This is a genomic window from Caulobacter sp. FV2ps19, from assembly GCF_058681035.1.
Map to the genome: position 1 here is coordinate 3710077 of NZ_CM178729.1, position 57671 is coordinate 3767747.

The 57671-nt window shown below is 66.6% G+C and carries 50 protein-coding genes and 3 pseudogenes (2 of these 53 only partly in view); 19 read left to right on the forward strand and 34 right to left on the reverse strand.

Annotation, left to right across the window (positions count from 1 at the left end; translation table 11 throughout):
- From ACW18B_RS17670 to ACW18B_RS17725, 12 genes are all read right to left on the reverse strand, one after another.
- A protein-coding gene (locus ACW18B_RS17670) for a bifunctional diguanylate cyclase/phosphodiesterase (RefSeq protein WP_492048319.1) crosses the window boundary here: on the reverse strand, positions 1-2160 show its 5' portion. It extends 42 nt beyond the left edge of the window; only the first 2160 of its 2202 coding nucleotides appear in the window; its start codon is at positions 2158-2160; its stop codon lies beyond the left edge, outside the window.
- Between the two features lie 215 nt (positions 2161-2375).
- Positions 2376-2633: a DUF2442 domain-containing protein gene (locus tag ACW18B_RS17675; RefSeq protein WP_492048320.1), complete on the reverse strand. Its 258-nt coding sequence runs from the start codon at positions 2631-2633 to the stop codon at positions 2376-2378.
- On the reverse strand, positions 2608-2850 hold the full coding sequence (locus ACW18B_RS17680) for a DUF4160 domain-containing protein (RefSeq protein ID WP_492048321.1): 243 nt from the start codon (positions 2848-2850) through the stop codon (positions 2608-2610). Before ACW18B_RS17680 ends, ACW18B_RS17675 begins: the two co-directional genes overlap by 26 nt.
- 68 nt (positions 2851-2918) lie before the next feature.
- Positions 2919-5588 carry a methionine synthase gene (gene metH / locus ACW18B_RS17685; RefSeq protein WP_492048322.1) on the reverse strand — a complete coding sequence of 890 codons (2670 nt, stop codon included), beginning with the start codon at positions 5586-5588 and terminating at the stop codon, positions 2919-2921.
- A 160-nt stretch (positions 5589-5748) separates the two neighbouring features.
- The gene (locus ACW18B_RS17690; RefSeq protein ID WP_492048323.1) at positions 5749-6144 is read right to left on the reverse strand and encodes a DUF4259 domain-containing protein; all 396 of its coding nucleotides are present in this window, start codon (positions 6142-6144) and stop codon (positions 5749-5751) included.
- Between the two features lies 1 nt (position 6145).
- Positions 6146-7132, reverse strand: a complete 987-nt coding sequence (locus tag ACW18B_RS17695; RefSeq protein ID WP_492048324.1) for a D-alanine--D-alanine ligase family protein — start codon at positions 7130-7132, stop codon at positions 6146-6148.
- 8 nt (positions 7133-7140) lie between these two features.
- Positions 7141-8220: a homocysteine S-methyltransferase family protein gene (locus tag ACW18B_RS17700; protein WP_492048325.1), complete on the reverse strand. Its 1080-nt coding sequence runs from the start codon at positions 8218-8220 to the stop codon at positions 7141-7143.
- Positions 8217-9086, reverse strand: coding sequence for a subclass B3 metallo-beta-lactamase (bla, locus tag ACW18B_RS17705; RefSeq protein ID WP_492048326.1), 870 nt, complete (start codon positions 9084-9086; stop codon positions 8217-8219). The genes ACW18B_RS17700 and bla overlap by 4 nt, the downstream gene beginning before the upstream one ends.
- Positions 9083-10042: a methylenetetrahydrofolate reductase [NAD(P)H] gene (gene metF, locus ACW18B_RS17710; RefSeq protein ID WP_492048327.1), complete on the reverse strand. Its 960-nt coding sequence runs from the start codon at positions 10040-10042 to the stop codon at positions 9083-9085. Before metF ends, bla begins: the two co-directional genes overlap by 4 nt.
- Complete coding sequence (locus ACW18B_RS17715) at positions 10039-11016, reverse strand: ArsR/SmtB family transcription factor (RefSeq protein WP_492048328.1); 978 nt, start codon at positions 11014-11016, stop codon at positions 10039-10041. The genes metF and ACW18B_RS17715 overlap by 4 nt, the downstream gene beginning before the upstream one ends.
- Positions 11017-11077: 61 nt before the next feature.
- Complete coding sequence (locus ACW18B_RS17720; RefSeq protein WP_492048329.1) at positions 11078-11437, reverse strand: VOC family protein; 360 nt, start codon at positions 11435-11437, stop codon at positions 11078-11080.
- Positions 11438-11439: 2 nt separating this feature from the next.
- Positions 11440-11799: a winged helix-turn-helix transcriptional regulator gene (locus tag ACW18B_RS17725; protein ID WP_492048330.1), complete on the reverse strand. Its 360-nt coding sequence runs from the start codon at positions 11797-11799 to the stop codon at positions 11440-11442.
- 31 nt (positions 11800-11830) lie between these two features.
- On the opposite strand from ACW18B_RS17725, the pseudogene ACW18B_RS17730 reads away from it, so the two are divergent.
- The 4 genes and pseudogenes from ACW18B_RS17730 to ACW18B_RS17745 all read left to right on the forward strand — a co-directional run.
- Positions 11831-12160 (forward strand): annotated as a pseudogene (locus ACW18B_RS17730) (carboxymuconolactone decarboxylase family protein); the annotation flags it as partial.
- 6 nt (positions 12161-12166) lie between these two features.
- Positions 12167-12376 (forward strand): annotated as a pseudogene (locus ACW18B_RS17735) (carboxymuconolactone decarboxylase family protein); the annotation flags it as partial.
- Positions 12377-12579: 203 nt separating this feature from the next.
- Positions 12580-12834 (forward strand): type II toxin-antitoxin system RelE/ParE family toxin, encoded by a 255-nt coding sequence (locus ACW18B_RS17740; protein ID WP_492048331.1) that lies wholly within the window; start codon positions 12580-12582, stop codon positions 12832-12834.
- Between the two features lie 64 nt (positions 12835-12898).
- Positions 12899-13198, forward strand: coding sequence for an addiction module antidote protein (locus ACW18B_RS17745; RefSeq protein WP_492048332.1), 300 nt, complete (start codon positions 12899-12901; stop codon positions 13196-13198).
- Here ACW18B_RS17745 and ACW18B_RS17750 read toward each other — a convergent pair.
- Positions 13195-14154: a 2-hydroxyacid dehydrogenase gene (locus tag ACW18B_RS17750; RefSeq protein ID WP_492048333.1), complete on the reverse strand. Its 960-nt coding sequence runs from the start codon at positions 14152-14154 to the stop codon at positions 13195-13197. The genes ACW18B_RS17745 and ACW18B_RS17750 overlap by 4 nt on opposite strands.
- Before the next feature lie 111 nt (positions 14155-14265).
- On the opposite strand from ACW18B_RS17750, the gene ACW18B_RS17755 reads away from it, so the two are divergent.
- Positions 14266-15015, forward strand: a complete 750-nt coding sequence (locus ACW18B_RS17755; RefSeq protein WP_492048334.1) for a sulfotransferase family 2 domain-containing protein — start codon at positions 14266-14268, stop codon at positions 15013-15015.
- Here the strand turns inward: ACW18B_RS17755 and ACW18B_RS17760 are convergent.
- Positions 15006-18224, reverse strand: coding sequence for a hypothetical protein (locus tag ACW18B_RS17760; protein WP_492048335.1), 3219 nt, complete (start codon positions 18222-18224; stop codon positions 15006-15008). The genes ACW18B_RS17755 and ACW18B_RS17760 overlap by 10 nt on opposite strands.
- Before the next feature lie 220 nt (positions 18225-18444).
- Complete coding sequence (gene ettA / locus ACW18B_RS17765) at positions 18445-20112, reverse strand: energy-dependent translational throttle protein EttA (protein ID WP_492048336.1); 1668 nt, start codon at positions 20110-20112, stop codon at positions 18445-18447.
- A gap of 230 nt (positions 20113-20342) precedes the next feature.
- On the opposite strand from ettA, the gene ACW18B_RS17770 reads away from it, so the two are divergent.
- The 4 genes from ACW18B_RS17770 (at position 20343) to ACW18B_RS17785 (ending at position 26577) form a co-directional block, all read left to right on the forward strand.
- Positions 20343-22637 (forward strand): TonB-dependent receptor family protein, encoded by a 2295-nt coding sequence (locus ACW18B_RS17770; RefSeq protein WP_492048337.1) that lies wholly within the window; start codon positions 20343-20345, stop codon positions 22635-22637.
- A gap of 85 nt (positions 22638-22722) precedes the next feature.
- A complete protein-coding gene (locus ACW18B_RS17775) occupies positions 22723-23835 on the forward strand; it encodes an alkaline phosphatase D family protein (RefSeq protein WP_492048338.1) in 1113 nt (370 codons plus the stop codon).
- A gap of 175 nt (positions 23836-24010) precedes the next feature.
- Positions 24011-26233 carry a S9 family peptidase gene (locus ACW18B_RS17780; RefSeq protein WP_492048339.1) on the forward strand — a complete coding sequence of 741 codons (2223 nt, stop codon included), beginning with the start codon at positions 24011-24013 and terminating at the stop codon, positions 26231-26233.
- 137 nt (positions 26234-26370) lie between these two features.
- On the forward strand, positions 26371-26577 hold the full coding sequence (locus ACW18B_RS17785) for a hypothetical protein (protein ID WP_492048340.1): 207 nt from the start codon (positions 26371-26373) through the stop codon (positions 26575-26577).
- Between the two features lie 551 nt (positions 26578-27128).
- Here ACW18B_RS17785 and ACW18B_RS17790 read toward each other — a convergent pair.
- Entirely contained in the window at positions 27129-27362 is a 234-nt protein-coding gene (locus ACW18B_RS17790; RefSeq protein ID WP_492048341.1) for a DUF6289 family protein, read from the reverse strand.
- Positions 27363-27655: 293 nt separating this feature from the next.
- A complete protein-coding gene (locus ACW18B_RS17795) occupies positions 27656-27892 on the reverse strand; it encodes a hypothetical protein (RefSeq protein WP_492048342.1) in 237 nt (78 codons plus the stop codon).
- 470 nt (positions 27893-28362) lie between these two features.
- Between ACW18B_RS17795 and ACW18B_RS17800 the strand changes: the two genes are divergently transcribed.
- Together ACW18B_RS17800 and ACW18B_RS17805 are read left to right on the forward strand one after the other, a co-directional pair.
- A complete protein-coding gene (locus ACW18B_RS17800; RefSeq protein WP_492048343.1) occupies positions 28363-29145 on the forward strand; it encodes a thioesterase family protein in 783 nt (260 codons plus the stop codon).
- Positions 29138-30750 (forward strand): annotated as a pseudogene (locus tag ACW18B_RS17805) (amidase). The gene ACW18B_RS17800 and the pseudogene ACW18B_RS17805 overlap by 8 nt, the downstream one beginning before the upstream one ends.
- A gap of 6 nt (positions 30751-30756) precedes the next feature.
- Here ACW18B_RS17805 and ACW18B_RS17810 read toward each other — a convergent pair.
- From ACW18B_RS17810 to ACW18B_RS17835, 6 genes are all read right to left on the reverse strand, one after another.
- Positions 30757-30918, reverse strand: coding sequence for a hypothetical protein (locus ACW18B_RS17810; RefSeq protein WP_492048344.1), 162 nt, complete (start codon positions 30916-30918; stop codon positions 30757-30759).
- Positions 30912-31532 (reverse strand): hypothetical protein, encoded by a 621-nt coding sequence (locus tag ACW18B_RS17815; RefSeq protein ID WP_492048345.1) that lies wholly within the window; start codon positions 31530-31532, stop codon positions 30912-30914. The genes ACW18B_RS17810 and ACW18B_RS17815 overlap by 7 nt, the downstream gene beginning before the upstream one ends.
- Positions 31529-32932 carry a right-handed parallel beta-helix repeat-containing protein gene (locus ACW18B_RS17820; protein ID WP_492048346.1) on the reverse strand — a complete coding sequence of 468 codons (1404 nt, stop codon included), beginning with the start codon at positions 32930-32932 and terminating at the stop codon, positions 31529-31531. Before ACW18B_RS17820 ends, ACW18B_RS17815 begins: the two co-directional genes overlap by 4 nt.
- Positions 32929-34437: a tetratricopeptide repeat protein gene (locus ACW18B_RS17825; RefSeq protein WP_492048347.1), complete on the reverse strand. Its 1509-nt coding sequence runs from the start codon at positions 34435-34437 to the stop codon at positions 32929-32931. The genes ACW18B_RS17820 and ACW18B_RS17825 overlap by 4 nt, the downstream gene beginning before the upstream one ends.
- A gap of 285 nt (positions 34438-34722) precedes the next feature.
- Complete coding sequence (locus tag ACW18B_RS17830; RefSeq protein WP_492048348.1) at positions 34723-35946, reverse strand: acyl-CoA dehydrogenase family protein; 1224 nt, start codon at positions 35944-35946, stop codon at positions 34723-34725.
- Between the two features lie 144 nt (positions 35947-36090).
- Entirely contained in the window at positions 36091-37206 is a 1116-nt protein-coding gene (locus tag ACW18B_RS17835) for an acyl-CoA dehydrogenase family protein (protein ID WP_492048349.1), read from the reverse strand.
- Between the two features lie 232 nt (positions 37207-37438).
- On the opposite strand from ACW18B_RS17835, the gene ACW18B_RS17840 reads away from it, so the two are divergent.
- The gene (locus ACW18B_RS17840) at positions 37439-38008 is read left to right on the forward strand and encodes a hypothetical protein (RefSeq protein ID WP_492048350.1); all 570 of its coding nucleotides are present in this window, start codon (positions 37439-37441) and stop codon (positions 38006-38008) included.
- A gap of 76 nt (positions 38009-38084) precedes the next feature.
- On the opposite strand, the gene ACW18B_RS17845 is transcribed toward ACW18B_RS17840, so the two are convergent.
- On the reverse strand, positions 38085-38738 hold the full coding sequence (locus ACW18B_RS17845) for an OmpW/AlkL family protein (RefSeq protein ID WP_492048351.1): 654 nt from the start codon (positions 38736-38738) through the stop codon (positions 38085-38087).
- A 182-nt stretch (positions 38739-38920) separates the two neighbouring features.
- On the opposite strand from ACW18B_RS17845, the gene pepN reads away from it, so the two are divergent.
- On the forward strand, positions 38921-41512 hold the full coding sequence (pepN, locus tag ACW18B_RS17850) for an aminopeptidase N (protein ID WP_492048352.1): 2592 nt from the start codon (positions 38921-38923) through the stop codon (positions 41510-41512).
- 257 nt (positions 41513-41769) lie between these two features.
- Positions 41770-44229 (forward strand): cell cycle histidine kinase PleC, encoded by a 2460-nt coding sequence (pleC, locus tag ACW18B_RS17855; protein ID WP_492051774.1) that lies wholly within the window; start codon positions 41770-41772, stop codon positions 44227-44229.
- Here the strand turns inward: pleC and ACW18B_RS17860 are convergent, their stop codons facing one another.
- The 3 genes from ACW18B_RS17860 to ACW18B_RS17870 are packed head-to-tail and all read right to left on the reverse strand — an operon-like array spanning position 44230 to position 46321.
- Complete coding sequence (locus ACW18B_RS17860; RefSeq protein WP_492048353.1) at positions 44230-44676, reverse strand: NUDIX domain-containing protein; 447 nt, start codon at positions 44674-44676, stop codon at positions 44230-44232.
- A 4-nt stretch (positions 44677-44680) separates the two neighbouring features.
- Positions 44681-45712 (reverse strand): phospholipase C/P1 nuclease family protein, encoded by a 1032-nt coding sequence (locus ACW18B_RS17865; RefSeq protein WP_492048354.1) that lies wholly within the window; start codon positions 45710-45712, stop codon positions 44681-44683.
- A 24-nt stretch (positions 45713-45736) separates the two neighbouring features.
- Entirely contained in the window at positions 45737-46321 is a 585-nt protein-coding gene (locus ACW18B_RS17870; RefSeq protein WP_492048355.1) for a glutathione S-transferase family protein, read from the reverse strand.
- 86 nt (positions 46322-46407) lie between these two features.
- Between ACW18B_RS17870 and ACW18B_RS17875 the strand changes: the two genes are divergently transcribed.
- From ACW18B_RS17875 to ACW18B_RS17885, 3 genes are all read left to right on the forward strand, one after another.
- Positions 46408-46905 carry a 3D domain-containing protein gene (locus ACW18B_RS17875; RefSeq protein ID WP_492048356.1) on the forward strand — a complete coding sequence of 166 codons (498 nt, stop codon included), beginning with the start codon at positions 46408-46410 and terminating at the stop codon, positions 46903-46905.
- Between the two features lie 204 nt (positions 46906-47109).
- Complete coding sequence (locus ACW18B_RS17880; protein ID WP_492048357.1) at positions 47110-48165, forward strand: acyltransferase family protein; 1056 nt, start codon at positions 47110-47112, stop codon at positions 48163-48165.
- A 56-nt stretch (positions 48166-48221) separates the two neighbouring features.
- A complete protein-coding gene (locus ACW18B_RS17885; RefSeq protein WP_492048358.1) occupies positions 48222-48620 on the forward strand; it encodes a host attachment family protein in 399 nt (132 codons plus the stop codon).
- A 47-nt stretch (positions 48621-48667) separates the two neighbouring features.
- Here ACW18B_RS17885 and cckA read toward each other — a convergent pair whose 3' ends face one another.
- From cckA to fliQ, 4 genes are all read right to left on the reverse strand, one after another.
- Positions 48668-50752 carry a cell cycle histidine kinase CckA gene (gene cckA, locus ACW18B_RS17890; protein WP_492048359.1) on the reverse strand — a complete coding sequence of 695 codons (2085 nt, stop codon included), beginning with the start codon at positions 50750-50752 and terminating at the stop codon, positions 48668-48670.
- Between the two features lie 107 nt (positions 50753-50859).
- On the reverse strand, positions 50860-51945 hold the full coding sequence (flhB, locus tag ACW18B_RS17895) for a flagellar biosynthesis protein FlhB (protein WP_492048360.1): 1086 nt from the start codon (positions 51943-51945) through the stop codon (positions 50860-50862).
- Positions 51946-51954: 9 nt separating this feature from the next.
- Positions 51955-52710 (reverse strand): flagellar biosynthetic protein FliR, encoded by a 756-nt coding sequence (gene fliR / locus ACW18B_RS17900; protein ID WP_492048361.1) that lies wholly within the window; start codon positions 52708-52710, stop codon positions 51955-51957.
- Positions 52711-52726: 16 nt separating this feature from the next.
- Positions 52727-52990 carry a flagellar biosynthesis protein FliQ gene (gene fliQ / locus ACW18B_RS17905; RefSeq protein ID WP_492048362.1) on the reverse strand — a complete coding sequence of 88 codons (264 nt, stop codon included), beginning with the start codon at positions 52988-52990 and terminating at the stop codon, positions 52727-52729.
- Between the two features lie 238 nt (positions 52991-53228).
- Here fliQ and ACW18B_RS17910 point away from each other — a divergent pair, with 238 nt between their 5' ends.
- Complete coding sequence (locus ACW18B_RS17910) at positions 53229-54251, forward strand: IS110 family RNA-guided transposase (RefSeq protein ID WP_492048363.1); 1023 nt, start codon at positions 53229-53231, stop codon at positions 54249-54251.
- Between the two features lie 455 nt (positions 54252-54706).
- On the opposite strand, the gene ACW18B_RS17915 is transcribed toward ACW18B_RS17910, so the two are convergent.
- Positions 54707-55006, reverse strand: coding sequence for a TonB family protein (locus ACW18B_RS17915; RefSeq protein ID WP_492048364.1), 300 nt, complete (start codon positions 55004-55006; stop codon positions 54707-54709).
- A gap of 100 nt (positions 55007-55106) precedes the next feature.
- Positions 55107-56483 (reverse strand): hypothetical protein, encoded by a 1377-nt coding sequence (locus ACW18B_RS17920; protein WP_492048365.1) that lies wholly within the window; start codon positions 56481-56483, stop codon positions 55107-55109.
- A 414-nt stretch (positions 56484-56897) separates the two neighbouring features.
- On the opposite strand from ACW18B_RS17920, the gene ACW18B_RS17925 reads away from it, so the two are divergent.
- A complete protein-coding gene (locus ACW18B_RS17925; protein ID WP_492048366.1) occupies positions 56898-57374 on the forward strand; it encodes a ribonuclease H in 477 nt (158 codons plus the stop codon).
- 11 nt (positions 57375-57385) lie between these two features.
- Here the strand turns inward: ACW18B_RS17925 and ACW18B_RS17930 are convergent, their stop codons facing one another.
- On the reverse strand, positions 57386-57671 hold the 3' portion of the coding sequence (locus ACW18B_RS17930; RefSeq protein WP_492048367.1) for a methylglyoxal synthase. It continues 107 nt past the right edge of the window; the window shows 286 of its 393 coding nt (coding positions 108-393); the start codon falls outside the window, past its right edge — the gene reads right to left on this strand; its stop codon occupies positions 57386-57388.

Sequence of the window (57671 nt, forward strand, 5' to 3'; positions counted from 1 at the left end):
GGCCTGACGGGTCTCGCGCGCGTCGGCGATGGCCTCGGCCGGCATCGGACGCCCCAGCAGGAAGCCCTGGAACTCAACGCAGCCCATCTTCACCAGCATATCGAACTGGGCCTGGGTCTCCACGCCCTCAGCCGTGGTCTTCAGGCCCAGCGAACGGGCCAGGCTGATGATGGCGCCGGCCACCGAGGTCGCCTCGTTGTCGGGCGACAGGGTGGAGACGAACGAGCGGTCGATCTTCAGCTTGTCGATCGGATGACGGCGCAGATAGGCCAGGCTGGCATAGCCGGTGCCGAAATCATCCAGCGCCAGTCGGAAGCCCAGACGCTTTATGCGTCGCAGGGCCTCATGCATGCTGTCGTTGTCCTTCAGCAGAGCCGTCTCGGTGATCTCGAGCACGAATCCAGTGGCCTGGGCGCCCGTTTCGGCCAGGATCGCCTCGATCTCGTCGACGAAGCGCGGCGCGCTGAGCTGCAGCGCAGAAACATTGACCGAGACCTCAAGGCCCGACCAGCGCAGGCTGTCATAGCAGGCGCGGCGGAACACCGATCGGCCGATGGCGGCGATCAGGCCGGTCGACTCGGCCAGGGGAATGAAGATGGCGGGCGAGATGTCGCCCCGCTCCGGATCGTGCCAACGCGCCAGGGCTTCGACGCCCAGGATCACGCCGCGCGCGTCGGTCAGGGGCTGATAGGCGACGGTCAGCCGCTCCTCTTCGATGGCGGCGCGCAGATCGCGCTCCAGGCCCTTGCGCAGACGCAGGGCGGCGTCCATTTCCGGCTCGAAGAAGCAGTAGCGGCCGCGACCGGCCTCCTTGGCGCGATAGAGAGCCACATCGGCCTGGCGCAGCATCTCGGCCTGACCCTGGTCGGCGTCGGACACCACCGCCACGCCCACCGAGCACGACAGCTCCGCCCGGCCGATGCTCAGATCCAGATCACCCGACAGACCGTCGACCACCCGCTGGGCCAGGGCGGCGCAGCCGGCGGGGGTGGTGTCGGGCTGGATGATGGCGAATTCATCGCCGCCCAGACGGCAGATGGTGTCGGTCTCGCGGCAGATGACCTGCAGACGACGCGCGACCTCGCGGATCACCTGATCGCCGGCGTCGTGGCCGTAGCTGTCATTGACCTCCTTGAACCGATCCAGATCCAGGCACAGCACGGCCAGATAGCCCGGCTTGCGGCGCAGCAGGGCGTGGGCGTGGATGAGGCGGTCGGTGAACAGGGTGCGGTTGGCCAGGCCCGTCAGGGGATCATGCAGGGCCAAGTGCTTGGCCTCGGCCTCGCTGAGCAGCAGTTTCTTGGCCGCCCGGCGCGTGACCCGGAACAGCAGAACAAAACCGATGGCGGCGGCCAGGAAGGCCAGGGCCAGGATCGGCGTGGCCTGGCGCAGAAGCTCGCCCCCCGGGCGACGGGGGTCCCAGCGCAGCACGATGCCACGACCATCCGGCGCCCGGCCCAGCAGGGCCTGAGCGTTTTCGCTCTGGATCTCGCTGGCGGGGACAATCTGGATACGAGCGTTCTGAAGCAGGAAGCGATCAGAGAAGGCCGTCACGACGCTGTTGGCCACGGGCACGCCCGTCACGACCAGCGGCGCTTGGGGACCGCGCGTCCTGGCCTTCAGGTCAGGACGGACCAGAGACACAGTGATCATCACCGGCTCTCCGGCGACAAGTTCGACCCGACTGCGGTGGACGGCGCGAAGCTTCGCCAGCTTGACAGGATCAGCCTCAACCGCCCGAACCCAGTCGATCAGCCCCCGGGTCTGGCCGGAATAGGCAGCGTACGACGCCGGCGCGACGTCAGTGCCGTTCATATGGCCGTAGATCGGCTTGTTGTCGGCGTCGAGCACGAAGACGAGGCTGTAGCCCAGCGCCCCGCCGATCGATGAGCCGATATTCTGACTGGCCCAGGCCAGGTCAAAATCGTTGTCGAGCTTGTGGATCGCCTCGTCCCAGATGACATAGGGATTGAGGGCGCCCTGGATCTCCTTGCCGCGCATCAGCAGGCCGTTGCCGACCAAGGTCTGTTCGTATTCCCGCTCACGAAGGTCAGCCTGACGCGAGGCCGTGAACAACAGGCCAGCCGCCAGCAGGACCATGGCCGCCGCCATGCCCATGATCAGGCCGAAAATCTTCAACTCGATGTTGCTACGGTTCATACGCGCGTTCCAACGGACGCCCCTATTTCGACGCGACGTGGTGAGGAAATCCTTACCGCGGCGGGATTTTTCACATTTCAGCGCACATTGTTATGGATAGACGCGCAAATCGCCCAAGCCCGATGCGCGACGCCTCTTTGCATGCTGAGGAGGCAGGCGCCCGAGCAGCCTGAAATGACGACGAAGCGGTCGATGGAAGGGGCCCGGGTAGAGCTCTAGGGAGTCACGGCCGCCGCGCCACGCAGTAGGCCTTCGGTGCTCAGGTCTTCATCGATCTCGGGCCAATGGATTCCATAACCGCCGCCCGCAACCTCCCACCGAGCGCGCTGCTCAGGCGTCGCGGCCGCCAGACGCGGATACCAGGCCAGCGGCGCGGCGATGGTGCGACCATCCATCAAGTCGACAATCAGGCGGTCATCGTCAAAACGCACATCCGCCACGCGCTCGTCAGCGGCGGTCGCCAAAATGCTCATGCCATGCCTCCGACAGCGCAGTTTCGTGCTCCCGCACAATATTGAGGATAACATTCAGTTCGTGAGCGCGGAAGCCAAGGTTGCGCGCCAGGACGACAGGCTTGAGCCGCGCCTTGAAAGACGCATTGCCCTTGTCGACATGCACATGCGGCGGCTCGTTCGGTTCGTGGCTGTAGAAGTAAAACCGATAGCCGTCGACGCGTAGAACAGTCGGCATGAGCGTTCCCCAGGCGGTCCGGAGAGCCTCAGAATAGCGCCTTCACAAGAAAGCACGCATAGGTTTACCTAAGCCGCCGCCTCGCGCGCCCGCGCATTCGGGTCGTAGTTGAGGATCGGCGACAGCCACTTTTCGGCCTTGGCCACGTCCCAGCCCTTGCGGCGGGCATAGTCCTCGACCTGGTCGAAATCGATCTTGCCGACCCCGAAATAGTGGCTCTGCGGGTGGCTGAAATAGAGGCCCGACACCGCCGCGCCCGGGCTCATGGCGAAGCTCTCGGTCAGCCAGATGCCCGTGCGCTCGGTGGCGTCGAGGATCTGGAACAGCTGTTCCTTCTCGGTGTGGTCGGGCTGGGCCGGATAGCCGGCGGCGGGGCGGATGCCCTGGTACTTCTCGGCCAGCAGTTGCTCGGCGTCGAAGGTCTCGCCCTCGGCATAGCCCCAGTGCTCGATGCGGGCCTGATAGTGCAGCCATTCGGCGAAGGCCTCGGCCAGGCGGTCGGCCAGGGCGCTGGCCATGATCGCCGAATAGTCGTCGCCGGCGTCCTTGAAGCGCTTGACCGCCTCGTCCTCGCCATGGCCGGCGGTGACGGCGAAGCCGCCGACATAGTCGTGGGCGACGCCGATCGGGGCGACGAAATCGGACAGGGCGACATTGGTCCGCCCCTCGCCCTTGGCCATCTGCTGGCGCAGGCTGTGCAGGCGGGTGATCTCGGTGACGCGGGTGTCGTCGGTATAGACCACGATGTCGTCGCCGTCGGCATTGGCCGGCCAGAAGCCGACCACGCCCTTGGCCCCGAACCAGCCCTCGGCGACGATCTTGTCCAGCATCGCCGTCGCATCGCGATAGAGGTCTGTGGCGGCGGTCCCGACCACGTCGTCCTCGAGGATCTGCGGGAAGCGACCGATCAGCTCCCAGCTGGCGAAGAACGGCGACCAGTCGATGAACGGCACCAGTTCAGCCAGGCTGGGCTCGAAGCTGCGCAGGCCCAGGAAGGCGGGCCGGGGCGGCGTGTAGCCGTTCCAGTCGATGGCGAACTTCTTCTGGCGGGCGTCGGCCAGGCTGGTGCGGGCCTTGGTCTGCTGGCCGCGGGCATATTGCTCGCGCACCCGGATATATTCGCTGCGGGTCTCGGCCTGCAGGCGATCCTTCTCGGACGGCGACAACAGGCCCGACACCACGCCGACCGCGCGGCTGGCGTCCAGCACATAGGTGGTCGAGCCCTTGGCGTAGGACGGCTCGATCTTGACCGCCGTGTGGGTCTTGCTGGTGGTCGCCCCGCCGATCAGCAGCGGGATGGTGAAGCCCTGGCGCTCCATCTCGGCGGCCACGAACACCATCTCGTCCAGGGACGGGGTGATCAGGCCCGACAGGCCGATGATGTCGACCTTGTGCTTCCTGGCCTCGTCGAGGATGCGATCGGCCGGGACCATCACGCCCAGGTCGATGACCTCGTAATTGTTACACTGCAGGACCACGCCGACGATGTTCTTGCCGATGTCGTGGACGTCGCCCTTGACGGTGGCCATCAGGATCTTGCCGGCCGCCTCGCGCGGCTTGCCTTCCTTCTCGGCCTCCATGAACGGCATCAGCCAGGCCACGGCCTGTTTCATCACCCGCGCCGACTTGACCACCTGCGGCAGGAACATCTTGCCCGAGCCGAACAGGTCGCCGACCACGTTCATGCCGTCCATCAGATGGCCTTCGATGACGTGCAGCGGCCGCTCGGCCGCCAGCCGCGCCTCTTCGGTGTCGACCTCGATGAATTCGGTCACGCCATTGACCAGGGCATGGGTGATGCGCTCGCCCACCGTGCCCTTGCGCCATTCCAGATTGGCGGTCTGAACCTGGCTCTTGTCGCCCTTGTACTTGGGGGCCAGATCGACCAGCCGCTCGGTATTGGAGACGTTTGTCCGCTGCGGGCGGTTGAGGATCACGTCCTCGACGGCCTCGCGCAGTTCGGGATCCAGCGTGTCGTAAACCGGCAGGTCGCCGGCATTGACGATGCCCATGTCCATACCCGCGGCGATGGCGTGGTACAGGAACACCGAGTGGATGGCCCGGCGCACGGGCTCGTTGCCGCGGAAGCTGAACGAGACGTTCGACACCCCGCCCGAGATCCGGGCATAGGGGCAGCGCTTCTTGATCTCGCGCGTGCCCTCGATGAAGTCGACGGCGTAGTTGTCGTGCTCCTCGATCCCGGTCGCCACCGCGAAGATGTTGGGGTCGAATATGATGTCTTCCGGCGGGAAACCCACCTTGTCGACCAGGATGCGATAGGCCTTCTCGCAGATCTCGATCTTGCGGGCGGCGGTGTCGGCCTGGCCCTGCTCGTCGAAGGCCATGACCACCACGGCCGCGCCGTAGCGCAGGCACAGCTTTGCCTGCTCGATGAACTTGGCCTCGCCCTCCTTCATGGAGATCGAGTTGACGATGGCCTTGCCCTGCACGCACTTCAGACCGGCCTCGATCACCTCCCACTTGGAGCTGTCGATCATCACCGGCACCCGGGCGATGTCGGGCTCGGCGGCCATCAGGTTGAGGTAGGTGACCATCGCCACCTTCGAATCCAGCAGGCCCTCGTCCATGTTGACGTCGATGACCTGGGCGCCGGCCTCGACCTGCTGGCGCGCGACGGACAAGGCGGCCGGATAGTCGCCCTCGACGACCAGCTTCTTGAACCTGGCCGAGCCGGTGACGTTGGTGCGCTCACCGATATTGACGAAGACGGGTCTCATGGTCGTACCGAAATCCAAATATCATAGCCTTCCTCGGCCTTGTGCCGAGGATCCATGGCGCCGCTAGCGCAGCGCTGTGGAAAGGCGAGCGCCGCGCGGGCGGAACGCTGGGTCCTCGGCACAAGGCCGAGGAAGGCGGATGCAGGATAGAGCAAGCCTGTCACGCGCCCAACAATGCCTGCAACCCGGCGATCTGGGTGAGCCACGCGTCATGGTCATCCCCCTCCTGCCAGGTCTCGTCGAGTTCGGAGGCCGTGCCGACCACCCGGGCCAGCACCTTGCGGGCCAGGTTGGCCGAACCTTCCGGCGGGGCGCCCAGGGCGGCCTTGAGTTCGGCGTGGGTCTCGGGCAGCACCGAGCCGGCCCCGACGCAGGAGGCCACGATCGCGGCGGCGGCCACGGCCATCTCGCCCTCGGGTTCTTCCAGATAACCGTTCAGGTTGGAGACATGCTCCAGCAGGGCTGTGACCGTGCGCCAGTCGGGCGCCTCGGCCAGGTCCTCGATGAAGTCGGCCGCTTCGTCATTGTCGAACGGTCCGGGCGCCCAGGCGGCCATCTCAACCCGCCTTTCGGGCGGCGGCCAGGGCGATCTGGCCGCGCAGGAAGGTCTCGAAGCTGATGCCCTGCGCCTTCAGCGACTTGGGATACAGCGACGACCCGGTCAGGCCGGGCAAGGTGTTGGTCTCCAGATAGACCAGGCCGTGCTCGCCGACGATGAAGTCGGTGCGCGAATAGCCCCGGCAGCCCAGCGCCTTGTGGGCCTTCAGCGCCTGGTCCTGCAGGGCGGCGTTGATCTGCGGCCCGAAACTGGCCGGGCAGATCTCCTCGGTGTCCTTGGCCAGGTACTTGCTGACATAGTCGAACTTGCCCGCCGACGGACGGATCTCGACGGGCGGCAGGGCGAAGATCTCGCCGTCCTGTTCTAGGATGCCGCAGGTCGATTCCAGCCCCTGCACGAAGGGCTCGATCAGATAGGGCTCGGCGGCGGCGGCCTTGGCCACGGCCTCAAGGTCGGCGGGCGTGTCGACAAAGATCAGGCCGTAGCTGGAGCCGTCCTCGGCCGGCTTGGCGATCAGCCGGCCGTACTTGGCCAGCGCCGCCTCGGCGTCGGCCAGGGCGATGGTTTCGGGCACCGAGACGCCGGCCTTGGCGACGATGCCCTTGGCCAGGATCTTGCCAAACGCCAGACGACTGGCTTCCGAGCCCGAGCCGGTAAAGGCCACGCCCTTGGCCTCGCACAGGGCCTGCAGGCCGCCGTCCTCGGCGAAGCCGCCATGCAAGCTCAGCAACAGGACCCGGTCCTCGCGCGCGGCGACGTCCAGAGCTGTCGCCAGATCACCGATCGGCGCGCCTTCGGTCGGCAGGTCCAGTTCGAACGGACGCGCATGGCCCTGCAGGGCCTCCGCCGTCGCCACATAGACCTGACCGTCCGGCGCCCAGAACCACAAGTCGGCCTCGGGCAGGGTTCGCGACAGGCCTTGGGCGCTGGCCACGGCCACGAGGCGCTCGCGGCTCTCGCCGCCAAACAGGATGGTGGTCTTCATTGTCGGTCTCAGCCCACCAGTTCGAAGGGTTCTAGGCCCGCCAGCCGCATGGCTTTGGGACGTTCAGGAATAGCGCGCGGCGTCACGCCTGCAACCGCTTCGGCGACGTGGCGAATATGATCGGGCGTCGTGCCGCAGCAGCCGCCCAGGATATTGACCAGACCATCGCTGGCCCATTGATGAAGGGCATGGCCGGTCTGGTGCGGCTCTTCGTCATACTCACCCATGGCGTTGGGCAGGCCGGCATTGGGATAGGCGGCCACCAGGGTGTCGGCGATGCGGGCCATCTCGGCGATATGCGGGCGCATCAAATCCGCGCCCAGGGCGCAGTTGAAGCCCACGGCGAACGGCTTGCAGTGCTTGATCGAGTTCCAGAAGGCTTCCGCCGTCTGGCCCGACAGGGTGCGCCCCGAGCGGTCGGTGATGGTGCCGCTGATCCAGATCGGCAGCTCTTCATGGCCCTCGTCGCGCAGGTCCAGGATCGCCTTGATCGCGGCCTTGCAGTTGAGGGTGTCGGTGATGGTCTCGATCAGGAACAGGTCGACGCCGCCCTCGTACAGGGCCGAGACCTGCTGGCGATAGGCCGCATAGACCTGGTCGAAGGTCACCTTGCGCGCGCCCGGATCATTGACGTCCGACGACATCGACAACATCACGTTCAGCGGCCCGATCGACCCGGCGATGAAGCGCGGCTTTTCGGGGTGTTCCTTCAGCCAGCGGTCGGCGACCGCGCGGCCGATGCGCGCGCCTTCAAAATTGATGTCCCAGACGTCCTGCTCGCCGAGGCGGTAGTCGGCCTGGGCGATGGTGGTGCCCGAAAAGGTGTTGGTCTCGGAGATGTCGGCGCCGGCGGCGAAATAGGCGTCATGCAGTTCGGCCACCAGATCGGGCCGGGTCAGGCACAGGACGTCGTTATTGCCCTTCATCTGGCCGTTGTAGTCCGCGAAGCGCTCGGCCCGGTAGTCGGCCTCCTGCAGCTTCTTCTTCTGGAACATCACGCCCCACGAGCCGTCGAGGATCAGCACGCGCTCTTTTGCGGCGGCCTTCAGGGCGGCGATGCGGCCAGTTCGAGTGGTGAGGTCGGTCATTTGGCCGCTCCCTGCTGGCGCGCCAGCTCGGTATTGAACGCCGCCTCAGAGGCGACGACGACGCGACCCAGCTCAGCCGGGTCGATGAAGGCGTTCAGATCGCCTCGCAGGAACCGCTGGCGCTTGGCCACCAGATCCCCCTGCTCGGGGTGGGCGGGCAGGAAGACATCGCACGGGATCAGCTTCAGCCTGGCGAAGGTGGCGCGGTAGTCGGCGACGATCTTCGGATAGGTCTTGTTGCCCACCAGGGCGTTGCCGGCCACCGAGATGGAGTTGAACAGCATCACGTTCAACGGCCGTCCGCGCTCGGTGACCGAGGTGGTGAAGGCGGTTCCGCCGATGGTGTGGCCCGGCGTCAGGACGGTGACCAGAGTGGTCTCGCCCAGGGTGATCTTCTGGCCGTCGCGAACAGTGCGATCGACCTTCACGGCCGGAAACGGCGTCAGGCCGTTCTCGTTGTCGCCGAAGTGACGCCCCGCCTCCAGCGCCGGCTTCTCCAGCGACGAAGCATAGAGCTTGGCGCCGGTGTCGGCCTTCATCTGGGCCAGACCGCCGGCATGATCATAGTGGGCGTGGGTGTTGAGCAGGATCTTCACGTCGGCCAGCTTAAAGCCCAGCGAGACGATATTGCGCTCCACCAGCCTGGCGCCGTCCGCCGACATGCCCGCGTCCAGCAGGATGTGGCCCTCGGACGTGGCGATCAGGTAGGACGACAGCCCTTCGGAGCCGACATAGTAGATGTTGCCGACCACCCGATAGGGCTTGCTGGGCTTGCTCCAGGCGGCGGGCGGCCAGTCGTCGGCGCGCACCGCGCCGGCCCCGGCCAGGGACAGAACCGCGCACAGGATCAGGGCCAGGATCTTCATGCCGCAACCTCCGTTGACGTGGCGGCGCGCTCGCGCACGCCCAGCACCCGGCAGATCGCATAGACCAGATCGGCCCGGTTGAGGGTGTAGAAGTGGAAGTCCTCGAAGCCCTGTTCCTGCAGCTTGGCGCACATCTCGGTGGCGACCGAGCAGGCGATCAGGCGACGGGTCTCGGCGTCGTTATCCAGACCTTCAAACAGGTTGGCCAACCAGGTCGGCACCGCCGTCTGGCAGGCCTGGGACATCTTCTTCAGGCCGTTGAAATTGGTCACCGGCATGATCCCCGGCACGATCGGGATGGTGATGCCGGCGGCGCGAACCTTGTCGTTGAAGCGCAGGAAGGCGTCGATGTCGAAGAAGAACTGGCTGATGCCCAGGGTGGCCCCGGCGTCGACCTTGGCCTTCAACACCTCGATGTCGTGCTCGATCGACGGGCTCTCGGGATGCTTCTCGGGATAGACGCCGACCAGCACCTCGAACGGCGCGATGCCGCGCAGGGCCCGGGTCAGTTCGGTGGCGTTGGCATAGCCGTCTTCACGCGGCACATAGACCCCGCCGATACCGCCTTCGGTGGGCGGCGGATCGCCGCGCAGCGCGACGATGTGGCGGACGCCCGTCTCCCAGTATTCGCGGATCACCTCATCGACCTCGCCCCGGCTGGCGCCGACGCAGGTGAGGTGGGCGGCGGGCTTGAGACGCGTCTCGTCGAGGATGCGCTTGACCGTCCGGTGTGTGCGCTCGCGCGTCGAGCCGCCGGCCCCATAGGTGACCGAGACGAAGGCCGGATCCAGCGGGGCAAGGCGGGTGATGGCCTGCCACAGGCTCTCCTCCATCGCCGGGGTCTTGGGCGGGAAGAACTCGAAGGATACGCGCGGACGGCCGCCGGCCTGGCTCTGACCGCGCTCGCCGGCGCGGGCCACCGGGCCCAGAACACGACGCGTGGGAGGAAGGGTCATGCGGCGCTCCTTTGCGCGGAAGCAGCGGTGGGACGGCGCGCCGTCCAGATCTTGACGGTCAAACCCTCGGCCGAGGACGGCGGCAGGGCGATATTGCTTTCCAGCCCCAGGCCGGCGGCCTCGAGCCAGGGCGTGATCTCAGCGTCGGAGAATCCCAGGCGGCGATGCTGATGGGCTTCGCGCAGGAACTCGTGGTCGTGCGGCGCAAAGTCGGCGATCAGCAGCAGGCCGCCCTTGGCCACCAGACGCGCGGCCTCGGCCACGGCGGCGGCCGGGTCGCCCAGATAGTGCAGCACCTGATGGACCGTGACCAGATCGGCGCAGCCGCCCGGCAGGCCGGTGGCGAAGATGTCGCCATGGCGCAGTTCGCAGCGCGGCAGGCCGGCCTTGGCCACTTCGTCGCGGGCGATGTTGAGCATCTGTTGCGACAGGTCCAGACCCAGGGCCGAACCGGCCCGCTGGCCCAGCAGGGTCAGCATGCGCCCTGCCCCGGCCCCAAGATCGACCATCTCATCGAAGGGCCCCTCGCCCGCCGCCCGCAGGATGGCGGCCTCGACCTCGGCCTCGTCGACATAGAGAGAGCGGATCTCGTTCCAGCGCGCGGCGTTGCGGGCGAAATAGGCCTGAGCCCCGGTCGAGCGCTCGGCCCGCACCTGATCCAGCTTGTCGGCGTCGGCGAGCACCGCCGGATCAGCGTCGTCGATCAGGTCCAGGGCCTGGCCGACCAGATGATGGCCGGGCGACTTGCTGGCCAGGCGATAGAACACCCAGGCCCCATCGGGAAACCGCTCGACCAGCCCGGCCTCGGCCAGCAGCTTCAGATGGCGTGACACGCGGGGCTGGCTCTGGTCGAGGATCCGGCACAGTTCCAGCACCGACAGCTCCTCGGCCGCCAGCAGGGCCAGCAGTCGCAGCCGGGTCGTTTCCCCCGCCGCGCGCAGCACCTCGACAACCTGTTCAGCCGACAACTTCATGAGGACATAAAGATATCTTTATGTCCGATTTGGCAAGCTGAAATTATGTCGCGGGGGCCGACTAGGCGGGCTGCCAGAGCTCGATCTTGACCCCGGCCGGGTCCAGAAGCCAGGCGAAAAGCCCCATGCCGCCCTCGTCCTGCCGACCAAGGGGCTCGACGCCCTCCGCGGCCGCCTTGGCCAAGACCCCCTCCAGATCATCGACGATGAAGTTGATCATGAAGGGCGCGTCCGAGGGCGCGAAATACTGGGTGTCAGCGGGGAACGGCGACCATGTGGCCTTGCCCGCCTTGGGATGATCGAACATCGCCCCGCCCCAGTCGTGGACATCGAACCCGAGCACCCGGGCGTACCACGCGCCGACCGCCTTCGGATCCTCGGCCTTGAAGAAGATCCCGCCCAGTCCCAGAACCTTGGCCATACTCAGCCTTCCCCCACCAGATCATCGGCCCAAACTTGCGACCATGACAGCAGGGGCGCAAGGGCTTCGATCAGTCCCGCGCCCTGGGGCGTAAGCCGATATCCCGTCTCGGCGGACACCACCCTGGCGGCGCGCAGTTCGGCCAGACGCGTGTTCAAGGTGCCCGGCGGCAGGTCCGCCGCCAGTTGCAACGCACGGAAGGTCAGAACCGCGCCGTCGCGCAGCTCCCAGACGATCCGCAAGCTGCCCCGCCGCCCCAGAAGATCCAGGGCCGCCATGATCGGCTTGCCCGTGGACGAGCCCCGCACCGGCGTTCCCGGCAAGGGCGCTTCAATTTTTGTAGCGACTCGATCAGCCTTCATGATACAAATTCTGTAGCACAAGGAGACGCCGATGTCCGCCCGCATCCCGCCCGCCCAAGCGCCCTACCCGCCGGCCATCCAGAAGGTCCTAGATGGCCTCACAACGCCCGGCGCCGAGCCGCTGTCGCTGTTCCGCACCCTGGCCCGGGATGAGCGGCTGTTCCTGCGGTTTACCGGCGGCGGCCTGCTCGACCCCGGCCATCTGAGCCTGCGCGAGCGTGAGATCGTCATCCATCGCGTCTGCGCCCTCAACGGGGCCGGCTATGAGTGGGGCGTCCACGCCGCGATCTTCGCCGACCCGGCCGGACTGGATGACACCCAACTGGCGGCGACCCTCGCGCCGGGCGTCGCCGACTGCTGGTCGCCGCGCGATGCGCTGCTGATCGACTTCGCCGACACCGTCAACGCCCGGGCCGATATCGACGATGATCTGTGGGCGCGACTCAGCGACGCCTTCGAAGAGCCCGCCCGCATCGAACTGATGATGCTGGCCGGCTTCTATCGCACCGTCAGCCTGCTGGTGAACGGCTTGCGGTTGGAGCCTGAGCCGTTCGGGGCGCCGTTTCCCAGAGCCTAAACCACAGCCTGAACCAGGCTCCGCAGCCACGGGAAACTAGATCCGCATCCGGTTGAGGCGGATGCACGAGGGCAAGATCGCCGCCCCGCGACGATCGAAACCATAGATCTGTATCCTCCTGGATACGATTTAGGTTGCCCACCCGTATCCAACAGGATACAAATCGACATGGTCGAACTTCGTGAAACCGAGGCGTTCAAGGCGTGGCGTACGAGCCTGAAGGACCAGGCCGCGCGAAGGCAGATCGTCGCACGCTTGCCCGACTAGCCTACGGCTTGAAAGGCGACATCAAACCCGTTGGTGACGGCGTGAGTGAACTACGCATCCACACCGGCCCCGGCTACAGAATTTATATCGTTGAGCGCGGGGAAGTCCTGACCATCGTCCTTTGGGGCGGCGACAAGAAATCCCAAGCCCAAGACATCGAAAAAGCCAAGGCGATCGCTAGAGAAATCTGAGCTGTCGCCACGCTCACGGGGCGACGCCCCACTCCCGTCGGGGGAGACTAAAGAGGACGAAGACATGGTCGTTTCCACAACGCTTTTTGACCCTGCGGCAGAGGTCACCGACACTGAATCGGCAGTGGCCCTCCTCGCCGACGCCCTGGAGACAAGCGACGCTGGCTATGTGCAGCACGTGCTGGGCGTCATCGCGCGCGCCAAGGGCATGACTGAGGTTTCAGCCTTGTCCGGTCTGGGTCGTGAGAGCCTCTATAAGGCGCTAAAGGAAGACGCCTCGCCAAAGTTCGACACCATACTGAAAGTCATTTCAGCGCTCGGGCTGAGGCTTTCAGCCATTCAATCTCCTGCCGAAGCCGCCTAGCCGCCCACCGGCGTCGCCAGCGGCTCGCCGTGGAAATAGCGGCGAAGGTTCTCAAGCGTCAGGCCCACCATGGCCGGAATGCTGTCCAGGGTGGCGCCGGCGGTGTGCGGGGTCAGGACCGTGTTCGGAACGCCGACCCAGCGCGCCGGCGGGGTGGGCTCCTGCTCGAACACGTCCAGCGCCGCCATGCCCAGACGGCCGTCCTTCAGGGCGGCGATCAGGGCGTCCTCATCGACCAGCGCGCCGCGCGCCACATTGACCAGCAGACCTTGCGGTCCCAGGGCCTCGATCACCGCCTGATTGACCATGTGATGATTGTCCGCGTCGGGCCGGGCGCAGACCACCAGCACATCGCTGTCGCGCGCCAGGGCCAGCAGGCTGTCGGCGCGAGGGCGGTCAGTGTCCTTGGGCCGGGGCGCCCACCAGGCGACCTTCATCTCGAAAACCTCCAGGCGCCGGGCGACGGCCTCGCCGATATGGCCCAGCCCCACGATCCCGGCCTTGCGTCCCTTCAAGCCGTGGCGCGGAGCCATGCGTTCGGCGTGGCTCCAATGGCCGGCGCGCAGGCGCTGGTCGCCCTCGACGATGCCCCGCCAGGCCGCCAGCAGCAGGCCCACCGCGTGGTCGGCCACATCACCGGCGTTCAGGCCGGTGGAGTGGGTCACTGAAATGCCCTGGGTCTTGCACCACGGCACATCGACGCCGTCATAGCCGACGCTGACACAGGCGATCAGACCCAGCTGAGGCATCTCTGACAGCATGTCGCGCGTCAGCACCATCTCGCCGGCGTGGACAATGGCCCGCACCGACCGTCCGGGTCCGTCCAGAAAGGCCAGCGGATCGGGATAGTCCCACAGCCGATAAACCGTATAGGCGCCCTCCAGCAGCGGCAGCAGGGGCATCAACATCTCGTGCGAGAGCAGGATCTGGGGCTTCTCAGCGGGGGTTTGCGGCATGCGGCGGACTCCGAACGGGGCAGGCAGGCCGTCAATCTAGGCCCAGTTACGGGATGCGACCAAGGGCTGGACAGCTTGACCATCAGGGCGGCGGCTGGTCCATAGCCCGACATGCGCCCCTATGATCCGTCCCTGCCGCTTGTCTCGCTGCACATCCCCAAGACCGCCGGCAGCAGCCTGAGGTCCACCCTGACCGACTGGTTCGGCGAGGATCGGCTGCGCCTGCACTATCGCGGCGCGCAGGGCCAGGCGCCGGAACGCTTCACCCTGCGCGCTGGCCAGTGCGTGCACGGCCACTTCAACCGCGTGCGCGGCATCGGCGCGCTGGACTACTATCCGCAGGCCCGGCAGTTCATCACCTTCCTGCGCGAGCCGTTCGGGCGGTTCATCTCGCAATGGCGCTATCTGCATTTCCAGCAGCGCATGGGCGTGGCCGTGCCGGCGCTGGACGACAACCCGAGCTTCCCCGACTGGTTCGCTCGCCGGGCCGAGGCGATGGCCAAAGGTGAGGATCCGTTCTCGTTCCTGGCCCAGTTGCCCTGGCCTGTCGCGACCGATGACCCCTCCAGCGCCTTCGACCGCGACTATGTCGCCGTCGGGATCATGGAGGACTATGACCACTCCGTGCGGGTGTTGGCCGCCACCCTGGGCTTCGCCGCGCCCGACGCCGCGATCCACGTCAACCGCGCCGACGATCCGCACCGCACCGGTGACCCCACCCCCGACGCCACCGAATGGCGCGAACAGCACCGCGAGGCCTTCGCCCTGGAATATGCGGTGTATGAGGCCGGCCGCGCGCGTCTGGCCGAGGCCGCGACGCCCCTCGAAACGAGCGCCGCGCCGGCGACGTCTCAGACCTGAAGCCACTCCCCGAGGGTTGCCGAGGTGACGCCCATCAGGATCATCTGGTCGCCATTGCCCAGATCGATCACCGCGCCCTCGCCCGTATAGCTCAGCGCATAGGTCTGGCCAGCGTCCAGCAGCACCCGGTCGCCAGCCGCGCTGGAGAAGTCGGTCACCCGATCGATGGCCGCCCCGGCGAAGACGTAGAACTTGTCGGCCCCCGAGCCGCCGGTGAGCGTGTCATTGCCGCGATCGCCCGACAGCCAGTCATTGCCGGCCCCGCCGTCGATGACGTCATCACCCTGACCGCCGCGCAGCCAGTCGTCGCCGTGACCGCCATAGCAGGTGTCGTTGCCGAGATTGCCGTTGACGACGTCGTCTCCGCTGTCGCCATACGCCAGGTCATTGTCCTTGCCGCCCAGGACCCAGTCGTCGCCCTCGCCGCCATGGGCTGTGTCGTTGCCGACATTGCCGTTGATCTGATCGAACCCGCCGCCGCCATTGAGGCTGTCATTGCCTCCGTAGCCCCACAGTACATCCTCGCTCGCGCCGCCGGTGAACGTGTCTCCATAGTCACCCCCGATCAGTCGTTCGACATTCTGGACTGTCAGCGAAAGTCCCGGTGCGATTACCTGCTTATCCGTCAAACCAAGGTTGATGCTAAACCCTTGAGCTGCGACAGCAAATTGCAGCGTGTCAAAGCCATCACCACCATCGACGACATCTGATCCTATGTCGTAAAGGGTGTTCTCCGGAGCGAGCCAGATTTGGTCGTCGCCAGCGTCGCCATAGACGTAGTCGTTTCCTGAACCGCCGCTCAGATTATCGTTGCCGGCGCCGCCATGGATGGTGTCGTTGCCACTGTCGCCAGTGATCGCGTCTTCACCGCCGCGCCCATCCAGCAGGTCGGCGCCGCCCTGACCGCTGATGCTGTTCGCGCCGCCGTCGCCGTAGAACGTATCGCCGTAGGCGCCGCCTACCAGGCCCTCGATCGACTGGAAGGTGTCGTTGCCCTCGCCGGTGTTCTGCGAACCCGAAGTCGCCAGATCGACGCGAATGGCCCGCGTGGGGTCCAGAAAGTAGACGAAGTCACGGCCACTACCGCCGTCGTAGGTGTCGTTACCGGCGCTGCTGTAAAAGAAGTCATCGCCATCTTTGCCGTGGATGACGTCGTCGCCAGCCGTGCCCCTCAGGTTGTCGCTTTCGCTCGTGCCCACGATCTCGGTCGCGGGCACGGCCACGATCACGACCAGCTTGTCCGAGAACTGGATCTGCTCGACGTTCTTGAGGATGTCCGTGCCTTCGGGCCGCCCGCTGCGCAGGTCCGTGACCGTCCAGGAGCCATCGCCGCCCTGGGTGACGCTGAAGTTGGTCGAGGCGCCGCGGTACTCGACCGTATCCGTGCCTGCCCCCCCGTCGATCACGTCGTCGGCGCTGGTCGCGACCAGATAGTCGGCGCCGCTCGTGCCATTGATGGCGTTCGGCGGCGTGCTGGCGATGGTGACGAGCTTGTCGCTGAACTGCAGCTGCTCGATGTTCTTGAGCGTGTCCACGCCTTCTGCGGCGCCGGCGCGGAGGTCCCTGACCGTCCAGGAGCCGTTGGCGCCCTGGGTCCAGCTGTAGTCTGTCGACACACCGGCGTATTCAGCGATGTCGTTTCCGCCGCCTCCGTCGATAGCATCGTCACCGCCGCCGCCGCGCAGACGGTTCGCCCCTGAGTCACCCCCCAGGGTGTCGGCGAATGCAGAGCCGACGACCACCTCGATATTCAACAGCTGGTCGCCGCCCGCCCCGCTGTTGTCCGCCAGCGAGACCGTGACAGCCTGGCTGTACCCAGTGTAGTCGACCGTATCGACGCCCGCGCCACCGTCGAAGATATCGCCAGCCTGACCGCTGATGAAACGGTCGTCGCCCGCACCGCCCGACGCGACCACAGAGCTGCTGGAGGTGGTGATAACGTCGTTGCCAGCGCCGGCCTCGACCGTCACCAGCGTGGCCTGGGTGGCGAAAGTCATCGTATCGGCGAACTCGCTGCCCCGGACGTAGATCAGCGTCTCGACATCGCTGATCACGCCGCCGAAGAGCGTCGTCGATTGGCCAGACACGATCCCGGAGGTGTTGAAGTTCACCCCACTCGACGCGCCGCCCAAGGAAAGCCAAAGCGTGTCATTTCCGGCTCCGCCATCAACATCATCGCCATAGCCAGCCGCAAGGATGTCGTCGCCGCCCCCGCCCTTCAGCCGGTCGTGCTCCAGGCCCATATCGTCGAGCCTGGCGCCCGTCGCGAGGTTGACCTCGCCGGAATAAATCGTGTCCTTGCCCGCATCGCCGGTGAGAATGTCGGCGCCGTCTCCGCCTGCCATTCGGTCCCCGAGGGCCGAAGCGCGAATTTCGTCGTCGCCAGTTTCGCCATGAGCCCAGTTGTTACCCCAGCTGTTTCCTTGCAAGACGATCAGGTCGTTTCCCGCGCCGCCATAGGCGTCGCCTGAGGCATAGATCGTGTCGTTGCCGTCCCGGCCATAGGCCACGTTGAAGCCGTAGCCGGTGTAAAGCGTGTCATTGCCGGCGCCGCCGTCCACCAGGCTGAGATAGGGGCTGTCACGCCCATCGACGATGTCGTCGCCATCATCGCCATATAGGGAGCCCGTGTAGTAGCCGGCGACGAGCTTGTCGTCGCCGCCCATTCCATGAACCACGGTGAACTCAGCGTAGCCGTTGGAGCTGGATCCGACGTTGATTTCGTCGGCGAAATTACTGCCTTGGATCCAACTGATGTTCTCGATGCCGGTGATCGTGCCGCCGCCGATGACCTGCGTGGCGGCGGAGAAGTCGACCTTAACGCCGGACGGAGCGCCCATGAAGCTGATCAGCAGGTAGTCGCCGTAGGACCCGTTAGCCCCGCCGTCGACATTGTCTCCGTAGCCGGCGAAGAACCTGTCGCTGCCGTCGCCACCGATCAGGGTATCGACGTCCGTCCCTGTATCGAGCACCGGTGGAGACAGCGGACTGTTCGAGAAGGTCGTCTCGTACGTCGGCGATCGGTCCCCGGCGTAGAGCGTGTCCGCGCCATCTCCGCCGTTCAGTGAGTCGGAGCCACCGCCGCCAGCGAGGACATCGTTTCCGCCACCGCCGCTCAGATTGTCGTTGCCGCCATTGCCAAGCGCCGTGTCGGCGTCAGCGCCGCCGGTGAAGATGTCATTGCCCGACGATCCATTGAAATTCGGCACAGTCAGTCACTCGCGACTTGGCGCGTCGAGACGGCGCGCCTTTGGAAAACGCGGCGACAGAAAGTCAGCCACCTTTCGGCGCTATCATTGGCCGAAAGAAACGGCAACCTGAGATCAAGGAAAATTAAACCACAAGCTTATGTTGCATGGCGCTTGAGTTTGGAAACGGCACATAAGCTTGTCCTGGGAAAGGCTTCAAGCCTTCCCCAGGACAGTTCGCCTACCGCGCGAATTTCTGGAACTTGATGCGCTTGGGGATCAGGCTGTCGGCGCCCAGGCGGCGCTTCTTGTCTTCTTCGTACATCTCGAAATTGCCCTCGAACCATTCGACGTGGCTGTCGCCTTCGAAGGCCAGGATGTGGGTGGCCAGGCGGTCCAGGAACCAGCGATCGTGGGAGATGACCACGGCGCAGCCTGCGAATTCTTCCAGGGCCTCTTCCAGGGCCTGCAAGGTTTCGATGTCCAGGTCGTTGGTCGGTTCGTCGAGCAGCAGCAGGTTGCCGCCGGTGGCCAGGGTCTTGGCCAGGTGGACGCGGTTGCGCTCACCGCCTGACAGCAGGCCCACCTTCTTCTGCTGGTCAGCGCCCTTGAAGTTGAAGCTGCCCACGTAAGCGCGGCTGTTGATCTCGCGCTTGCCGACGATCATCACGTCGGTGCCGCCCGAGACTTCCTCCCAGATGGTCTTGTTGGGGTCCAGGGCGTCACGCGACTGGTCGACATAGGACAGCTTGACGGTGTCGCCGACCTTGACCGTGCCCTGGTCGGGCTGCTCGCGCCCGGTGATCAGCTTGAACAGGGTCGACTTGCCGGCGCCGTTGGGGCCGATGACGCCGACAATGCCGTTGGGCGGCAGGCGGAACGACAGGTCCTTGAACAGCACCTTGTCGCCGTATTCCTTTTCCAGGCCTTCGACTTCCAGCACCAGATTGCCCAGGCGCGGGCCGGGCGGGATCTGGATGTGAGCCTGGGTCTGGGCGGCGCGGGCGTTTTCCTGCGCGGCGACCATTTCCTCGTACGACGCCAGGCGGGCCTTGGACTTGGACTGACGGGCCTTGGGCGAGCTGCGCACCCACTCCAGTTCGCGGGTCAGGGCGCGCTGGCGGCTGTCGGATTCCGACTGCTCCTGCACGACGCGCTTGGTCTTCTGTTCCAGCCAGCCGGAATAGTTGCCTTCATACGGCACGCCCTTGCCGCGATCGAGCTCGAGGGTCCACTTGGTGACCTGATCCAGGAAGTAGCGATCGTGGGTGACCAGGATCACGCAGCCGGGGAAGTTTTCCAGGTGATGCTGCAGCCAGGCCACCGACTCGGCGTCCAGGTGGTTGGTGGGTTCGTCGAGCAGCATGATGTCGGGCTTGCTGAGCAGCAGGCGCGCTAGGGCGATGCGGCGCTTTTCACCGCCCGACAGGCTCTCGATATTGGCGTCGTTGGGCGGGCAGCGCAGGGCGTCGATGGCCATCTCGACCTTGGAGTCGATGTCCCACAGGTCGCGGGCGTCGATGATCTCCTGGAGCTTGGTCATCTCCTCCATCAGCTCGTCGGAATAGTCCTCGCCGAGCTTGTTGGCGACTTCGTTGTAGCGGTCGAAGATCAGCTTGTCCTCGCAGTCGGCGATGACATTGCCCCAGACGTCCTTGGTCGGGTCCAGCACCGGCTCCTGCGGCAGGTAGCCCCGGCGGATGCCTTCCGCAGCCTTGGCCTCGCCCGAGAACTGGTCGTCCAGGCCGGCCATGATCTTCAGCAGGGTCGACTTACCCGAGCCGTTGACCCCGACCACGCCGATCTTGGCGTCGGAATAGAACGACAGCCAGATGTTTTCGAAGATCTTCTTGCCGCCCGGGAACGCCTTGGTCAGGCCTTGCATCTGGAAAATATACTGCTGGGCCATCGGGCGGTGATCTCGCTGTCAAAGTTCGGGGGAGGACGGGCGCTGAAATAGCGGTCGGGGGCCGTTTGCGCAATGACGGCGACGCGGTGCGGGTAGAGCCGGGCGTCACCACACCGTCATATCACTGTCGGGCGACTGACACTTATCTGTCGCCGCCCCGTCGCTGACCCCTGTTACCCGAGCCTTCAGACCCGGCGCGCTCCCCGCGCGACCAGGCAAGGGGATAGTTCATGAAACATCATCTGATGCTGGGCGCCGCCTCGGCCGCCCTTCTGCTCGTCGCCGCCATGCCCGCGTTCGCCGCTGAACCTGCAGCGTCGCCGGCTGAGGCCGCCAATACCGAAGTCGACTCCATCCTGGTCATCGGCCAGGGCCAGAGCCGCCAGGTCCAGACCCTGAAGGACGACGCGATTTCGCTGGAAGCCGCCGGCACCAGCCCGCTGAAGGCCCTCGACAAGCTGCCGGGCGTCACCTTCCAGTCGGCCGACGCCTTCGGCGCCTATGAGTGGTCGGCCCGCATCTCGATCCGCGGCTTCAACCAGAACCAGCTGGGCTTCACCCTGGACGGTGTGCCACTGGGCGACATGAGCTACGGCGCCCACAACGGCCTGCACATCAGCCGCGCCATCACCAATGAAAACATCGGTCGCATCGAACTGGCCCAGGGCGCCGGCGCGCTGGGCGTCGCCTCGACCTCTAACCTCGGCGGCACGCTGCAGTTCTTCTCGCGCAACCCGTCGGAAACCTATGGCGGCCAGCTGAACGTCACCGGCGGCTCCAACAGCATGTACCGGGTGTTCGGCCGCATCGACAGCGGCGCGATCGAGCAACTGGGCGGCCTGCGCGCCTATGTCTCGGTCGCCGACCAGAAGACCGACAAGTGGAAGGGCGGCGGCGAGCAGAAGCAGCGCCAGTACGACATCAAGGCCGTCCTGCCGATCGGCCAGGGTGACCTGACCGGCTTCTACAGCCACTCCGAACGCCGCGAGCAGGACTATCAGGACCTGTCCTTCGCGCTGATCAAGCGCCTGGGCCGCGACTGGGACAACACCCAGCCCAACTGGGGCCTGGCTGTCGCCGCCGCCAACGCCTACCAGACCGGAACCGCCCTGCCCGCCCCGTTCGCCACCGTTGACGACGCCTACTATGCCGGCGCCGGCATCCGCGATGATGATCTGTACGGCGCGACCCTGAACCTGCCGGTCAATGACATGGTCAAGTTCAACGCCACCGCCTACGGCCACACCAACAAGGGCCAGGGCCTGTGGTACACGCCCTATGTCCCCAGCCCCGGCTATGGCACGGCCGGCTCGACCGCCGCCCCGCTGTCGATCCGCACCACCGAGTATGACATCGACCGCAAGGGCCTGATCGGCGGCGTGACCCTCGACCTGGGCAGCCACGAAATCGGCGGCGGCTTCTGGGTCGAGAGCAACGACTTCAACCAGGCCCGTCGCTACTACGCCGAAACTGCGGCGGCTCCGTCGCGCGACTCGCTGGACTTCCAGTCCAACCCGTTCTTCACCCAGTGGCAGTACAGCTTCGAGACCAAGACCACGACCGGTCACCTCGAAGACGCCTGGACGATCAACGACGCCCTGAAGGTCAATTTCGGCTTCAAGGCCATCAAGGTCGAAAACAGCGTCAAGACCGTGGTCGGCTCGCCGCTGGCCGGCAAGATCGAGAGCAAGGACAGCTTCCTGCCGCAGGTCGGCTTCGTCTACAAAGCCACGCCTGACGTGGAAGTGTTCGGCGGCTACACCGAGAACATGGGAGCCTATGTCTCGGCCGCGACGTCCGGCCCGTTCGGTTCGCAGAACCAGGCGGCGGTCGACTACATCGCCAAGACGCTGCAGCCGGAAAGCTCCAAGACCGTCGAACTGGGGGCCCGCTATCGCAACGAGCGCTTCCAGGGCGTCGCCGCCGTCTATCACGTCGCCTTCGACAACCGCCTGCTGGCCGCCAGCACCGCCGCCCCGATCCTGGGCCTGCCCGCCGTTCTGTCGAACGTCGGCTCGGTCGAGACCAAGGGCCTGGAACTGGCCGGCACCTACAAGCTGACCGACTCCTGGTCGGTCTACGGCGCCTACACCTACAATGACTCCACCTATCAGGATGACGTCATTGACGGCTCGGGCGTGGTCACGGTCCACACCAAGGACAAGACCGTCGTCAACACGCCCAAGAACATCTTCAAGGGCGAGCTCTCGTTCGAACAGGCCGGCTTCTACAGCAAGCTGGGCGTCGCCTACACCGGCGAGCGCTACTACACCTATGAGAACATCGGCGGCCTGGCCCCCTCGACCACGGTGGCGGATCTGACCCTGGGCTACCGGTTCGGCGACGACAACGCCTGGACGCGCGGCCTGGAGATCCAGGCCAACATCACCAACCTGACCGATGAGGACTATATCTCGACCATCGGTTCGGGCGGCTTCGTCGCCAATGACGCCGCCGGCACGGCCCAGACGGTCCTGACCGCCCCGCCGCGTCAGTTCTTCGTCTCGGTGAAGAAGGCGTTCTAGGCCTTTCACGATCGTCAGGCTTGGGGCCGGGAGGAGACTCCCGGCCCTTTGTCGTTCAAGCTCCCGCTCAAAAGAGGAAACGCCCGTGACCGACCTGTCCCGCCGCAGCGCCCTGGGCCTGTCGGCCGCCGCCCTGGCCGTGGCTCCGGCCGCGCGCGCCGCGACCGTCGATGCCCCCCACCCGGCTCTGGATCGCGCCCTGACCCGCGTCGCCTTCGGCTCCTGCGCCAACCAGTCCAAGGACCAGCCGATCTGGGACGCGATCCTGGACCAGAAGCCCGACCTGTTCGTGTTCCTGGGCGACAACATCTATGCCGACACCCGCGATCCCAGGGTGATGGCGGCCAAGTACGCCGCGCTCGCGGCCAAGCCGGGATTCAAGCGCCTGCGCGACACGACGCCGGTCATCGCCATCTGGGACGATCATGATTTCGGCGAGAACGACGCCGGGGTCGACTATCCGATGAAGGCCGAAAGCCGCCGGCAGTTCTGCGACTTCTGGGGCGAGCCGGCGGACTCGGTTCGCCGCAACCGCGACGGGGTCTATGCCGCCTATGTCTTTGGTCCCGAGGGGCGCCGGGTGCAGATCATCCTGCCGGATCTGCGCTGGAACCGCACGCCGCTGGTCGAGAAGACCTTCAAGGGCGGCTACAAGGCTTGGGCGGTGGCGCACGGCCTGACCGGGCGGCCGACGCCGGGCCCCTATGACCGCATCCCCGACCTGGACGCCACCATGATCGGCGAGCCGCAATGGGCCTGGCTGCACGAACAGCTGCAGGAACCGGCCGATCTGCGCATTCTCGGCTCCAGCCTGCAGGTGCTGGCCGACTTCCCCGGCTGGGAAGGCTGGATCAACTACGCCAACGACCATCAGCGCCTGTTCGACACCATCCGCCGCACGCGGGCCGAGCGCCTGTTCTGCATCAGCGGCGACACCCACTATGCCGAGATCTCGACCCTGACCAACAACGTCCCCTATCCGATCTGGGATATCACCTCCTCGGGCCTGACCGAGGTCTGGCCCGTGACCCCGCCCAACGCCCGCCGCGTCTCATCGGTGCTGCGCGAGCGCAATTTCGGCATGATCGAGATCGACTGGAACCCCTCCGCGCCGATGGTGACCGTGCGGATTCACGACGAGAAGGGCGCGGTGAAGATCACCCAGGCGATCGACGCGGGCATGCTGAAGTTCGGCTAACGCCGTGCGTCCTTCGAGGCTCGCCTAACGGCTCGCACCTCAGGATGAGGTGGATTTCTGAGTTCCTCATCCTGAGGCGCCCGCCCCTTCTTGCTTGGGGGCGGGCCTCGAAGGACGCACGCCGCCAACTTTTCCCTGCTGACAATCGCCGCGCGCGCGCATAGCGTCCCGCGCCATGATCAAGCCCTCGCTTACCGCCCTCGCGGCGTGTCTCGCCCTGTCGTCGCCGGTTCTGGCGGAGAAACTGCCCCCTGAGCGGGTCTTCGCCGACCCTGCCCTGAACGGCCCCACGGCCAAGGGCGTGGCCCTGTCGCCCGATGGCAAGCGGGTCACCTATCTGAAGGCCAAGGCTGACGCGGCCAATGTCCAGGACCTGTGGGCGGCCGACGTCAAGGGCGGCGAGCCCTACCGCCTGATCGATTCCGCGGCCCTGTCCTCGGGCGCCAAGGAGCTGTCGGAGGCCGAGAAGGCCCGCCGCGAACGGGCCCGGGTCTCGTCGCGCGGCATTGTCGAATACAGCTGGGACAGCCAGGGCCGCTTCATCCTGGCGCCGCTGGACGGCGATATCTTCCTCGCCGCGGTCGCCGACGGCAAGGTCAGCCGCCTGACCGAAACCCCCGGCGACGAGGTCGACGCCAAGGTCTCGCCCAAGGGCGGCTTTGTCAGCTATGTCCGCGACCAGAACCTCTATCTGAAGCCGATCACCGGCGGGGCCGAGCGGGCCCTGACCACCGAGGGCAAGGGCGCCCTGTCGTTCGGCGTCGCCGAGTTCATCGCCCAGGAAGAACTGGACCGCTTCACCGGCTACTGGTGGTCACCCAACGAGCGCCAGATCGTCTATACGCGCGTCGATGAGAGCGGCGTCGACATCGTGCCGCGCGCCGACATCGGTCCCGGCGGCGCCACCGTGATCAATCAGCGCTATCCCCGCGCCGGCCGCCCCAACGCCGTGGTCGACCTGCTGGTCCAGGACCTGGCCACGGGCAAGACGGTCCAGCTGGATCTGGGCGCCGACAAGGACATCTATGTCGCCCGCGTCGCCTGGTCGGCCGACGGCAAGACCGTGTATGTCCAGCGTCTCAGCCGTGACCAGAAGACCCTCGACCTGCTCGCCTTCGACCCGGCCACCGGCCAGGGCAAGACCATCCTGACCGACACCGACGCCCACTTCATCGAGGTCACTGACGACTTCCAGCCGCTGAACGACGGCTCGTTCCTGTGGTCCTCGGAAAAGTCGGGCTTCAACCACCTCTATCGCTACGCCGCCGACGGCACGCTGATCGCCCAGATCACCCAGGGTGATTGGCCGGTCTCTGCCCTGGAAGGCGTCGATGAGGCCCGTAAAGTGGCGATCTTCGGCGCCTCGATGGACACGCCGCTGGAACGGCGCATCTATGAGGTCAGCTACGCCAAGGCTCCTCAAGGCAAGCCCAAGGCCCTGACCTCGGCCGGCGGCTGGTGGACGGCCAAGGTGGCCGAAACCGGAGGCGCCTTCGCCGGGACCTATAACGATCCCAAGACCCCGCCCCAGACCGCGCTCTACGCTCCCGACGGCAAGCGCGTGCGCTGGATCGAGGAAAACAGGCTGGCCGAGGGTCACCCCTACTGGCCCTACGCTTCGACCCTGCCGGTTCCGGAATACGGCTCGCTGAAGGCGGCGGACGGCGAGACGCTGTACTACGAGATCCTCAAACCCCAGGATTTTGACGCCAGCAAGAAGTACCCGGCCATCGTCGCGGTCTATGGCGGTCCTCACGCCCAGCAGGTCAAGAAGACCTGGCGGAGCACGTCCGAGCGCACCTATCTGGAAGCCGGCTACGTCATCTTCCGGCTGGACAACCGCGGCAGCGGCAACCGCTCGGCCAGGTTCAAGCGCGCCCTGGATCGTCGCCTGGGCACGGTCGAGGTCGAGGACCAACTGGTCGGCGCCGACTACCTCAAGACCCTGCCCTATGTTGATCCCGAAAACCTGGGCGTGATGGGCTGGTCGTACGGCGGGTTCATGACCCTGATGCTGATGACCGCCGACAACACGCCGTTCAAGGCTGGCGCGGCTGGCGCGCCCCCTACCGAATGGGCCCTTTACGACACCGCCTATACCGAGCGCTATATGGGCAAACCCGAGGAGAACAAGGACGGCTACGCCCGCTCCGACATTCTCAATCGTCTCGACAAGCTGAAGCCCGGCAGCCTGCTGCTGCTGCATGGCATGGCGGACGACAATGTCATCTTCGAAAACAGCACCCGGGTGATGGCCGCCCTGCAGAAGAAGGCCATCCCCTTCGAAATGGCGCTCTATCCCGGCGAGCGCCACAGCGTCGGCGGCAGCAAGAGCAAGGGCCTCAGCGTCCTGCGCACCCATCTGGAATTCTTCGGCCGCAAGCTGAAGGGACACTAGGCTCGTCGGTTCGGGCTCGCGGCCAGCGCGTCGCGAACCCGGACTGCGGCAATATGCGCGCTCCGATTGACCTTTTGCCGCAGGCGGAAGGCGAGAATACACGCTATCGTTGTCGGCGTTGATATGAGGAAAGCGTCATGACGAAAACCACAGAGGAAGCCGTCGAATGGCTGATCGACGCCGTGAAGGATGCGCTGGAAGACGGCCGCGCCTCTGAATCGGACATCGAGGAATGGCTCCTGGCGGCGATCATGCTGGAAGAGATGGGCCTGGACGAAGACCGCGACGCCCGCGAGGCCAGGTCGTTTCCGGCGTGGATGACGGCTGCTGTGACGCTGCACTAGGGTCCAGACTCAATTCGAGCTCAAGACTTTCAAACCCTTACCCGCCCCCCCCCCCCCCGGTCGCGCAAAGCGCGCGCCCGAGGGTAAACTCCGCGAAGCGGAGTGCCGGGCCCCGGGGCGACCGCAATGCATTGGCCCTTGGGACCCGGGTCGGCTCCGCTGCCCGGGATGACAAGCGTTTGTGGGGCGAGCATGGGGATAGACGCCGCTCCATCCCCAGCGTTCGCAAGGCAGAGTTCTGCAACTTCAACGCCCTACTACTTTCCCGCGCTAACTTATCCTCGCGCTCAAACCGCCCGCACAATCGATCTCACCTCACAGCACGGGAAGGGCGTCCGGCCGGCGACCAGAGGCGGCCGTCAGGTGAGATCGAGCGGGGTCTGTCGAAGTCGCGTGAGCGGGGTCGGCGGACTTAGTCAGAGGACGCTGGACGTAAACCCGCCTATCGGGGATTGGCCAAGGTCCCCGCCCGGCCTCAGATCAGACCGACGATTGTGCGTTAGTCGGCTAGAATGGACAGGAAGGCCCCTGCCGTCGCACGGGTTAGGATCTTACTCGCTGCAAATGGTTTCTTCCACGGTGTAGTAGGGGGTGGTGATCCCCCAGGAGCTGGTCGCGCCCGTGCAGCTTTTGACAAACCCTCCAACTTCGCCGCCAGTCGGCGACTCGAAGTACGTCACAACCCGATCATACTTGGGTAAAGCGAAAGCAGTAGCTGGCAGCACTGAGGTGACGACAGCAAACGCCAATGCGGCTAGCTTGGCGGTGGTGATCAGAGGCTTCATTTGAAACTCCCAAGGCGGAGAATCCGCAACCGATCATGCAACCTTGAGGCACATCACGCAATCCTAAATGGTGACTTTTACGGTTTCTAGCTAGCCGCCCTAATATTGAGCATTACACCCCTAAAACCGACGTCACGAACGATCGAAAGCGAGTACCCGATAAATAGTCGCTCCCGGTCACGCTGGCGCCGGTGTCGCGTCGCTCTTCTCGCCTAGCACCACCGCGAAACTGCCGGCCCGGATAATCAGGCCAACGACAATAAGCGCCGCCGTCAGGTGGTCGCCACACAACATCACTCCAGCACCGCGCCCATCATCGACTCGATATTGATAAACACCCCGGCGCTGGCGCTGCCCACGTGGGAGGGGCCGTACTGCCAGACGGCGGTAGCGAACAGGATCGACAGCGCGCCCTGGGCCAGGATCGCCGTCCAAGTGATCGGGCTCAGATCCAGCTTCGGCGGGCAATGCATCAACAGGGCGATAGGCAGGATCCTCGCGGCGGCGATGATCACCGTCACGGCTGGCACGGCCCATGCCGTCGTCCACCTTGGGCGCGCGGCGCATGAACACGATCCAGGACAGGAAGATCAGCAGCGCCGCCAGGGCCACGCCGCCGGTCGGCGCCTCGAACGCACCAAGAACGCCACGCCATAGAGCGCGCCACTCTGGAGGATGACCGGCGACCGAAACAGCGACCGCGCGCCCCCCTCAACGTAGAGGCTAGGGACACCATGGCAGCCAGGGCAAAGCGCAGCAGCACCATGTGAGCGGCGTCGGTATCTTGCAGCACAAGCTTCCCGAGCGGGAAGCCCATGCCCCAGCAGCCAGGGCGAGGAAGGCGAGGCGGTTCATGAGCGCTTCCTGAACCATCCGCCTCACCAGCACCACCCCGGCTCGCGCATCCTGCCGACGTCTGCTGGCGTCAATGCGTGCAGAAGGCTTGACTTCCGTAGCGAAAGAAAACGAACTTCCGCGCAAAAATCCAGGGGACTCGTGCGTGACGACCTATACCGACCTCATCGCCAGCATGGCCGCCACTGACACCGGCCATGCGGCCCATGTCACCGATGACTGGAAACAGGGCCGCACCACCTATGGCGGCCTGTCGGCGGCCCTGTGCGTGGAGGCCGCGATACGGACGCTCCCCGACGCCCCGCCCCTGCGCTCGGGCCAGTTCGCCTTCATCGGCCCAGCGGCCGGGGAGCTGGCGATCCAGACCCAGGTGCTGCGCCAGGGCAAGTCGACCCTGTTCGTCGGCGTCGACCTGATCGGCGAGCAGGGCCTGGCCACGCGGGCGATCCTGACCTTCGGCGCGGCGCGGGACTCGCTGGTGTCGCACAGCGACCTGCCCTGCCCCGCCATCGCCCGGCCAGCGGACTGCGAGCTCTTCTTTCCCAAGGGAGGCGGCCCTGGCTTTGGCGGACAGTTCGAAGCGCGGATGGCCGGCGGCGCGCGGCCGCTGTCAGGCCAACCGCCGGAATACCTGCTGTGGATCCGCCACCGAGATCCCGCCGCCCGATCGCTGGCGGCCCTGATCGCCCTGGCCGACACCCCGCCGCCGCCGGCCATGACCCTGTTCCCGAAATTCGGACCGATCTCGACCATGACCTGGTCGCTCGACATCGTCGGCCTGCCCGATCCGCAGGACGACGGCTGGCGCCTGCTGCGCAGCACGGCCGAGACCATCGGCGACGGCTATTCGACCCAGGGGATGATGCTGTGGGACGCCAGCGGCCGGCCGCTGATCGCGGCGCGGCAGAACGTGGCGGTCTTTGTCTGACGCCCAAGGTTGGGCTTGGCGGCCGAGGGGTTTTGCCCCCATCCTGCCGCCCGTTCGGTCGACCCTGATGTCGGCCGGTGTGGGGAGCGTTGCATGACCAAGATCGCCTGCCTGACCGGAGCGGCCGTGGCCGCCCTGCTGTCGACCACCGCGCTTTCGACCACCGCCCTGGCCCAGACCTCGGCCGAAGACGCGACCCAGGCCTATCTGGACCAGATCAAGGCCCGCAACGAGACGCTGCACGCGGTGATCGCCGTGAACCCCGCCGCCGTCGCCGACGCCAGGGCCCTCGACGCCGAGCGCAAGGCCGGCAAGGTCCGTTCGGCGATCCACGGCCTGCCGATGCTGCTGAAGGACAATATCGAGTCCGCCGACGGCCTGGCCACCACCGCCGGCTCGCTGGCGCTGAAGGACAATGTCACGGGCCGCGACGCGCCGCTGGTCAAGGGGCTGAGGGACGCCGGCGTGGTGATCCTGGGCAAGGCCAATCTGTCGGAATGGGCCAATATCCGCTCCAGCCACTCGATCAGCGGCTGGAGCGCCGTCGGCGGCACGGTGCGCAATCCCTATGTGCTGGACCGCAGCGCCTGCGGCTCGTCCAGCGGCTCGGGCGCGGCGGTCGCCGCCGGCCTGGCCTGGGCGGCGATCGGCACCGAGACCGACGGCTCGATCACCTGCCCGGCCGCGATCAACGGCCTGGTCGGCCTCAAGCCCACGGTGGGTCTGGTGTCGCGCACCCACATCGTGCCGATCAGCCACAGCCAGGACACCGCCGGTCCGATGACCACCACGGTCAAGGACGCCGCCGAGATCCTGACCGCCATCGCCGGCTCCGACCCCGCCGACGTCGCCACCAAGGACGCCGACGCCCACAAGACCGACTACGCCAAGGGTCTGAGCAAGGACGCGTTGAAGGGCGTCACCCTGGCCGTGGCGCGGTTCTATACCGGCTATTCGCCCAAGACCGACGCGGTGTTCGAGCAGGCGCTGAAGGACCTGCAGGCCCAGGGCGCCACCCTGGTCGAGGTGAAAGACTTCGACGAAGGCCCGATCGGCAAGGCCGAGGGCGTGGTGCTCTATACCGAGCTGAAGGTCGACCTGGCCGCCTACCTGGCCTCGACCGATCCGAAAAAGGTCCCCAGCCGCACCCTGGCCGACCTGATCGCCTTCAACAAGGCGACCCCCAGGGAGTTCGAATGGTTCGGCCAGGAGAGCTTCGAGAAGGCCGAGAAGACCAAGGGCTATGACGATCCCGACTACATCAAGGCCCTGGCGGATTCCAAGCGCCTGGCCGGCTCCGAGGGCATCGACAGGATCCTGAAGGACACCGGCGCCGTGGCGATCATCGCCCCGACCACCGGGCCGGCCTGGACCATCGATCCGCTGAACGGCGACAACTATGGCGGCTCATCGACCACCCTGCCCGCCGTGGCCGGCTATCCGCACCTGACCGTGCCGATGGGCGACGTGTCGGGCCTGCCGGTGGGGCTGTCGTTTATCGGTCCGGCCTGGAGCGAAAAGCTGCTGCTGAACCTGGGCTACGCCTATGAGCAGGCGACGCTGAAGCGCAAGGCGCCGACCTTCAAGGCGACGCTGGCGCCGTGACCGCGATCAGACCCGCGGTCGGATCGCCTCGATCGGCGGCGGCGGCGGGGTGACCCGATCCGGCGACGGCGCATAGGTTCCGGGGGGACCCCCGTGCCGATGGTGGGGCGTGGCGCAAGCGCCGAGCGCGGCCGCGGCCAGGACCAGCAGCAGGCTGGTTCTCAGCATCCCACCAGGCCCACGCCGGCGAAGTTACGGTTGCCGCCGACGCCGACGCCGCCGAAGCGATCACCGACCGCGACGCCCACGCCCGCCGCGCCGGGCGGTGTGGCGACGGCCAGACCCAGTCCGCCATTGGGCGTGAAGATGCCCAGGCCCGACTTGAAGCAACGGTTGTCGCCGCGCGGATCCCAGACCTCGACCCGGCCGTCGGCGCGGGTGAAGGCCCAGCGTTCGCCCCGCTCGTCGCGGCCGCTGACGCTCAGCTGTCCCGGCCCGTCCGACGTGGCGCTGTAGGATTCCCGGCTAAAGCCGTCGACCGCGCAGGACGACACCAGGCCAGGCCGGCTGAGATCGCCGCTCAGGGCCGCCGCCGACCGGGTCTGGGCGTTATAGGCCGAGACCTCGGTGTCGCCGCCCCGACCGCCGCCCACGAACACCTGGGTGCCGGTGGCGCTGTCATAGGTCATGATGTCGGGCGCTTCGCCGGTCAGGGGCTCGCCGCAGGCTGCGCCGCCGCGTCCGCCGCCGTGGCCTCGCCCCGGCTGAGCCTGGGCCTGCACCGCACCCAGCGACGTGGCGAGCGTCAGGGCCACGGCCACGACATGCACGAACTTGCTCATGGGTGAGCTCCCTCTGATTGAGGTCCGCCCGTCAGCGCCGCGCCCTGCAACGGCGGCGGCGCCGAGGACACCCCCGCCGGCAGGATCGTCGGCGCGGGCCAGTACGAGGCGAACTCGAGACGGGCCTGATCGCGGGGCGTGCGGAACACTTCGGGCGCCTCGAACCAGGGACGGCAGGTCAGATCGCCGCTGAAGTGGCCCTTGACCAGGGCCTCACAGCCGCCGGGCCGGGCGAAGACGCGGTTGTCGACCGAGCGAACCTGACCGCCGGCGTCCGCATAGATGCCCGAGCGCATGACGCGATGGATGCGGTTGTTGGAGGCGAACACGATGCCCGACGCGGCATAGATGCCGACGTCATTGGCCTCGAGATCCCCGTCGCGGATCTGCAGATTGGCGTTTTCCAGCACCACCGCCCAGTCGCTGTCGCGGACCACGGGCCGTTGCAGCACGGTCTCGTCGCCGCCGCCCACATAGACGCCGCGCGAGAAGCCGTCGACATACAGGCCGTCGATCTGCACCAGTTGCTGGCGGTTCATGCCGGCGATCACGAAGCCGGCCGAGTTGCGGGTGCGTGATGATCCGGTCCAGTCGCCCAGCCGCACGATGCGGATATCCTTCATGCGGCTGTCGCCCGAGGTCTCGAACGCCGCGCCGATTGCGGTGGCCGCTACCTCGACATTGGCCGCCATGATCTCGCCCGTGGCCTTCAGCACCGGCTGGCGCGTGCGGCCGATGAACACGACGTCCTGCAGCTCGACCCGGCTTTCCTGGATGTCCAGCGCCGAGCCTTCGCCGTCATAGCGGACGGTGACGCCCTTCAGGGCCAGCTCGGTCGCGCGGCCGGTGATGCACGAGGCCTGACCGGCGCGCTGGGCCTCGATGCCCAGACCCACCAGCACAACATAGCGGACGCCGGGCGCGATGCGGATACAGGGCTGCCCCGTCGGCGCCACCAGGATCGGCCGGTTCAGGGCCGGCGTATAATCGCGAACGACGATGGTCACTGACTGGGTGATGTTCAGCGAGTCGACACACGCTCCGCCCTCGGTGGAGGTCAGGGTCAGGACATCGCCGTCATAGAGACGCGCCAGGGTGTCGCTGACCTGGCCGGGATAGGCGTAGTCGCAGTTGATCTCGCGTGGAATGGGGCCGCCATTGCCGTATTCGCAGCGGCCACGCACCCGATATTCGCCCCGGGGGCAGGGCTGCTGGTAGCGGGGTTTCTTGTAATGGGTCTTGCAGCCGCGCGACAGGTTGGGCTCGATCAGCAGGCCAAAGCACGGCCGGATCTGCTGATCGATCTTGGCGTCCGGCGAGGCCAGGGCCAGCTGCGGCGCGGCGGTGAGACCGAGCGACAGCACGGCCAGCAGGGCCAGGAAGCGGCTCAGACGGCTCATCGATAGTCCCTTTCGATGTAGGGCCGGCCACCGCGTTCGGCGGCGGGTCTGGGCGGGCGCGAGACCTGGGCCAGCAGTTGCTGCAGACGCATGGCTGACGGCTTGAACCCGGATAGAGCGCCATCCAGCTGATAGACCACGGCCTTGGCCCGGTCCTGATCAGCCACGCCTTGCAGGCCCAGCGAGAAGAAGGTCGACATGGCGTACTTGGCCTCGGCCGAGCCCTGGCGTTCGGCTTCCTCGTACCAGTGATAGGCCCGGGCGTAGTCGCGCGGCACGCCGACGCCCTCGGAATACATCACGGCCAGCACCAGTTGGGCCTTGGACGAGCCGTTGACCGCCGCATATTGCACGACGCGCACCTTCTCGACCGGGCTCAGTCGACCGGTGGCCGGGCGACCGATCATGGCCTGGAAGGTCTGAGCGTCATTGGTCGAAAGCGACTTCTCGTCGGCCACGGGCGCCGCAATCACCCGCAGATAGGCCAGGGCCTCGCCGATATGGATGAACGGCAGCTCGTTGAGACGCGCCTCGGCGGCTTCCCGGGCCTCGCCAGACTGATTGGCCTCATCGGAATGGGGCACGCCCGATTCCGGGGAGTCCGGCGGATAGAACTCGTAAGGCGGGATCCAGCGCTTGGCCTTGGTCTCGACAAAACCGCCATAGGCCGCCCGCTGAGGCGAAGACCGCTCAAAGTCCTTGAGCATCACATAGGCCGAGACGTCGCCGGTCTGAACCGCCAGATAATTATAGAGATAGGCGTCGACGTCATTGCGACGGAAGAGGTCCAGAGCGGCCGGAGCGCCTGGACGCTTCTGACTGCCATAGGCCTCGATGGCCTGCAGATTGTCGGACGGCTCGCCATAAGGACCGAAGAAGCCATCGTGAATCCGCGCCAGCACCCGGAAGCCGTCAGCCCCCTGGGTCGAGAAGATATAGATCACGCGGTTGCGGACCTTTTCGCGCTCTTCGGTCGACATGCGCGACAGCAGCCGGTCCAGGGCGCCGTAGGCGCTGCGGCGCTCGAAGGCGCGGCAGTCGTCGAATCGGGAGAGGGCCGTCGGCTCATTGCGGCCGCGACGCTCATAGGCCGCGATCGGCGCGTAACCGCCCGCATTGGCCAGGGCCATCGCATACCAGACCGCCGCCTCGACGGGGTCCTCGAGATTCTTGTCGACCGAGCGCTGGCCTTCATAGCGGCGCGCCAGTTCCAGCTGGGCGAAGAAGTCGCCGCGGAAGCCGCCTTGGCGGAGCGCACGGATCTCCTGCTGCTGCTGGTTGAACTGCCCGGAGACGCCTTGCGCGGTCTGAGGCCGCGGACAGGCGCTGGATCGCTTCTGGAACCACATGTTCGGTCCGGTGTCGCAACCGACCAGGGGAATCACCACGGCCGCGACAAGCGCCCCGACGGGAAGCCGCCGCCACAGGCTTCGGCGGTCCTGGCCGCCCAAAACCGCATTTCGGAGCGCATTGAAGCGTGAAACAGCGTTGCTGGCTTCGTCCATCACTCCTCCTCCAGCGCGCCGTTAACCATGTCCATCGAGGACTCATGTGCTGGGGGTTGCAGGCTGTCAAGGTGAAGCGACGGCGTTCGCCAAACGGCATGTATCCCAAGCTGCACAAGGACTCGCGCCTCAGGAGAATTCCACAAACCCGGGTGGGCTTCCGCCCCCCTTCAGGTCGCGAGATTGGGCCATTCACAACCGCCAAGAGAATTTCGCGCTTGCCTTTAAACAAGCTCGCCGCGCCCGGTTTCCGGGCGCGGCGAGCTCGAACCCTCTCGGGTCAGGTCAGCGGCCCGTCGGCATATCCTTGAAGGCCACATCCTTGTCGACGCGGACATCGCCCGGCAGGCCCAGCACCCGTTCGGCGATGATGTTCTTGAGGATCTCGTCGGTGCCGCCGGCGATCCGCAGGCCCGGCGCCCACATCAGGCTCTGCTGGAACGCCGCCTCGGCCGGCGCCTGGTCCGGATCGATCAGGATGCCGTACTGGTCCTCCATCTCGACGGCGGTATTGGCCAGGTCCTGCATCTGGTTGGCGGCGATGATCTTGCCGATCGAGCTCTCAGGTCCTGGCGTCTGGCCGCGCGACAGGGCGGTCATGGTGCGGAAGCGGGTGAACTTCAGCCCTTCGGACTGCACGTACCAGTCGGCCAGCTTCTCGCGGAAGGCGTTGTCCTTCAGGGCCGGACCGGTGACGCCGGTCAGTTCGCGGGCCAGGCCCATGATCTCGCGATAGTTGGGACCCGACGAGCCGCCGACCGCCAGCCGTTCGTTCATCAGGGTGACCAGGGCCACCTTCCAGCCCTCGCCGACCTCGCCCAGCCGCTGGCTGTCCTTGACCCGCAGGTCGGTGAAATAGACCTCGTTGAACTCGCGCCCGCCCGACATCTGGTGGATCGGCCGGCATTCGACGGCGGCGTCCTTCATGTCGATCCAGAACATGGTCAGGCCCTTGTGCTTGGGCACGTCGGGGTCGGTCCGGGTCAGCAGGATGCCGTAGTCGCAATAGTGGGCGCCGGTGGTCCAGACCTTCTGGCCGTTGATCACCCACTCGTCGCCGTCCTTGACCGCCCGGGTGCGCAGGGCCGCGACGTCGGAGCCGCCGGCCGGTTCGGAAAACAGCTGGCACCAGATCTCCTCGCCCTTCACGGCCGGGCTGACGAAGCGCTGCTTGGTCTCGGTGTTGGAGAACGCCATGACCGTGGGGACGCACATGCCCAGGCCGATGGTGAAATAGCCGTAGCTGAGACCGGCCTTGGTCTCCTCCTGGCCGAAGATCACCGACTGGATCGGCGTGCCGCCGCCGCCGCCGATCGCGGCAGGCCAGGTGATGCAGGCATAGCCGGCCGACGCCTTGCGGGCCTGCCAGGCCTTGGCCGCGACCATATGCTGGTCGGTGTTGGGTTTCAGCTCGCCGAACTGCGCGCGATGGGCGGCGGCGTTCTCGGCCAGCCAGGCGCGGGCCTTCTCGCGATAGGCGGCTTCTTCGGGTGAATCGTTGAAGTCCATCTTGGTTCTCCTTCCTTCTCCCCTTGCGGGAGAAGGTGTCGGCGCAGCCGACGGATGAGGGGTTGCAAGGCCGATACGGAAAGGTCTGAGAGACCCCTCACCCGACCCTGCGGGCCACCCTCTCCCGCAAGGGGAGAGGGAAACTCAGGCGGCGTTCTTCTGCTCCAGCTGGCTGACCAGCCGCTCTTTCCAGACCCGCGGCGCGCCGGCCACAAGGCTGAGCTGGCGTGAGCGCCGGTAATAGAGGTGACAGTCGACGTCCCAGGTGAAGCCCATGCCGCCATGCACCTGGATGCTCTCCTTGCTGGCGAACCAGTAGGCGTCCGACGCGGCGATACGGGCGGCCGAGGCGGCGATCGGCAGCTCCGGCGCATCCACGTTCAGCGCCCAGGCGCCGTAATAGGCGTTGGAGCGGGCCACCTCGTTCTTGACGTACATGTCGGCCAGCTTGTGCTTGATGGCCTGATAGCCGGCGATCACCCGACCGAAGGCGTAGCGACCCAGCGCATACTCCTTGGCCATTTCCAGGCAGCGGTCGGCGCCGCCCAGTTGCTCGAAGGCCAGCAGCACGGCGGCGCGGTCCATGATCGCCTGGACCAGCTCAAAGCCGGCGCCCGCCTCGCCCACCCGTTCGGCGGTGACGCCGTCGAAGGTCAGCTTGGCCACGCCGCGGGTGGGATCCAGGCTCTTGAGCGTCTCGCGGCTGACTCCCTTGGCTTTCAAGTCGACCAGGAACAGGCCGGCCTTGCCGCCTTCGCTGGCCAGGACCAGCGCCATGTCGGCGACGTCGCCGTCGGTGACCGGGATCTTGACGCCGGTCAGCTTGCCGCCCTCGACCCGACAGGCGAGATTGGAGGCATTGACCACGCCGGGCCCCTCCGAGGTCGCCAGACAGCCGATCAGCTCACCGGCGGCGATGCGCGGCAGAACGGCGGCTTTCTGGGCCTCGCTGCCGGCCAGCATCACGCCCTCGGCCAGGAAATAGACCGTCGAGGCGAACGGAAGCGGCGCGACGGCCCGGCCCAACTCCTCGGCGATGGCGCACAGCTCCACCCGGCCAAGGCCCAGACCGTTGAACTCTTCGGGGATACAGGCCCCAAGCCAACCCTGCTCGGCCACGGCGCGCCACAGGTCCTGGTCGAACGAGCGGCTGGCGTCGTCGAGGACGCCGCGGACGACGGCGGGCCCGCAGCGCCCGTCGAGGAACTTGCGCGCCTCGTCCTTCAGGAACTTCTGGTCGTCGGAAAAATCGAAATCCACCGGTCGCCTCCCGTGAGCCCGCCCCATGGACGGGCTCTGATTATGGTTGTGAGCATGGCGGTCGCCGAAACCGGGATCCCGTTTCGGCCGCCACGCTCGCGACGCCACTCTTGATCGGCGCGTCTCGGAGTCCACCCTGACTGACCTTCGGCCCGAGGGAAAGATTGACCCGGCGTCAAGGATTTCAGGTTCTTATAGCGGCTGAAGCGTAAGCCCCTGCCGTTTGGGACCCATGGCCAAGACCGTCTATCAACGAAACCAGAAGGTGTGGGTCGACAGTGTCGGCGCCTGGGCCACAATCGAGCGCATCGTGCCGATCTGGGCCAAGGGCTTCGATGAGCCCGTGCGCGTCACCTATGACGTGGGCCTTGGACGCGAATTCCACGCCCATGAACTGCGGCCTGAAGACAAGGTCGACGCCGAGGGCGCCGGCATGGTCAGCAACTGGCGCGTGCTGCGGGCTCGCAACAAGTGGCAGCAGGAGGGCGACTGTCCGCACCATCCCTTCCCGGGCACCTATCCGGTGGTGGTCACCGATCCCAATGACTGGGGCGGCTGGCGCACGCCAGGCGCCGAGTACGATCGCGATCCGCGCAAGATCGAGTTCCAGGCGCGGCTGATCTCCAGCGCCCCGCGTCTGCACGCCATCGCCCGGCAGGTCCTGGAACTGGTCGCCGACCATCCCGAGGACGCGCCGCCCGCCCTCGCCGCCCTCGCCCAGCAGGCCTCGGCCATCGAACGGTATCTGCACGAAGTTCCGGCCGCAGCTGACGCCGCCGCCTCGAGCGAGGTGTCAGACTAGGCCGGTCAGGTCGCGGCCGGGCGGCCTCCGCCCGTGGTCGCCGAAGCGATCCGGACGGAGGCCTGCGGGCCGACGGCTAGAAGCGGTAGCCGATGCCGACCGAAGCGACGAGCGGATCGAGATTGACCTTGGACTTGAGCGCGCCGCCATTGATCTTGGCGTCGGTCTCGAACCAGACCTTCTTGATATCGACATTGAGGTTGTAGCGCGCGTTCAGCGGCACATCGGCGCCGACCTGAAGGGCGTAGCCCAAGCCGTCATCCAGCTTCACCTTGAAGCCGTTCAGGTCCTTGTCGCCGTAGAACAGCATGTAGTTGAGGCCCGCGCCGACATAGGGGCTGAACTTCGCCGCCGGGAACGGGTGATACTGCAAAGATACGACGGGCGGCAGAACCCAGGTCTTGTGAACCGCCACGTCGGTCCCGGCGCCGACGGCCTTGACCGTGTGCTGGGTGGTGCCGGCGATCACCTCGACGGCGAGCTTGTCGGTCAGGAAATAGGTCAGGCCGATGGTCGGCTTGATGTCGTCATTGACCTCGGCCTTCAGACCCGAGGCCGCGCCGGCGGCGGTCAGGATGGCGTCGCCAGCGTCGGGGGAAACATCCGTGACGCGGACGTTCAGAACCAGATCGCCCTTGGCCTTCGGCTTGACGGCCTCCTGGGCGTTGGCGGCGGAAAAGGCCAGCAGGCTGGCGGCGCAGGTCAGGGCCAGGCGGGTTGCGATGGTCATCTTTTTATCCCCTTCTTTCGAACTGGACGCTGCATTTGGGGGCGTCCGAGAGGGGAATTGCGCCTAGTCGCCTCTGCGATCCTTGATCCGGAACAAATCCCTACGGAATTTAGGGCTTCTGGCCGTACGCATATTACTTAAGGGCCCTCGCCCAGACCGTGCCCGCCGACTACATTGCCGACATGCGCACAGACACTCCCCAGGCCATCCGCCTCGTCGACTACCGCCCCTTCCCGTTCGACATCGAGACCACCGACCTGGTCTTCGATCTGCAGCCCGAGGCGACGCGGGTGCGCGCCACGCTGAAGATCAAGCGAACCGGCGCGGCGGGCGAGCCCCTGGTCCTGAACGGCGAGCGGCTGAAGCTGATCTCGGTCGCTATCGACGGCCAGAACAGGAGCGCCAATCAATACGCCCTCGACGCCGAGGGCCTGACCCTGCACGACGTGCCCGACGCCTTCGTGCTGACCACCGAGGTTGAGATCAATCCGGCCGCCAACAAGGCTTTGATGGGCCTCTACATGTCCGGCGGCCGCTTCTGCACCCAGTGCGAGGCCGAAGGCTTCCGCACCATCACCTTCTTCCCCGACCGCCCAGACGTCTTGAGCCGCTACACGGCGCGGATCGAAGCCGACGCCGGGTTCCAGCATCTGCTGAGCAACGGCAATCTGATCGACAGGGGACAACTGGACGGCAATCGCCACTTCGCCGTCTGGAACGACCCCTTCCCCAAGCCCGCCTATCTGTTCGCCCTGGTGGCGGGCGAACTGGACGTGCTGGAGGACAGCTTTGTCACCATGACCGGCCGGACCGTCGCCCTGAAGGTGTTCGTCGATCCCGGCCAGGCCCCGCGCGGCGCCTACGCCATGGATAGCCTGAAGCGTTCGATGAAGTGGGACGAGGACGCGTTTGGGCGCGAATACGACCTGGACCTGTTCATGATCGTGGCCGTGCGCGACTTCAATTTCGGGGCAATGGAGAACAAGGGGCTGAACATCTTCAACAGCTCCCTGCTGCTGGCCGATCCCCAAACCGCGACAGACATGGACTATGAGCGCATCGAGGCGGTCGTGGCCCATGAGTACTTCCACAACTGGACCGGCAACCGCATCACCTGCCGCGACTGGTTCCAGCTGTGCCTGAAGGAGGGCTTCACGGTCTTCCGCGACCAGAGTTTCAGCGCCGATCAGCGCGGCGCGGCCGTGCAGCGGATCAAGGACGTTCGCGCCCTGCGCGCCCGGCAGTTCGCCGAGGACGCCGGCCCCCTGGCCCACCCCGTGCGGCCGTCCAGCTATATGAAGATCGACAACTTCTACACCGCGACGATCTACGAAAAGGGCGCGGAGATCATCCGCATGCTCAAGACCCTGCTGGGCGCCGAGGCGTTCCGGAAGGGCGCGGACCTCTATTTCGAGCGCCATGACGGCGAAGCGACCACGGTAGAAGCCTTCATCGCCTGTTTCGCCGACGCCTCTGGTCAGGACCTGACCGACTTCTTCGCCTGGTACGAACAGGCCGGCACCCCGGCGGTGTCGCTGACCAGCGCCTATGACGAGACGGCGAGGACGCTGGAACTCACCCTGACCCAGGCCACGGCCCCGACGCCCGGCCAACCGACCAAGCATCCCCTGCCCATCCCGGTGACCATCGGCCTGCTCGACGCCGAGGGCGCGCCGCTGCGCGACAGTGAGGTCGTGGTTCTCGACGGTCCCAGCAAGACCGTGCGCTGGAGCGGCGTGGCGCAGGCCCCGGTGATCTCGGCCCTGCGCGGCTTCTCCGCGCCGGTGAACCTGACCACGGACGCGCGGCCGGCGGATCGCTACACCCTGTTCGCCGCCGACCCCGACCTGTTCAACCGCTGGGAAGCTGGCCAGACCCTGGCGCGCGACCTGATCCTCAGCCGCGCCGCCGGGACCCCCGACGAGGTCGGCGAGGAGCGCTTTGCCGAGGCCCTGGGTAGGGCGCTGACGGACGAAGCCTCCGAGCCGGCCTTCCGGGCCCTGCTGATGGCCCTGCCCAGCGAGCCGGACCTGTCACTGGCCATGGAGCCCGCCGATCCGGCGGCGATCCACGCCGCCCGCAACGCCCTGCGCGGTCGCATCGCGGTGCATCTGGGCGACCTGCTGCGCGGCCTACACGGTGCGCTGCAAAGCGCCGGCGAGTTCTCGGCCAGCGCCGGCGCGGCCGGCAAACGCGCCCTGCGCAACGCCTGCGCCGACCTGCTGACCGCCGACCCGCACGCGGTCAATGTCGAGCGCATCGTCGGTCACTTCCAGGCCGCCGCCAACATGACCGACGCCATGGGCGCGCTGTCGGCCCTGGTGCAGATCGGCGGCGAGCCGCGCGACGCGGCGCTGGCGGCGTTCCACGCCCAGTGGCGCGACGAACCGCTGGTGCTGGACAAGTGGTTCGCCGTCCAGGCCCGCGATCCCTCGCCCAACGCCCTGGAGCGGATCATCGCCCTCACCCGTCACGCCGATTTCGACGCCTCAAACCCCAACCGCTTCCGGGCCCTGGTTTCGACCTTCGCCAACTTCAATCCGGCGCGGTTCCACGATCCCAGCGGCGCGGGCTATCGCTTCCTGGCCGAAAAGATCCTGGCCGTGGACGCCTATAACCCGATGACGGCCGCCCGCCTGGTCGAGGCCCTGGGCAGCTGGCGCCGCTATGATCCGGCCCTGGGCGCCCAGATGCGCGAGGCGCTGAAAGGCGTCGCCGCCCATCCGGGACTGTCCAAGAACGTGCTCGAACTGGCGACCAAGGCGCTGGATTGACGCTGATCGCCGCCTCTTAGGCCCCGCTGCGGCGACGCTCTTGCGACCAATGGGCTCATCGCCCGCCAAATTGATCGATCGTCCGTGACGCACCCCTTGGCGGTGCGATAGATTCAGGACGTGGCGAAGTGACTCGCCGAGGACATGACGCCAGCCCGGGGGCTGGCCCTAGGGGAGCCGCGCGTTTGCGAGTTGGGGCTGCGAGACCCGGGAGGCCGGCTGAAGCCGGGTCTTCCGTGGCGGGCGCCGTGCGGTCGATGACCGTGCGAGCGCCATCGCAGGCCTATGTCCGCATCGCTATTCTCGCCGCCCTCCTGCTGCTGGCCGTCTACACGGCATTCGGCGTCAAGCGGCTGCAGCAGGAGGCCGAGATGGCCCCCGGCGGCGCGCCGCTAGCCGCCGAGGCCAGTCTGGTCGCCAGCCGCATAGAGGCCAATCTGGCCGCCCAGCGCGCCGGTCTTTCCGCCGCCTCCGACATTCTCCAGCGTGATCCCGCCGCCACCATGGACGCCGCCGAGATCGCGCTGCGCGCCAGCGGCGGCGAGGCCATAGCGGTCGCGGTCGCCTCGCCCACCGGCGTGCTTGCCGTCGCCGGACGCGACCCGACCGCCGACTGGAAGGCCGCCGCCCGGGCGGCGGCTGGCTCGGGACGGTCTTTATGGGTTGGCGCGGTGGGTGACACCGGCCGCCTCTATGTCGCCGCCGCTTCGGCCGGGCGCGGTTTCATCATCGCCAGCGGCGACCCCTCCCGCCTGCTCAGCGATCCCGGCAAGAACGGCGCCCGCGCCATCGCCCTGCCTGACGGTCGGCTGATCGCCGTGCAGGGCCGCAGCGCCCAGGGCATGACCACCTTCCGCGAGGCTTTCGCCCTGTCGATGGAGGACGTCGGCGGCCAGACCGCGGCCCTGAGGGGACAAGCGCCCAACGGGACCGTACTGGACGTCGCTGTCGAACCTCTCGCAGACGGCGCTTTGCTGGCCGTGGCCGGCGCGCCGTCGCGCACGGTCGCCAATGTGGACCGCGAAGTCATGGCCGGCGCCCTGAACCTGCTGGCCCCTCTGGGCGTCGGCATCGCCCTGGCCCTGTTGCTGATGCTGCAGAGCCGCAAGGCCGAGGTCGCCCATCGCGAATTCGTCGACAGCGAGCAACGCTTCCGCCTCGCCGTCGAAGCCGCCCGCTGCGGCATCTGGGAATGGGACCTGCGCGGCGATCAGGTATTCGTCTCGGACGTCACCGGCGCGATGTTCGGTTGGGGCGGCGGCGGCGTGGTGTCCGGGCAGGAACTGCTGGATCGCATTTCGATCGACCACCGCGAGCGCGTTCGTCAGGCCCTGGCCAACGCCGCCATGTACGGCGCCTTCGACGTCTCGTTCCGCGTCCCCGCCACCCAGCAGGGCGGTCGTTCGATCTGGATCGACGCCCGCGGCCAGGGCTTCGGCAAGCCCGGTCAGGACGGCTATGTCCGCATCATCGGCGTGGCCCTTGACGTGACGGAGGAGCGTCTGGCCCAGGCCCGCGCCCAGGCCGCCGAAAACCGCCTGCGCGACGCCATCGAAAGCGTCTCGGAAGCCTTCGTGCTGTGGGACCGCCAGGGCCGGTTGCTGATGTGCAACCGCAACTATCGCAGCGTCTTCAATCTGGAGCCCAAGCTGCTGAAGCCGGGCGCGCCGCGCGCCGAGGTCAACCGCTTCGCGGCCCTGGCTATCAAGCAGGACCATCCGGGTCCCGACGGCGCCAAGGGCGTTCGCGAGGCCGAGCTGAATGACGGCCGCTGGATCCAGATCAGCGAACGCCGCACCGCCGAAGGCGGCCTGGTGATGACCGCCGCCGACATCACCGCCATCAAGAACCAGGAAGAAGCCCGGCGCCTCAACGAGGAACAGCTGCAAAACGCCGTCAATGGTCTGGAGCGCAGCCAGGAGCAGCTGGCCGAACTGGCCCGCAAGTACGAGACCGAGAAGGTCAAGGCCGAGGGCGCCAACAAGGCCAAGAGCGAGTTCCTGGCCAATATGTCCCACGAGCTGCGGACGCCGCTGAACGCCATCAACGGCTTCTCCGAGATCATGATGAACGAGATGTTCGGCCAGCTGGGCGACCCGCGCTACAAGGGCTACAGCCTCGACATCCACAACAGCGGCCAGCACCTCTTGGCCCTGATCAACGACATCCTCGACATGTCGAAGATCGAGGCCGGCAAGATGAACCTGAAGTTCGAGCCGCTGGCGCTGGAAGACGTCGCCGAGGACGCGGTGCGCCTGGTCCGCAACCGCGCCGAGGCCGCGGGTCTGAAGCTGGTCATCGACTTCCCGCAGTTGCCCGAGATCGAGGCCGACTATCGCGCCGTCAAGCAGGTGCTGCTGAACCTGCTCTCCAACGCCATCAAGTTCACCCCGCGAGCCGGCAGCATCACGATCCGCGCCGAGACGCGCCGCGATCCGCTGGGCGAACGGGTGCGGGTCTCGGTCACCGATACGGGCATCGGCATCGCCAAGGAAGACCTCGCCCGACTGGCCAGGCCGTTCGAGCAAGTGGAAAGCCAGCTTTCGAAGACCACCCAGGGCACGGGCCTGGGCCTGGCCCTGACCAAGTCATTGATCGAGATGCACGACGGCACGCTGGACATGATCAGCACCCCGGGCGAAGGCACCACGGTCAGCTTCGTCCTGCCGATCCATCAGAGCCAGAACCACTCGGCCCGCGACTTCGCAGCCGCCTGATCAGCCTCGACGCATCCAGGCCGCGACCGCCCAGGCATGGGCGTCGTGGCGCAGGGCGACCACCGCGTCGCGCGGATCCAGCCAGACCAGCTTATGGTCGTCCTCGACCTTCAGCGCCGGATCCTCGCCGACCTTCCGCGCCGCATGCACACCGCCGTAGTTGCGGACCGGCTGGCCGTCGGACTTCAGGAAATACTGCGAGACCGCGACGATCAGACGATCGACCTCGACAACAAGGCCCGTCTCCTCGCCGAACTCGCGAACGACGGCCTGCGGTTCGGTCTCAACGCCGTCAACGGCGCCGCCCGGCAGATCGAAATAGGGCGGCTTGCCAGGCTTGCTGACACGCACCAGGGCGATCTCGCCCCGGTCGTTCTCAACGACGCCGAAAGCGGCCGGGCGATTGAAATAGTCCAGCCCCGCGACCGGCTGGCCGAACGACAGCAAGCCTTCAGTCCTTGCCGTACAGATCGAGCCAGGGATCGGCCTTGCCGGTCTCGACCTCTTCAACGCTGATCTCGGGGCGATAGCCGATCGTGCCCTTGGCGCTGGCCCTCCAGGCGTCGACCACCAGGTCGCGCAGGGCCGCGGCGCCGGCCGCCAGTCGCGCCTGGGCGAAGGCCTTGCCGCGGGGATCCGTCTCGGTCAGGCCGCCCGCCTTCTCCAGCGCATAGAGCGGCTCGGTCTGCTTCCAGGTCGTGGTCAGATAGCCGACGACGCGGGTTTCCACCGAACAGGCGCAGTCGGCATAGGCCGGGATCAGCGCCTTGACCTCAGCTTCGTCGCCGACGGCCTTGGCCAGGGGCCCCTCGAAGTTGAAGTGGGTCGAACGGGACTGGGTGTAGCCATTGGGATTGGGGTAGTCGCCCCAGCCATTATAGTGGACCGACAGGTGCATCGGCTGGCTGCCGTCGCCGACATAGTGGGCCCAGACGCCCAGATCGCGGATCAGCAGGTCCTCGCGGCGCTTCAGATCGGCGGCGTAGTAGGCCTTCCTGGTGGCGTCGGTTTCGCGCTTTTCGGCGACCACCAGGATGCGCCAATAGGTGAAGTCCTTCACCAGCTGCTGATAACCGTCGATCATCGCATAGGGCAGATAGCCGGCTTTCCAGCTGTCGGTTCCGGCGGCCCGCAGTGCGGTCTCATAGTCGGCTCGGGTCGGCGGCAGGTCGGCCACCGTGAACATCGGCCCGCCGTACATGCGGCCCTGGTCGTCGATATCCAGGAAGTGGGCAGAATCCCGATCGGTGTCATGCAGCTTGCCCGAACCCTTCGAGCGGTCCGGCTCGCGGGCATATTCGCCGATGGTCGCCACGGCGGTCGGGGTGCGCAGGAAGGCGGGGACATCGGACGGCAGACTCTGCGCGGCCAGCACGCCGACCAGGCGGTGGCCGGAAGCCCCCCAGGCCAGGGCTGAATTGGTCGGCGCGGCCAGGGCCGCGGCGACGACGAGAACCTTGAGGCTGGACGACAGACGCGACATGGAAGCTCCGACAAACAAGAAAAGCTAGAGGCCGAGCGCCGCTTCGACTCTGCCGACCCAGGCCTGCACAGCCGGATACACAGACAGATCGAAACCACCCTCGTGGGCGACCCGGGTGTAGGCCACCAGAGCGATGTCCGCCAGAGTGAGCTGCGCGCCGACCAGATAGGACGTCTGTTTCAGTTGTGTTTCCAGGCGCGCCAGAGCCGCTGCGCCGCGCTCGACCAACTTGGCGTCGAGCGCCGACTCGGGCTTGCCGAGATAGAGCATCTGGAAACGGGCCACGGCGACATAGGGCTCGTGGCTGTACTGCTCCCAAAACAGCCATTCAAACATCCTGGCGCGATCATAGGCGTCCGCAGGGATCAAAGCCGAGCCTTCGGCCAGATGCAGCATGATGGCGTTGGACTGGGCCAGGGCCCGGCCGTCCGCGAGGATCACGACCGGAACCTGCCCCGCCGGATTGAGGACCAGGAATTCGGCCGTTCGCGACTCGGCTTTCAGGACATCGGTTTCGACCCAGTCGAACGCCAGGCCCATCTGCTGCGCGACCCATTTCACCTTCAGGCAATTGCCCGATTTCATGTCGCCGTAGATCCGCAACGCCATCGCCGCCTCCAAAGGGTTGTCACGCGCCCGTGATCGGACTATCCAACAGATCGACCGACAGATACGCCGATAAGAGGATTCCCTCGATGCGTCGCACGCTCGCCGGAATTTTGGCCGTCCTGGCCATGTCCACCGCCCTCCCCGCCTTCGCCGCCGCCTCGGACTCCGCCTCGACGGCTGATCCGCTGGGCGACCTGATCACGGGCGCGCTCACGGGGACCATTCCCGGCTCGCTGGAATGGAAGATGAAGGCCACCCTCTATCACGCCGGGGCCAAGGGCATTCGTGGGCTGGACTCCCTGGGCTGCAAGGTGGTGGCGATGCGCACCGTCGCGGTCGACAAGAGCGTGATCCCGCGCCGCACCGTGCTGTTCATCAAGGAAACCGTCGGCCTGCCGATGCCCGATGGCGGCGTCCATGACGGGTACTGGTACGCCTCCGACATCGGCGGCGCGATCAAGGGTCTGAAGCTGGACCTGTTCAGCGGTTCGGGCCGCGCCTCGATGGCGCCGCTCATGAAGCTGAACCTGGCGACCCTTTCGGTCAGCAAGGTCGGCGAGTTCAAGGGCTGCCCGCCGGAATAGCCGCGCCGACGGCATAAAATTACCTTTGGCTGAGTTGATGCGACCTAAAGTTTAGCCTACGCTTTTCGGTCTGTATTGGCCGGCGGGTTGGGTATGAGTGGCGTTAGTGCGGTAAGCGGAACGTTCGATACGCCGCTCCTCGACGTTTCCCCTGCCCCGGCGATCAGGGCCTCCGGCTCAGAGGTCGGCGGTCGATTTGAAGGGTTGGACGCGCTGCGCGGCGCCGCCGCCGTCTGCATCGTCATCTATCATACCGTGTTGCTCAACGCGCTGGCCCTGCCGGCCTGGAGCACCGAGGTCGTCTACCGCCTGGGCCTGGCGGTGCCGCTGTTCTACATGCTGTCGGCCTTCTCGCTCAGCATCGGCTATTACGGAAAGCTCAAGACCCGGACGGCTCTGAAGCAATACGGCATGCGGCGGTTCCTGCGCATCGCGCCGCTGTTCTATGCGCTGCTGCCCGTCTGGCTGACGGTGATGTGGGTCAAGTTCGATCAGGCGCCGAGCTTCTTCGCGATCCTCGCCAATATCACCTTCCTGTTCGGCTTCGTGCCCGGCCTGCATGAGAGCATCGCCTGGGCCGGCTGGTCGATCGGCGTCGAGATGATCTTCTACGCCCTGCTGCCGCTGATCTTCCTGGCCGCTCGGGACTGGCGCTCCAGCCTGGCCCTGTATGCGGCCTCGATCGTGGTGGCGATCCTGTTCCAGAGGGCGATCGGCCACGCCACCTCGTACGCCTATATGAACATCATCACCCAGCTGCCGCATTTCATGACCGGGCTGGTGGCGTTCCACATCTACCGCAGCGGCATACTGTCCAAGCTGAGGGACGCGCACTACGTCCTGCTGGCCACCGGCCTGGCCATCTGGCCGCTGATGGCGGTGCTGAAACTGGGCCACTTCACCGTCTGGGGCGTGGATGTCGAGCAGTACGGCATCGGCCTGGCCTTTCCGTTCATCGTGCTGTCCCAGGTGCTGTCGCCGGACAAGGCCTTGGTCAACAGGTTCAGCGTGTTCCTGGGTCAGCGCAGCTTCGGGATCTATCTGCTGCATCCGCTGGCGATCCTGCTGGCCATGCCGCTGGTGCAGTCCGCCAACGCCGCCTATGGCGCGAAGATCGCCGCGCCGGAGGGGTTCCTGGTGGTGATGCTGCTGGTCACGGCGGCGGCCTCGATCTCTTACCGGCTGATCGAAACGCCGTGCATGAATCTGGGCCGAAAGCCCTCGCAACCCGCGCCGTCGCTGACGGTCGCCAGCTTCTAGGGCAACTCCCCCGGTTCCCGCCCGTTAGCGTGCCTCACAGTAAGAGGATACGCGACATGATACTTCCCAAGGGCGCTACGGTCGCTGTTGTCGACGGCGAAAAGCTGGTGATGTTCAAGAACACCGGCGATCACGAGCCGCAACTGTCCGCCATGACGGCGCCCGACATCGAGGCCGGCGCCGCCAGCGCAAACGGCCACCCGTCAAGCGCCGCCAATCCCGATGACAGCACGAAGGCGGAAGACGGCTATGCCGCCGGCGTGGCGACGATGCTCAACGCCCAGGCCCTGTCGGGCGACTTCGACCATCTGCTGGTTATCGCCGCCCCCAAGACGCTGGGCGAGCTGCGCAAGCATTGGGGCAAGCCGCTCCAGGCCAAGCTGGTCGGCGAAATCGCCAAGGACCTGACCGGCCATACGAAGGATCAGATCGTCACGGCGATCAACCACGCCTGAACGCGGGGGCGGGGGCTGAGCGCCCCCGCTTCACCTCTCGCCGGTCCCTAAGCCGCCTGCAGCTGCTGCTTGACGCGCTCGGCCAGGGTCTTGATGTCGATCGGCTTGGGCAGGAAGGTCACGCCGGTCTCGCCTTCCAGCAGGTCGCTGAACTCGGCCTCGGCATAGCCGCTGATGAACATCACCGGCGCATTGCCCAAATAGCCGCGCGCCTTCTTCAGCAAGGTCGGACCGTCGATGCCCGGCATGATCACGTCGCTGATCAGCAGGTCGATGGTGCCGGCGTGGGCCTCGGCGATCAGCAGCGCTTCCTCGCCGTCGCAGGCCTCCAGAACCTCATAGCCGCGCGCCCGCAGCAGACGGGCGGCGACGCCGCGCACGGCGTCCTCGTCCTCGACGAACAGGATGCGGCCGGCGCCGGACAGATCGCGCGGCGGGCGGGCCTTGGGCGGCGCGGCGGCGACGGCGGCGGCCTCGGCGATCGCGGCCTGGGTCTGCTCATGAACCGGCAGGAAGATGCGGAAGGCCGAGCCTTCGTCCGGCCGGCTGTGGACATGGATCCAGCCGTCGCTCTGCTTGACGATGCCGTACACCGTCGCCAGGCCCAGACCGGTGCCCTCGCCCACCGGCTTGGTGGTGAAGAACGGGTCGAAGATCTTGCCCATGACGTCGGGCGGGATGCCGGGGCCGTCGTCGCTGACCTCGATGAAGGCGGTGTCGCCGTCGGCGCCGGGGAAGCCCAGCGAGATCGCTTCTTCCTGGGTCAGGCGCGCCGTGCGGATACGAACCACGCCGCCGCCCTTGGCGGCGCGCACCGCGTCGCGGGCGTTGACGGCCAGGTTCATGACCGCCGTTTCCAGCTGGCTCTTGTCGGCCCGCACCTTGGGCAGGTCGCGGCCGTAGTCGGTGATCAGCTTGACGTCTTCACGCAGCAGGCGGCGCAGCAGCACCTCGAACTCGCTGATCAGCTCGCCCAGATCCAGCACCTCGCGCTGAACGGTCTGCTTGCGCGAGAAGGCCAGCAGCTTGCGCACCAGATCCGCGGCGCGGACGCCCGTCTGGCGGATCTCGTTGAGACCCTCATAGGACGGGTCGCCGACTGGGTGACGGTGCAGCAGCTCGTCCAGCCGCAGCTGGATAGCGGTCAGCAGGTTGTTGAAATCGTGAGCCACGCCGCCGGCCAACTGGCCGATCGCCTGCATCTTCTGGGCCTGGGCCAGCTGCAGCTCGATCTGCTTCTGCTCGGACACGTCGATCATGTAGGCGACCAGCCGCCCCTCGGCCCGGTAGAGATAGAGATGGGCGATGCGGGTGGGGTCGCGCGACAGACGCACCTCGAACGGTCCGGCCTTGCCGCCGGCCATCCGGGTCTCGGCCTCGGTGCGGGTGACCGGCTCGATCAGTTCGCCAAACAGCACGCCGGCCTTGGCGCTGGGCCCCGCCATCGCGGTCAAAGCCGGATTGGCTTCCAGAATACGGGAATTGAACGGGTCCAGCCCCTCCAGCAGGGCCGCGCCGAACGGCGAAGCGCCGGAGAAGGCGTCCAGCGAACCCGGCGGCGGCGCGGCGGCCTCGATCACCGGGGCGGACGGCAACTCTGCGGCGATCACCTCGGCCGCGACGGGCGGCGCCAGGCGCACCAGAAGGCGGCCTCCGGCCAGACGCGAGACCGTGGCGACACGGTCAGCGCCGTCGGCGCGCAACAGGCCCTCGGCCATCTCGCCCTTGCGGGCCCGCACCAGGGCGGCGAACAGGCCCGATCCCGACACGCCCTTGGGCAGGCGACGGGCCTCGCCCATCACCGCGCGCCAGGCGGCATTGGTCGCCAAAAGCCGACCGTCGGCGACCACCAGGGCCGTCGGCTCGCTCAGGGCGTCGATGAAGCCTTCCGCCGCGTCGTTGTCGCTTTCATGCTGGGCCGAGGCCCGAATGGCGACCAGACCCAGGATCGCGACGCCGGCGACGCCGCCCAGCAGCAGCAGTCCAGCCAGGGTGGCCGGCCCGGCGCGCAGGGCTGGAACCGCCGCCAGGCCCGCCGCGGCCACGAAAAATACCGCTGCGCCCCAGATATAGGGGTCGAAGCGACGGCGCGGGCCGGTTTCGGCGATGTCCTGGACGGGCGTTTGCGCCATGGACGAAGAAATTCCTTGTTTCAGCGATCAGGTCGCGACTCACCTGGAGCCGTGACGAGGATACTCTTTAATGGGAGGCGAGGAGCGCGCTTGTTTTATAATGGGTTTTAGAGCGGCCGAGCGCTAGCCTTTGGTTTTTTGCCGTTCATGATGAACCCGATGATCTTGGCCACCGCCTCGAAATGCTCGGCGGGGATTTCGTCATCAATCTCCACCGTGGCGTAGAGGGCGCGGGCCAGAGGCGGATCTTCCAGAACCGGCACGCCGTGCTCCTCGGCGATGGCGCGGATCTTCAGGGCCAGCTCGTCCATGCCTTTGGCCACGCACAGCGGCGCGGGGGTCTCACCGGCCTCATACTTCAGGGCCACGGCGTAGTGGGTCGGGTTCATGACCACCACCGTGGCCTTGGGCACGGCCTGGATCATGCGCTGACGCGAGCGCTGCATCTGGATCTGCCGGCGCTTGGCCTTGACGTGCGGGTCACCGTCCGACTGCTTGAACTCGTCCTTGACCTCCTGCAGCGTCATCCGCATGCGGGTCATGAACCGCTGACGCTGCCAGAACCAGTCAAAGCCGGCGGTGATGGCCAGAAGCAGAAGCACGGACATGAACAGTCTGGAGGCCAGCTTCATGGTCTCCGGCAGCAAGGCCCCCACCTCCATGCCGACCAGATTGATCACTTCGCCCGTATAGGGCTTGAGCACGTAGTAGGCGATGATCGCGGTGACGATGAACTTGGTCGCCGACTTGGCGAACTGCACCAGGCCATCGATGCCGAACAGTCGGCCGACCCCCTTGATCAGGTCCAGCTTCTTGAAGTCCGGCTTGATCTTCTCGGGGGTCAGCATGAAGCCCGTCTGGGCCACATGCGCGCTGGCGCCGAGGAAGGCGCTGGTCACCATCACCAGCACCACGGGCGGCAAGGCGGCCAGAATGGCCTGCCGCGCGATGACCACCGCGCCGCCGCTGGTCAGGTCGGTCTGGCCGGCATGGGCCAGGAAAGGCTGCAGCGCCGCCATCAGGTCGCGGGTCAGCCAGCCGCCGGCCAGCAGGATGACCGACACCGCGCCGGTCAGGGCGGCCAGTTGCGGGACGTCGGCGCTTTTGGCGGTGTCGCCCTTGGCCTTGGCGTCCGACAGCTTCTTGGCTGACGGTTCTTCTGTTTTCGAGTCGTTTTCGGTGTCTTCCGCCATGGCCCGCTCCTAGGTGAACACAGCCAGGAGGTCGCGATAGCGGTCGGTCCAGACCATGGCGATGCCGCCAAGGCTGAGGGCCAGCAAAGACAGGCCCAGGATCACGCTGAGCGGAGACGCCACGAAGAAGATCTGGAACGACGGCATCACCCGGCCCACCAGGCCGACGGCCAGGTTGAACACCAGCGAGAACACGATCACCGGCGCGGCCAGTTGCACGCCCAGTGAAAAGCTGTCGGCCACCGTTCGCACCGCCAGGGCGGCCGCATCATTGACCGGCACGGCTCGCGTGAACGGGAAAAGGTCGTACGACTTGACGATCGCTCCGATGAACAGGTGATGCATGTCGGTGGCCATGATCAGGGTCAGGCCCAGCATCGACAGGAAGGTCGACACCGCCGTACTGGACTGGCCCATCGACGGGTTGGTGCTCTGGGCGAACGACAGGGTGGTCTGCATCGAGACGATTTCACCGGCCGTCGACAGGGCGGTGAAGAACAGCTTCAGCACCGCGCCGATCATCAGACCGATCAGGATCTCGTGGATCACCTGCCCCCACAGGCCGCCCACCGTGGTGGGCACGCCGCCGACCGTTTTCTGGACCAGGGGCGCCAACAGCATGGCCATCAGCAGGGCGAAGGCCAGACGGATCCGCGGCGGCACGGAGTTGTCGCCGATACCCGGCATCAGCATGACCATGGCCCCGACCCGTGCGAAGACGAGGCCGCCGACATAGACCTGAGCGGCTGTCGCGTAGGAGTCCAAACGCCCCTCGCCTCCCCTACATGCCGGCGATGCGGGCGGCGATCTGGCGCATGAAGGCGGACATCAGCGCGCCCATCATCGGCAGAAAGATCAGCAGCGACACGAAGATCGCCACGATCTTGGGGGCATAGACCATGGTGGCTTCCTGGATCTGGGTCAGGGCCTGGAACAGGCCGATCGTGACACCGACCACGAGACCGACAATCAGGATCGGCGCGCACAGTTGAAGGGTCAGCCAGATCGCGTCGCGACCGACATCAAGAACTTCCGCGCCGGTCATCCAGAGGCCTCACTCACGCGCCCGAACCGGGCAGGGAATCGAGGGTTCAGGATGCGGCGAGTATGGTTAACAGGGCGTTAGGGGTTGGGGTGGCGGTCGGGTGGGCCGGGGCTTGGACCCGAGGGCGCGCAGCGAGATGAGACGCCCGGAAGCGGACTTCGCGAAGGTCAGTGAATGATGCTGTGGACGGCTCTCACCATCCACGGGAGCATAGCTGCTCCAGAATAGGAGGAGAGCCATGGGTCAGGTGATTACGATAGGTCTGGATCTCGCCAAGTCGGTGTTCCAGGTTCACGGGGTAGATGCGACCGGAGAGGTCGTGGTTCGGCGCCAGATCCGGCGCTCGCAGTTGCTGCCGTTCTTCGCCAAACAGCCGGGGTGCCTTGTCGGCATTGAGGCCTGCGCCTCGTCCCACCACTGGGCTCGCGAGCTGGTCGCGCTCGGCCACGAAGTGAAGCTGATGCCGGCGCAGTACGTGAAACCCTACGTCAAACGCAGCAAGAACGACGCGGCTGATGCGGAGGCAATCTGCGAGGCCGTGACCCGCCCGACGATGCGGTTCGTCGCGATCAAGACCCCCGACCAGCAGAGCGCGATGATGTTGCACCGGGTGCGGCTGATCCTCAGTCGCCAGCGCACCCAGCTTTCGAACGCGCTACGGGCTCACCTGGCTGAGTTCGGGATCGTCGCGCCGATTGGCCGTTTGGGGCTGGAGCAACTGCTCGAGGTCGTCGCCGACGCTGAAGATCACCGCCTGCCGACAGGCGCGCGTACCTCCCTGAAAATGCTCGTCGCTCAACTGACTGTCGTGAAGGCGCAGATCCTAGAGAACGATCGCAGGATCCTGGCCGATGCTCGAAGCACAGACCTCGGGCGAAGGCTGATGACGATCCCCGGCGTTGGCCCGCTGCTCGCCAGCGCCCTGGTCGCCACAGTCGCCGATCCAGGCATCTTCCGATCGGGCCGTGACCTGGCCGCCTGGATCGGCTTGGTCCCGCGACAGAGCTCTAGCGGCGGAAAGGAGCGATTGGGCTCGATCAGCAAGGCGGGCCATCGCTACCTGCGTCAGATGCTCGTCGTCGGCGCCATGTCGGTGATCCGCTACGCCAAGCAATCGGCGAGAGGGCGTCCCTGGCTGGAGCAGCTTCTGGCTCGGCGGAAGCCGAAGATCGCCGCTGTTGCGCTGGCCAATAAGACCGCCCGCACCGTCTGGGCCATGATGATGAACGGCGAGCGCTATCACGAGCCGCTCGCCGCTTAAGCTACGCGCGGCCGATCGCGCTCACGAAGTTGGAAAGGGCGAACTGGAGCTAATGCAGAAAGACGGTTGAAACCGCCGGATCGGGAGACCCCGCTTTACCACCCTGCACCTTGAGTGCGTGAGAATGGTTGGGGCCCGGCACGCGCGATCAAGGCATTATGGCCCGCGGCCCTTCAGCGCCGCATCGACAGGCCGAACACATGGCCGCACCGACCAGCCCTGCAGATAGCTCAAGAACATCCTTGCCGACAGGGAGCCGTCCACACAGGGTGGTGGGCGGTCGCCACACTGCGTCCTTCGAGGCTCGGCTACGCCTCGCACCTCAGGATGAGGAATTCAGTCGCCAAAAAACGCCTCATCCTGAGGCGCCCGCGCAGCGGGCCTCGAAGGACGCACGGCGTTGACAACCGACTAGGCTCGAAACCAGCCCAAATCTCACCCACCGAAAGCACGCCCTAGCGAATCCGGATGCGCACCGGCACCTGCATGAACGACCCGGCGCGGCTCTTGCCGTCGGGACCCAGCAGGTCGACCTTGAACTGCGAGGCCATCTTCAGGGCCATGTCGCCGACGCCCAGTTCCGGCGAGCTCTCGCCCTGGACGGTGCAGTCGGTCAGGCGACCGTCATTGGTCACCAGGCAGTTGAGGATCGCGACCGCTTCGTGGGGTTGCGAGGCCGGAATCAGCAGATCCGAAGGACTCTTGGTCGGCGCGATGTTGGACAGAGCGGCGGCGAGAACAAGCGAAGCAATCACGATTTCGTCCCTGATAGTCTTGGTCGATCCCGCCGCCCTCGCGACGCGTCGACCTTGTTTCGATGCGGCGGCCTGTCCGCCTCCAGTGTCCCGATAAGGGTCAGTGAGCGTGGGCCGCCTTCAACCGTTGCAGGCCCTGTGCCGCCAGGTCGGTCAGCGAGCGCAGGCCAAGCTCGGCGAACACGTCAAACGCGCAGGCCAGGGCCACGGCCGCCCGGTCCAGCCGGCCGTCATCGCGGCCGGTGATCTCGACCCGGGCTTCATACACCCGGGCCAGGTTCAGTTGCGCCACCGCCCAGGAGGCGGGATCGCGAGCGCCCGGCGTGGCGGCCAGTTCGGTCTTGAAGGCCATCTCGGCAGCGTCCAGCACCGCCAGATCCGCCGTCAGCTCGGCGCAGCGCGCCAGGCTGAGCGCCCGGTTATTGGCGACCACCGCGCGCAGGGCGAGGGCCGGCTGGACCTTCAGCACCTGGGTGGCGCGATCATAGCAGGTGACCGCCTGCTCGAAGGCGCGGTCGGAGGTCGTGGCCTCGCCGATGGCCTGCAGGCCGGCGCCCAGAGCGGCCTGGGCCCGGGCCCAGTCCATCGGGCTGTGATCCATCGACAGCGGTTCCAGCGCGGCGTTCAGCGCTTCAACACCGTCGGCGATGTGGGTCAGTTCGCCGTCCAGGTCGCCCAGTTGGACCAGCGCCGTTCCGCGCAGGCCTTCCAGCCGCGACCAGGCCAGGGGCTCGAAGTCGGGATCCAGGGCCGCGACGGCTGTGGTCGCCTCGGTGACCGCCAGATGGGTCAGGGCGCGATCCTTCAGACGCCCGCCGCAGGTCAGGATCAGTTCGATCCGCGCGGCGCGCTGTTCGGCCAGAAGCAGCCGGGCCGAACCGCCCTTGACCCGCTTGGCCTGGGCCAGGGCCCGCAGCGGGGCGTCATAGGCCTGGACCGCCGCCAGGGCGCGATCGACATTGTTCTCGGCCAGACCGGCGCGGCCGTCGAGGCCGGCCACCAGGGCCATGGCCAGGCCGCAGCGCTGGCTGGGCGCGGTCCGCGCCAGGGTCAGGGCCGCGCCCGCCGCGGCGTGAAGTCCCTCATCGCCAAACAGATCGGCGCCCAGGATGGCTAGCACCGCCTGCTCGCAGCGCGTCGAGGCCAGGGCGTCCAGGCGGCGCTCGCTTTCGAAGATCTTGCCGGCGGCCTCGGCGTGCGAGGCGGCCTTGCGCAGCGCGGCGGCGTCGCCGGACCGGCGGGCCAGTTCGCGCCAGACGACGGCGGCTTCCAGCAACCGGGCGCCGCGATCCCTGGCCCCGATGCGGCCGGCGGCGACATCGGCCGAGCGCGCCTCATTGGTCAGCAACCGAATGTCCAGAAGCTCCAGCAGCGACGTGTCGCCGCCGGTCAGGCCCTCACGATGGGAGGACGACTTGGCGTCCGCTCCGGCGTCAACACCGAAGAGACGTTTCAGATCACGACCGAACTCAAACATCGACGCGCATCTCCGCACACGGACCGTCCCAAGCCGGGACGTCCGGCAAGGTTTCAACGCATCAGAAGCAAAGCCGGAGCCAGAGCGATTAACAAGTGGTTAATACGTGTTTACGCGCCGTTAACCATAAATAGTTGCGCCGCCCCAAAAAAGCGCGCCCCGATCGACTGTTTTGGCGCCTTTTGGCCCAAACTGGCACAATTCTTGCCGGAGCGACCGGGCGCGGGCGGGCTGCTGACCGATGTTGTTAGAACATTGTTCACCAACGCAAAGATGACGTTAACCATCAAATTTAACGCTCCGTTTACTTTTCGTTCCACTCCCGCCCCTCCGGGAAACCAGGGAACCGGCCGTCTCCCCTGCCCTCGCCGGCAAAATGCGCTAGATATCGGCCAAAATATCGAGGGAGCGCCCATGTCCATCATCCTCTGGACCGCCAGTCTGTGTCGGCCTGATCCCGGCTATGGCGGCTATGCCTTCGTGCGACGGACCGGGGGCCAGACCGGCGCGGCGGCGATCGCCGGCGTCGCCGGCGGCGATCGCCGGACCAGCGCCGCCTGCATGGCCCTGACCGGATTGACCCAAGCCCTGGCCAGCCTGTCGGACACAGCCCCGGACACCCCCGTGACCCTGCACTTCGCCGTCCCTGAGCTGGCGGCTGAACTGGTCAGCGCCGACGGGGCCTATGCGACGCTGGAGCCCGACGCCTGGGCGGCGGCCCGCGCCGCCGTGGCCGCCCGTCCGGTGCTGAACCTGGTCCCGCTGGCGGCCGAGACGCCCGCCGCCGGCTTCCTGCTGGCCTGGGCTGATTTTGGCCGCGACACCGCCAAGACCCGCGGCGGCTTCAAGGCGGCGATCCCCAAGCCGAACCTGCTGAAGTTCCCCGGCTAGGTCCAGGAAGGCTAGACCAGCCCCGCGACGATCAGGTCCGCCGTCGCCGGATTGCAGGCGAAGGGGATGTCGGCCAGGGTCGCCATGCGGATCAGCGCCTTGATGTCGACATCGTGCGGCTGGGGCGACAGCGGGTCGACGAAGAAGATCAGCACGTCCAGCCGCCCTTCGGCGATCAAGGCGCCCAACTGCAGGTCGCCCCCCAGTGGGCCGCTTTTCAGGCGGGTGAGGTTCAGGTCCGGCAGGGCCTCGAGGATCCGTCCGCCCGTCGTGCCGGTGGTGAAGAGGGTCTTGTCG

Coding starts and splice junctions, on each gene's coding strand:
- ACW18B_RS17675 (WP_492048320.1), bottom strand. CDS start 2,633: ATGAGCATTTTGGCGACCGCCGCTGACGAGCGCGTGGCGGATGTGCGT.
- ACW18B_RS17680 (WP_492048321.1), bottom strand. CDS start 2,850: ATGCCGACTGTTCTACGCGTCGACGGCTATCGGTTTTACTTCTACAGC.
- metH (WP_492048322.1), bottom strand. CDS start 5,588: ATGAGACCCGTCTTCGTCAATATCGGTGAGCGCACCAACGTCACCGGC.
- ACW18B_RS17690 (WP_492048323.1), bottom strand. CDS start 6,144: ATGGCCGCCTGGGCGCCCGGACCGTTCGACAATGACGAAGCGGCCGAC.
- ACW18B_RS17695 (WP_492048324.1), bottom strand. CDS start 7,132: ATGAAGACCACCATCCTGTTTGGCGGCGAGAGCCGCGAGCGCCTCGTG.
- ACW18B_RS17700 (WP_492048325.1), bottom strand. CDS start 8,220: ATGACCGACCTCACCACTCGAACTGGCCGCATCGCCGCCCTGAAGGCC.
- bla (WP_492048326.1), bottom strand. CDS start 9,086: ATGAAGATCCTGGCCCTGATCCTGTGCGCGGTTCTGTCCCTGGCCGGG.
- metF (WP_492048327.1), bottom strand. CDS start 10,042: ATGACCCTTCCTCCCACGCGTCGTGTTCTGGGCCCGGTGGCCCGCGCC.
- ACW18B_RS17715 (WP_492048328.1), bottom strand. CDS start 11,016: ATGAAGTTGTCGGCTGAACAGGTTGTCGAGGTGCTGCGCGCGGCGGGG.
- ACW18B_RS17720 (WP_492048329.1), bottom strand. CDS start 11,437: ATGGCCAAGGTTCTGGGACTGGGCGGGATCTTCTTCAAGGCCGAGGAT.
- ACW18B_RS17725 (WP_492048330.1), bottom strand. CDS start 11,799: ATGAAGGCTGATCGAGTCGCTACAAAAATTGAAGCGCCCTTGCCGGGA.
- ACW18B_RS17745 (WP_492048332.1), top strand. CDS start 12,899: ATGGTCGTTTCCACAACGCTTTTTGACCCTGCGGCAGAGGTCACCGAC.
- ACW18B_RS17750 (WP_492048333.1), bottom strand. CDS start 14,154: ATGCCGCAAACCCCCGCTGAGAAGCCCCAGATCCTGCTCTCGCACGAG.
- ACW18B_RS17755 (WP_492048334.1), top strand. CDS start 14,266: ATGCGCCCCTATGATCCGTCCCTGCCGCTTGTCTCGCTGCACATCCCC.
- ettA (WP_492048336.1), bottom strand. CDS start 20,112: ATGGCCCAGCAGTATATTTTCCAGATGCAAGGCCTGACCAAGGCGTTC.
- ACW18B_RS17770 (WP_492048337.1), top strand. CDS start 20,343: ATGAAACATCATCTGATGCTGGGCGCCGCCTCGGCCGCCCTTCTGCTC.
- ACW18B_RS17780 (WP_492048339.1), top strand. CDS start 24,011: ATGATCAAGCCCTCGCTTACCGCCCTCGCGGCGTGTCTCGCCCTGTCG.
- ACW18B_RS17785 (WP_492048340.1), top strand. CDS start 26,371: ATGACGAAAACCACAGAGGAAGCCGTCGAATGGCTGATCGACGCCGTG.
- ACW18B_RS17790 (WP_492048341.1), bottom strand. CDS start 27,362: ATGAAGCCTCTGATCACCACCGCCAAGCTAGCCGCATTGGCGTTTGCT.
- ACW18B_RS17810 (WP_492048344.1), bottom strand. CDS start 30,918: ATGCTGAGAACCAGCCTGCTGCTGGTCCTGGCCGCGGCCGCGCTCGGC.
- ACW18B_RS17815 (WP_492048345.1), bottom strand. CDS start 31,532: ATGAGCAAGTTCGTGCATGTCGTGGCCGTGGCCCTGACGCTCGCCACG.
- ACW18B_RS17820 (WP_492048346.1), bottom strand. CDS start 32,932: ATGAGCCGTCTGAGCCGCTTCCTGGCCCTGCTGGCCGTGCTGTCGCTC.
- ACW18B_RS17825 (WP_492048347.1), bottom strand. CDS start 34,437: ATGGACGAAGCCAGCAACGCTGTTTCACGCTTCAATGCGCTCCGAAAT.
- ACW18B_RS17830 (WP_492048348.1), bottom strand. CDS start 35,946: ATGGACTTCAACGATTCACCCGAAGAAGCCGCCTATCGCGAGAAGGCC.
- ACW18B_RS17840 (WP_492048350.1), top strand. CDS start 37,439: ATGGCCAAGACCGTCTATCAACGAAACCAGAAGGTGTGGGTCGACAGT.
- ACW18B_RS17845 (WP_492048351.1), bottom strand. CDS start 38,738: ATGACCATCGCAACCCGCCTGGCCCTGACCTGCGCCGCCAGCCTGCTG.
- pepN (WP_492048352.1), top strand. CDS start 38,921: ATGCGCACAGACACTCCCCAGGCCATCCGCCTCGTCGACTACCGCCCC.
- pleC (WP_492051774.1), top strand. CDS start 41,770: ATGACCGTGCGAGCGCCATCGCAGGCCTATGTCCGCATCGCTATTCTC.
- ACW18B_RS17865 (WP_492048354.1), bottom strand. CDS start 45,712: ATGTCGCGTCTGTCGTCCAGCCTCAAGGTTCTCGTCGTCGCCGCGGCC.
- ACW18B_RS17870 (WP_492048355.1), bottom strand. CDS start 46,321: ATGGCGTTGCGGATCTACGGCGACATGAAATCGGGCAATTGCCTGAAG.
- ACW18B_RS17875 (WP_492048356.1), top strand. CDS start 46,408: ATGCGTCGCACGCTCGCCGGAATTTTGGCCGTCCTGGCCATGTCCACC.
- ACW18B_RS17885 (WP_492048358.1), top strand. CDS start 48,222: ATGATACTTCCCAAGGGCGCTACGGTCGCTGTTGTCGACGGCGAAAAG.
- cckA (WP_492048359.1), bottom strand. CDS start 50,752: ATGGCGCAAACGCCCGTCCAGGACATCGCCGAAACCGGCCCGCGCCGT.
- flhB (WP_492048360.1), bottom strand. CDS start 51,945: ATGGCGGAAGACACCGAAAACGACTCGAAAACAGAAGAACCGTCAGCC.
- fliQ (WP_492048362.1), bottom strand. CDS start 52,990: ATGACCGGCGCGGAAGTTCTTGATGTCGGTCGCGACGCGATCTGGCTG.
- ACW18B_RS17910 (WP_492048363.1), top strand. CDS start 53,229: ATGGGTCAGGTGATTACGATAGGTCTGGATCTCGCCAAGTCGGTGTTC.
- ACW18B_RS17920 (WP_492048365.1), bottom strand. CDS start 56,483: ATGTTTGAGTTCGGTCGTGATCTGAAACGTCTCTTCGGTGTTGACGCC.
- ACW18B_RS17925 (WP_492048366.1), top strand. CDS start 56,898: ATGTCCATCATCCTCTGGACCGCCAGTCTGTGTCGGCCTGATCCCGGC.